The organism is Butyrivibrio hungatei, assembly GCF_900101605.1.
Lineage (GTDB): Bacteria > Bacillota > Clostridia > Lachnospirales > Lachnospiraceae > Butyrivibrio > Butyrivibrio hungatei_B.
Map to the genome: position 1 here is coordinate 1 of NZ_FMUR01000020.1, position 57,671 is coordinate 57,671.

61 protein-coding genes and 2 tRNA genes (1 of these 63 running past the window's edge) are annotated in these 57,671 nt (G+C 39.7%); 8 read left to right on the forward strand and 55 right to left on the reverse strand.

Annotated elements, in window-relative coordinates:
* The coding region (locus BLP87_RS13905; protein ID WP_074463212.1) for a hypothetical protein at positions 1 to 239 on the forward strand (239 nt) is incomplete at its 5' end.
* 85 nt (positions 240 to 324) lie between these two features.
* A complete protein-coding gene (locus BLP87_RS13910) occupies positions 325 to 669 on the forward strand; it encodes a winged helix-turn-helix transcriptional regulator (RefSeq protein WP_074463213.1) in 345 nt (114 codons plus the stop codon).
* A gap of 21 nt (positions 670 to 690) precedes the next feature.
* Here BLP87_RS13910 and BLP87_RS13915 read toward each other — a convergent pair whose 3' ends face one another.
* The 4 genes from BLP87_RS13915 to BLP87_RS13930 form a co-directional block, all read right to left on the reverse strand.
* The gene (locus BLP87_RS13915; RefSeq protein WP_074463214.1) at positions 691 to 1,053 is read right to left on the reverse strand and encodes a YccF domain-containing protein; all 363 of its coding nucleotides are present in this window, start codon (positions 1,051 to 1,053) and stop codon (positions 691 to 693) included.
* Between the two features lie 36 nt (positions 1,054 to 1,089).
* Entirely contained in the window at positions 1,090 to 1,494 is a 405-nt protein-coding gene (locus BLP87_RS13920; RefSeq protein ID WP_074463215.1) for a (deoxy)nucleoside triphosphate pyrophosphohydrolase, read from the reverse strand.
* An 82-nt stretch (positions 1,495 to 1,576) separates the two neighbouring features.
* Positions 1,577 to 4,573: an NACHT domain-containing protein gene (locus tag BLP87_RS13925; RefSeq protein ID WP_074463216.1), complete on the reverse strand. Its 2,997-nt coding sequence runs from the start codon at positions 4,571 to 4,573 to the stop codon at positions 1,577 to 1,579.
* A gap of 47 nt (positions 4,574 to 4,620) precedes the next feature.
* On the reverse strand, positions 4,621 to 7,419 hold the full coding sequence (locus tag BLP87_RS13930) for a DUF3427 domain-containing protein (RefSeq protein WP_074463217.1): 2,799 nt from the start codon (positions 7,417 to 7,419) through the stop codon (positions 4,621 to 4,623).
* 250 nt (positions 7,420 to 7,669) lie between these two features.
* Here BLP87_RS13930 and BLP87_RS13935 point away from each other — a divergent pair, with 250 nt between their 5' ends.
* Together BLP87_RS13935 and BLP87_RS13940 are read left to right on the forward strand one after the other, a co-directional pair.
* Entirely contained in the window at positions 7,670 to 7,957 is a 288-nt protein-coding gene (locus BLP87_RS13935) for a hypothetical protein (protein WP_074463218.1), read from the forward strand.
* Between the two features lie 30 nt (positions 7,958 to 7,987).
* Positions 7,988 to 9,073, forward strand: a complete 1,086-nt coding sequence (locus tag BLP87_RS13940) for a radical SAM/SPASM domain-containing protein (RefSeq protein WP_074463219.1) — start codon at positions 7,988 to 7,990, stop codon at positions 9,071 to 9,073.
* Positions 9,074 to 9,131: 58 nt separating this feature from the next.
* Here the strand turns inward: BLP87_RS13940 and BLP87_RS16130 are convergent, their stop codons facing one another.
* The 6 genes from BLP87_RS16130 to BLP87_RS13970 all read right to left on the reverse strand — a co-directional run bounded on the left by BLP87_RS16130 (position 9,132) and on the right by BLP87_RS13970 (position 13,732).
* Entirely contained in the window at positions 9,132 to 9,593 is a 462-nt protein-coding gene (locus tag BLP87_RS16130) for a hypothetical protein (protein ID WP_074463220.1), read from the reverse strand.
* 427 nt (positions 9,594 to 10,020) lie between these two features.
* Entirely contained in the window at positions 10,021 to 10,509 is a 489-nt protein-coding gene (locus BLP87_RS13950; protein ID WP_074463221.1) for a flavodoxin family protein, read from the reverse strand.
* Positions 10,510 to 10,536: 27 nt separating this feature from the next.
* Positions 10,537 to 11,961, reverse strand: coding sequence for an AAA family ATPase (locus BLP87_RS13955; RefSeq protein WP_074463222.1), 1,425 nt, complete (start codon positions 11,959 to 11,961; stop codon positions 10,537 to 10,539).
* A gap of 140 nt (positions 11,962 to 12,101) precedes the next feature.
* The gene (locus BLP87_RS13960; RefSeq protein ID WP_074463223.1) at positions 12,102 to 12,554 is read right to left on the reverse strand and encodes a PaaI family thioesterase; all 453 of its coding nucleotides are present in this window, start codon (positions 12,552 to 12,554) and stop codon (positions 12,102 to 12,104) included.
* An 18-nt stretch (positions 12,555 to 12,572) separates the two neighbouring features.
* Positions 12,573 to 12,968 (reverse strand): recombinase family protein, encoded by a 396-nt coding sequence (locus BLP87_RS13965; RefSeq protein ID WP_074463224.1) that lies wholly within the window; start codon positions 12,966 to 12,968, stop codon positions 12,573 to 12,575.
* A complete protein-coding gene (locus tag BLP87_RS13970) occupies positions 12,965 to 13,732 on the reverse strand; it encodes a nucleoside phosphorylase (protein ID WP_026667099.1) in 768 nt (255 codons plus the stop codon). Before BLP87_RS13970 ends, BLP87_RS13965 begins: the two co-directional genes overlap by 4 nt.
* A 229-nt stretch (positions 13,733 to 13,961) precedes the next feature.
* Here BLP87_RS13970 and BLP87_RS13975 point away from each other — a divergent pair, with 229 nt between their 5' ends.
* The gene (locus tag BLP87_RS13975) at positions 13,962 to 16,007 is read left to right on the forward strand and encodes a methyl-accepting chemotaxis protein (protein WP_074463225.1); all 2,046 of its coding nucleotides are present in this window, start codon (positions 13,962 to 13,964) and stop codon (positions 16,005 to 16,007) included.
* A 417-nt stretch (positions 16,008 to 16,424) separates the two neighbouring features.
* On the opposite strand, the gene BLP87_RS13985 is transcribed toward BLP87_RS13975, so the two are convergent.
* Positions 16,425 to 16,679, reverse strand: coding sequence for a helix-turn-helix domain-containing protein (locus BLP87_RS13985; RefSeq protein WP_074463227.1), 255 nt, complete (start codon positions 16,677 to 16,679; stop codon positions 16,425 to 16,427).
* Positions 16,680 to 17,389: 710 nt separating this feature from the next.
* Positions 17,390 to 17,472: transfer RNA gene (locus BLP87_RS16135), tRNA-Asn, on the reverse strand.
* A gap of 495 nt (positions 17,473 to 17,967) precedes the next feature.
* Here BLP87_RS16135 and BLP87_RS15760 point away from each other — a divergent pair.
* Entirely contained in the window at positions 17,968 to 20,040 is a 2,073-nt protein-coding gene (locus BLP87_RS15760) for a pectate lyase family protein (RefSeq protein WP_176756661.1), read from the forward strand.
* A 113-nt stretch (positions 20,041 to 20,153) separates the two neighbouring features.
* On the opposite strand, the gene BLP87_RS14000 is transcribed toward BLP87_RS15760, so the two are convergent.
* The 24 genes from BLP87_RS14000 to BLP87_RS14110 form a co-directional block, all read right to left on the reverse strand.
* A complete protein-coding gene (locus BLP87_RS14000; protein WP_074463228.1) occupies positions 20,154 to 21,284 on the reverse strand; it encodes a phosphoribosyltransferase domain-containing protein in 1,131 nt (376 codons plus the stop codon).
* A gap of 293 nt (positions 21,285 to 21,577) precedes the next feature.
* The gene (locus BLP87_RS14005; RefSeq protein WP_074463229.1) at positions 21,578 to 23,251 is read right to left on the reverse strand and encodes a VWA domain-containing protein; all 1,674 of its coding nucleotides are present in this window, start codon (positions 23,249 to 23,251) and stop codon (positions 21,578 to 21,580) included.
* Positions 23,248 to 24,054, reverse strand: coding sequence for a hypothetical protein (locus tag BLP87_RS14010; protein ID WP_074463230.1), 807 nt, complete (start codon positions 24,052 to 24,054; stop codon positions 23,248 to 23,250). The genes BLP87_RS14005 and BLP87_RS14010 overlap by 4 nt, the downstream gene beginning before the upstream one ends.
* Positions 24,051 to 24,461 carry a hypothetical protein gene (locus BLP87_RS14015; RefSeq protein ID WP_074463231.1) on the reverse strand — a complete coding sequence of 137 codons (411 nt, stop codon included), beginning with the start codon at positions 24,459 to 24,461 and terminating at the stop codon, positions 24,051 to 24,053. Before BLP87_RS14015 ends, BLP87_RS14010 begins: the two co-directional genes overlap by 4 nt.
* Before the next feature lie 252 nt (positions 24,462 to 24,713).
* The gene (trxA, locus tag BLP87_RS14020; RefSeq protein WP_074463232.1) at positions 24,714 to 25,031 is read right to left on the reverse strand and encodes a thioredoxin; all 318 of its coding nucleotides are present in this window, start codon (positions 25,029 to 25,031) and stop codon (positions 24,714 to 24,716) included.
* A gap of 222 nt (positions 25,032 to 25,253) precedes the next feature.
* Entirely contained in the window at positions 25,254 to 27,515 is a 2,262-nt protein-coding gene (locus BLP87_RS14025) for a DUF6055 domain-containing protein (RefSeq protein ID WP_074463233.1), read from the reverse strand.
* A gap of 355 nt (positions 27,516 to 27,870) precedes the next feature.
* A complete protein-coding gene (locus BLP87_RS14030) occupies positions 27,871 to 28,413 on the reverse strand; it encodes a transcription repressor NadR (RefSeq protein WP_074463234.1) in 543 nt (180 codons plus the stop codon).
* A gap of 8 nt (positions 28,414 to 28,421) precedes the next feature.
* On the reverse strand, positions 28,422 to 29,273 hold the full coding sequence (gene nadC / locus BLP87_RS16140; RefSeq protein ID WP_176756662.1) for a carboxylating nicotinate-nucleotide diphosphorylase: 852 nt from the start codon (positions 29,271 to 29,273) through the stop codon (positions 28,422 to 28,424).
* Between the two features lie 3 nt (positions 29,274 to 29,276).
* The gene (locus BLP87_RS16145) at positions 29,277 to 30,587 is read right to left on the reverse strand and encodes an L-aspartate oxidase (RefSeq protein WP_176756663.1); all 1,311 of its coding nucleotides are present in this window, start codon (positions 30,585 to 30,587) and stop codon (positions 29,277 to 29,279) included.
* Positions 30,587 to 31,498: a quinolinate synthase NadA gene (nadA, locus tag BLP87_RS14040; RefSeq protein WP_074463235.1), complete on the reverse strand. Its 912-nt coding sequence runs from the start codon at positions 31,496 to 31,498 to the stop codon at positions 30,587 to 30,589. Before nadA ends, BLP87_RS16145 begins: the two co-directional genes overlap by 1 nt.
* A 159-nt stretch (positions 31,499 to 31,657) precedes the next feature.
* On the reverse strand, positions 31,658 to 32,812 hold the full coding sequence (locus tag BLP87_RS14045; RefSeq protein ID WP_083334630.1) for a sensor histidine kinase: 1,155 nt from the start codon (positions 32,810 to 32,812) through the stop codon (positions 31,658 to 31,660).
* A gap of 167 nt (positions 32,813 to 32,979) precedes the next feature.
* Positions 32,980 to 33,735, reverse strand: coding sequence for a tRNA threonylcarbamoyladenosine dehydratase (locus tag BLP87_RS14050; RefSeq protein WP_026656050.1), 756 nt, complete (start codon positions 33,733 to 33,735; stop codon positions 32,980 to 32,982).
* Positions 33,736 to 34,121: 386 nt separating this feature from the next.
* Complete coding sequence (locus tag BLP87_RS14055) at positions 34,122 to 34,424, reverse strand: Dabb family protein (RefSeq protein ID WP_074463265.1); 303 nt, start codon at positions 34,422 to 34,424, stop codon at positions 34,122 to 34,124.
* Positions 34,425 to 34,593: 169 nt separating this feature from the next.
* Complete coding sequence (locus tag BLP87_RS14060) at positions 34,594 to 35,058, reverse strand: GNAT family N-acetyltransferase (protein ID WP_074463237.1); 465 nt, start codon at positions 35,056 to 35,058, stop codon at positions 34,594 to 34,596.
* Between the two features lie 23 nt (positions 35,059 to 35,081).
* Entirely contained in the window at positions 35,082 to 35,558 is a 477-nt protein-coding gene (locus tag BLP87_RS14065) for a GNAT family N-acetyltransferase (RefSeq protein WP_074463238.1), read from the reverse strand.
* Positions 35,559 to 35,596: 38 nt separating this feature from the next.
* Positions 35,597 to 35,812 (reverse strand): aspartate dehydrogenase, encoded by a 216-nt coding sequence (locus BLP87_RS14070; protein ID WP_074463239.1) that lies wholly within the window; start codon positions 35,810 to 35,812, stop codon positions 35,597 to 35,599.
* 139 nt (positions 35,813 to 35,951) lie between these two features.
* Positions 35,952 to 36,647 carry a hypothetical protein gene (locus BLP87_RS16150; RefSeq protein ID WP_074463240.1) on the reverse strand — a complete coding sequence of 232 codons (696 nt, stop codon included), beginning with the start codon at positions 36,645 to 36,647 and terminating at the stop codon, positions 35,952 to 35,954.
* 92 nt (positions 36,648 to 36,739) lie between these two features.
* Positions 36,740 to 37,132: a DUF2085 domain-containing protein gene (locus BLP87_RS16550; protein WP_083334631.1), complete on the reverse strand. Its 393-nt coding sequence runs from the start codon at positions 37,130 to 37,132 to the stop codon at positions 36,740 to 36,742.
* Positions 37,108 to 37,317: a hypothetical protein gene (locus BLP87_RS14085; protein ID WP_083334632.1), complete on the reverse strand. Its 210-nt coding sequence runs from the start codon at positions 37,315 to 37,317 to the stop codon at positions 37,108 to 37,110. Before BLP87_RS14085 ends, BLP87_RS16550 begins: the two co-directional genes overlap by 25 nt.
* Before the next feature lie 19 nt (positions 37,318 to 37,336).
* Positions 37,337 to 37,885 carry a hypothetical protein gene (locus BLP87_RS14090; RefSeq protein WP_074463242.1) on the reverse strand — a complete coding sequence of 183 codons (549 nt, stop codon included), beginning with the start codon at positions 37,883 to 37,885 and terminating at the stop codon, positions 37,337 to 37,339.
* 203 nt (positions 37,886 to 38,088) lie between these two features.
* Complete coding sequence (locus BLP87_RS14095) at positions 38,089 to 38,712, reverse strand: recombinase family protein (RefSeq protein ID WP_074463243.1); 624 nt, start codon at positions 38,710 to 38,712, stop codon at positions 38,089 to 38,091.
* 412 nt (positions 38,713 to 39,124) lie between these two features.
* On the reverse strand, positions 39,125 to 39,943 hold the full coding sequence (locus BLP87_RS14100) for a helix-turn-helix domain-containing protein (protein WP_074463244.1): 819 nt from the start codon (positions 39,941 to 39,943) through the stop codon (positions 39,125 to 39,127).
* A 126-nt stretch (positions 39,944 to 40,069) separates the two neighbouring features.
* A complete protein-coding gene (locus BLP87_RS14105; protein ID WP_074463245.1) occupies positions 40,070 to 40,771 on the reverse strand; it encodes a DUF1648 domain-containing protein in 702 nt (233 codons plus the stop codon).
* Positions 40,768 to 41,037, reverse strand: a complete 270-nt coding sequence (locus tag BLP87_RS14110; protein ID WP_074463246.1) for an autorepressor SdpR family transcription factor — start codon at positions 41,035 to 41,037, stop codon at positions 40,768 to 40,770. Before BLP87_RS14110 ends, BLP87_RS14105 begins: the two co-directional genes overlap by 4 nt.
* Before the next feature lie 275 nt (positions 41,038 to 41,312).
* On the opposite strand from BLP87_RS14110, the gene BLP87_RS14115 reads away from it, so the two are divergent.
* Positions 41,313 to 42,227 (forward strand): helix-turn-helix domain-containing protein, encoded by a 915-nt coding sequence (locus BLP87_RS14115; RefSeq protein ID WP_074463247.1) that lies wholly within the window; start codon positions 41,313 to 41,315, stop codon positions 42,225 to 42,227.
* A gap of 24 nt (positions 42,228 to 42,251) precedes the next feature.
* Here the strand turns inward: BLP87_RS14115 and BLP87_RS16610 are convergent, their stop codons facing one another.
* From BLP87_RS16610 to BLP87_RS14160, 10 genes are all read right to left on the reverse strand, one after another.
* Positions 42,252 to 42,344, reverse strand: a complete 93-nt coding sequence (locus BLP87_RS16610; RefSeq protein WP_278308275.1) for a GNAT family N-acetyltransferase — start codon at positions 42,342 to 42,344, stop codon at positions 42,252 to 42,254.
* A 9-nt stretch (positions 42,345 to 42,353) separates the two neighbouring features.
* Positions 42,354 to 42,698 (reverse strand): GNAT family N-acetyltransferase, encoded by a 345-nt coding sequence (locus BLP87_RS14120; protein ID WP_242871874.1) that lies wholly within the window; start codon positions 42,696 to 42,698, stop codon positions 42,354 to 42,356.
* Between the two features lie 109 nt (positions 42,699 to 42,807).
* The gene (locus BLP87_RS14125; RefSeq protein WP_074463248.1) at positions 42,808 to 43,221 is read right to left on the reverse strand and encodes an acyl-CoA thioesterase; all 414 of its coding nucleotides are present in this window, start codon (positions 43,219 to 43,221) and stop codon (positions 42,808 to 42,810) included.
* 11 nt (positions 43,222 to 43,232) lie between these two features.
* Positions 43,233 to 44,039 (reverse strand): MBL fold metallo-hydrolase, encoded by an 807-nt coding sequence (locus tag BLP87_RS14130; RefSeq protein WP_074463249.1) that lies wholly within the window; start codon positions 44,037 to 44,039, stop codon positions 43,233 to 43,235.
* A gap of 37 nt (positions 44,040 to 44,076) precedes the next feature.
* Positions 44,077 to 44,232, reverse strand: coding sequence for a hypothetical protein (locus tag BLP87_RS16155; RefSeq protein WP_176756664.1), 156 nt, complete (start codon positions 44,230 to 44,232; stop codon positions 44,077 to 44,079).
* A 96-nt stretch (positions 44,233 to 44,328) separates the two neighbouring features.
* Complete coding sequence (locus tag BLP87_RS15770; RefSeq protein WP_083334633.1) at positions 44,329 to 45,054, reverse strand: LysR family transcriptional regulator; 726 nt, start codon at positions 45,052 to 45,054, stop codon at positions 44,329 to 44,331.
* 355 nt (positions 45,055 to 45,409) lie between these two features.
* Positions 45,410 to 45,685: a type II toxin-antitoxin system prevent-host-death family antitoxin gene (locus BLP87_RS14145; protein ID WP_074463251.1), complete on the reverse strand. Its 276-nt coding sequence runs from the start codon at positions 45,683 to 45,685 to the stop codon at positions 45,410 to 45,412.
* An 88-nt stretch (positions 45,686 to 45,773) separates the two neighbouring features.
* Complete coding sequence (locus BLP87_RS14150; protein ID WP_074463252.1) at positions 45,774 to 46,991, reverse strand: RtcB family protein; 1,218 nt, start codon at positions 46,989 to 46,991, stop codon at positions 45,774 to 45,776.
* A gap of 129 nt (positions 46,992 to 47,120) precedes the next feature.
* Positions 47,121 to 48,590 (reverse strand): DUF2828 family protein, encoded by a 1,470-nt coding sequence (locus BLP87_RS14155; protein WP_074463253.1) that lies wholly within the window; start codon positions 48,588 to 48,590, stop codon positions 47,121 to 47,123.
* Between the two features lie 270 nt (positions 48,591 to 48,860).
* Positions 48,861 to 48,925, reverse strand: a tRNA-Ile gene (locus tag BLP87_RS14160).
* Between the two features lie 165 nt (positions 48,926 to 49,090).
* Here BLP87_RS14160 and BLP87_RS14165 point away from each other — a divergent pair.
* Positions 49,091 to 50,077, forward strand: coding sequence for a WYL domain-containing protein (locus tag BLP87_RS14165; protein ID WP_074463254.1), 987 nt, complete (start codon positions 49,091 to 49,093; stop codon positions 50,075 to 50,077).
* Positions 50,078 to 50,287: 210 nt separating this feature from the next.
* Here the strand turns inward: BLP87_RS14165 and BLP87_RS14170 are convergent, their stop codons facing one another.
* The 9 genes from BLP87_RS14170 to BLP87_RS14210 form a co-directional block, all read right to left on the reverse strand.
* On the reverse strand, positions 50,288 to 51,385 hold the full coding sequence (locus BLP87_RS14170) for an RtcB family protein (protein WP_083334635.1): 1,098 nt from the start codon (positions 51,383 to 51,385) through the stop codon (positions 50,288 to 50,290).
* Positions 51,386 to 52,116: 731 nt separating this feature from the next.
* Complete coding sequence (locus BLP87_RS14180; protein ID WP_207648724.1) at positions 52,117 to 52,308, reverse strand: hypothetical protein; 192 nt, start codon at positions 52,306 to 52,308, stop codon at positions 52,117 to 52,119.
* Positions 52,309 to 52,316: 8 nt separating this feature from the next.
* Complete coding sequence (locus tag BLP87_RS14185; protein ID WP_074463257.1) at positions 52,317 to 52,796, reverse strand: YbaK/EbsC family protein; 480 nt, start codon at positions 52,794 to 52,796, stop codon at positions 52,317 to 52,319.
* A gap of 326 nt (positions 52,797 to 53,122) precedes the next feature.
* The gene (locus BLP87_RS14190; RefSeq protein ID WP_026667079.1) at positions 53,123 to 53,572 is read right to left on the reverse strand and encodes an Hsp20/alpha crystallin family protein; all 450 of its coding nucleotides are present in this window, start codon (positions 53,570 to 53,572) and stop codon (positions 53,123 to 53,125) included.
* A gap of 457 nt (positions 53,573 to 54,029) precedes the next feature.
* Complete coding sequence (locus BLP87_RS14195; RefSeq protein ID WP_026667078.1) at positions 54,030 to 54,803, reverse strand: HD domain-containing protein; 774 nt, start codon at positions 54,801 to 54,803, stop codon at positions 54,030 to 54,032.
* A gap of 101 nt (positions 54,804 to 54,904) precedes the next feature.
* Positions 54,905 to 55,063: a hypothetical protein gene (locus BLP87_RS16160; protein WP_176756665.1), complete on the reverse strand. Its 159-nt coding sequence runs from the start codon at positions 55,061 to 55,063 to the stop codon at positions 54,905 to 54,907.
* Between the two features lie 5 nt (positions 55,064 to 55,068).
* The gene (locus BLP87_RS14200) at positions 55,069 to 55,488 is read right to left on the reverse strand and encodes a 2-thiouracil desulfurase family protein (protein WP_026667077.1); all 420 of its coding nucleotides are present in this window, start codon (positions 55,486 to 55,488) and stop codon (positions 55,069 to 55,071) included.
* A 171-nt stretch (positions 55,489 to 55,659) separates the two neighbouring features.
* Positions 55,660 to 57,081: an ATP-binding protein gene (locus BLP87_RS14205; RefSeq protein WP_074463258.1), complete on the reverse strand. Its 1,422-nt coding sequence runs from the start codon at positions 57,079 to 57,081 to the stop codon at positions 55,660 to 55,662.
* A 442-nt stretch (positions 57,082 to 57,523) separates the two neighbouring features.
* Positions 57,524 to 57,671, reverse strand: the end of a protein-coding gene (locus BLP87_RS14210) for a MerR family transcriptional regulator (protein ID WP_074463259.1). The gene runs 578 nt beyond the window's last position; the window shows 148 of its 726 coding nt (coding positions 579–726); its start codon lies off the right edge, out of view — the gene reads right to left on this strand; it ends in the stop codon at positions 57,524 to 57,526.

Consider the following 57,671-nt stretch of genomic DNA (forward strand, 5'->3'; position numbering starts at 1 on the left):
ATCTATATGATATAGGAGATGGTCTTACACTCGTGAATATAGTTACGAAGAATGAAGCTGGTAAAACAAAAGCAGTTCATACGTATATAGGTTATGAAGGGGACGGTTTTGTTTGCGTTGCTCATTCCGAAGGTCTTGATCAGCCGGGAGTCATTTATAGTTATTCAAGTCATGTCAGGATGCTTAATGCTAATCTTCCATATCTGCTTGATTGTTTCTGGTCTAACGTAAAACAATAAACAGAAACCGGGATTGGAGTTCAATTCCGGCTGAAATTATTTTGGTCATTGAGTGGTAAAAACATTGGAAGTTATGAAGTATACTATGAGAAAAATAGCCGATCACGAGCCTTTATGTGAAGATATCGCAGGAAAAGGTTGTGGATTAAAAAAAGTAATAGATACCGTTGGCGGCAAGTGGAAAATAATGATACTATGCGTCATCGATAAAAATGAAGTTGTCAGATACGGCGAACTGAGCCGCTCTGTTCACGGCATCACCAATACAATGCTCGCCAATTCGCTAAAAGAGCTGGAAGCAGACGGACTTGTTGAGAGAAAGCAGTATGATGAAATGCCCGTAAGAGTTGAATATAATCTTACAGAAAAAACAAAAAGCCTCATCCCAATTCTTCTCCAATTAAAGAAGTGGGGCGAGGACAATCTGTGACTTATTTTTTACTTATAACATTTAGCTTACAATCCTGACTCCGAAAGGACACAGAGCAAGTCTTGCGATTTTAAAGAACTGTTTTCCGAAAGGAATTCCCACAATCGTGATGCACAAAACACATCCCATCACAAAATTAGCAACCGCAAGCTCCCATCCCGATGCCAAGAGCCAGATAACATTTAAAAAAAATGATGCTGCATTCCCTTCATCAACGATTCTTTTGCCAAAAGGGTTAAGTGACATTGATGCCATCTTAAAGCACTGTATACCGACCGGTATTCCAAATATAGTTAAGCACCAAAGGAGTCCGGCCAGCAGCCAGCCTATCGCACTAAGCAAGCCTCCGCAAATAATCCATATAAGATTCCCTAAAAAATCCATGTTGCTCCTCTCCCGTTCATAAACTCACAAAAAACTTTAATCCATACCCTCTTTGATCATATCGATCAGCAGCTCATCGGCAGGGAGCCAGTCAACATCATCGAGTTCATCCTTAGCAAGCCACCTTGCAGCCTCAGCTTCCTTTAGTTCCAGTTCTCCCGATTCTACCTCTGCCCAGAAGCAGTCCATTGACAGATGAAAAGAAGGATAATCATACTCAATTGTTTTTATAAGATCTCCCACTACTATTTTAGCGGTAAGTTCCTCTCTGATCTCGCGGACAAGTGCCTCCTGCGGTGTCTCGCCACTTTCAATCTTTCCGCCCGGAAACTCCCACCAGCCTTTGTATTCGCCGTAGCCTCGCCGGGTGGCAAAGGCTTTTGTTTTATTATTGATATCATCGCAGATTATGGCAGCAACGACGTTTATTGTTTTTAGCATATCTAATCCTTTTCTTTACAAAAATATGAAATAATCAATCTCTTACTCAACATATAATTCACAAACCGCACATCTTCATCCACTACATTTGATCAAAAACTTTTGCTACTGTCATTTTGGGATTTCTATCAATTTTATATGTATCATAATTAATCTTATTACTAATTAACGATGATGGCATTTCATATTTTGAAATAGTAGGACCATAAATGCATAATTCGTCAAGAAATGTAGCCTTTGAATAGTCAAATTCCCATGCGTCAGGCGATATAACCACCATCTTTTTCATCTTTTCCATATTGCAAAAACCGTCAAATAGTAATTCTGAATTTTTTCCTAATAAAGCTAATGTCAACTCGCTACAATTATCAAGAAATTTTATACCCATCCCAGAAATATATTCCTCTACTTTTGATGACACTACTCTACATTTTTTTATTCCGAAAATATTTTCATAATCGTTCAAATAATATATGTCCACGTGCGAATTATTGTTCCATATAGATAATTCTTTCAACTTCTTAAAATTCTTCAATATTGTTGGTTCGACAAAATTCCCCTCTATCTCCAATTCTTCTATAGAATCAGCTAAAACGCTTGGTATATGAGAACTTGAATCAACACTATTTTTAACAGAATTACTTCTAAACTCCATATAGCCTGTATAATCTATAATTCTCATTCTACTTATATTTAATGAAAGCAATTTTTCTATTTCATTCTGAGGCATCATATTGATTATTCTCAAAATCTCATAAGGAATAGTAAATATCTTTTCTTTTTTTGCTGTCCTTTCAATATATAACCAAACTTTTTCTGAAACTCTATATTTTTTTAAAACCTCCTCTGGAAACATAGAAATAAAGTCAGCAACAATTCTAAATTCATCATTAACTTCAGCAGTATCCAAATACACCAATGCTTCATTTAATGCCTTTATTGTCCCAATACGTTTCAACACAGCCAAACAATGCCATCTTTCCATTACATTATATGAAACTTTATGCTTTAAATAATTAACTGCAATTTCTCCAGCACTAGCAATCTGTTCTATCATATTAGCCCCAGGAGGAATCACTCTTGCTATTTCATTTTTCATCTCTTCTCGTACTGCAGGATCCACTTCAACTGCACCATCAAGGTATTCCAGTGCAAGAAAAGTGTACCTTTCATCCTCAGCACTTTTTCTCTTTTTTAATGCAGTTGTAATAATATCACTTGCTGTTCTTATATTAGCAAATCCTATAGCTATACATATTGTCTCTTTCCAATTATCATCTCCTATTTTATCTTTTAAATATCCCCACTCCTCCTGCCTACTAATTTCAAAAGAACACAAATACTCTTGAAAACTTCTATGAACAAAGGAAATTCTATTATACTCAGGCTCCTGTATTACCCCTGCCCGTTCTAATATATACTCCAAGAATATGTCAGCTTTTATTTTTGTAATATTCATATCACTCATAGTTGTTCGTAAAAGTCTTATAGCAAGTGACTTCTCAATTTCAGCCTCATTGTTGCGCATCATGTGAAGCGCCAGTTTTGACAATATAATCTTTTTTGTTTCATATGATAGTTCAATGCCCCTATCATCAATTTTCTGTTCAGTATTCCTGCTTTCAATTAGCATTTTGCAACATGCTTCATATAAATCGCGTTTATTTTTTGGAATTGACATCCCTGAATTATAATGAAGCGCCGAGATCATGGCACACAATAATGGGTTAGAAGCTAATCTCCTTAAAGAATCATTATTCTTAAGCAATTCCATCAAATTATTAATTGATGCAACAATAACGTCTTTAGTTTGACCAAGTTTTTCAATTAGCACTGCTTCATGCCAATATTTAATAAACTCTTCCATCTTGCTTTGCTTCAATGGAAGCATCTTTACCTCAATGATATCCTCTATTTCTGGCCTGTCTTTGATCTGTGGTCTAGATGTGAAAATTTTATGACAACGATTTTGTGAATCCAACTCAGATATCCATTTAAATACATCCAACCTTTTTTCAGCTGCTATCTCATCAAATCCATCTATCAAAAACAACAATTGTCCATTTTCTAGCTTATCTTCTAACCACCCCTCCGGAATGTTATATGTTGAATTTGGCATTATTTTTTTTATGCATTCAGGAAGCTTAAGATTACTTGTATCATGTTTTCTTAACTCCACAACTATTGGAACAACACCACTGCTTATACCACTTAATGATTCTCCATTAGCTATTCGAGTCGCAATCCAATACAAACATGTAGTCTTTCCAGAACCAGCTTCCCCTGAAATCCATATATTTTTTCTTTCAACAAAAATTTCAGATAAATCAGCAATTGTATTTGTATCATTATTTTCTGAAACCTCCAATTGCACGTATGCCGTTGATAAAGAATATGTCTTCATTTTACTATTGCTAATATCTGCACCAAACAAATGAATCTGGCAAAAAGAATTATTCACACAATTTCTATACTGTCTTTCAAAATTTTTATATTTATCAGGTAGGTTTTCAATTCTCTCATCTATATTTTTCAACTTTTTCAATACTTCATTCAATGCTTCTTTTGATTCCTCAACTTTTGCCATAATATAGTCATCTCGGTCGCCAGAAAAAGCAGGTAGTTTATTAAAATCTTCAATTATAACCTTCGAAACATAAGATATAAGCATGTTATAATAGTCAATTTCATCTGAGGAAAACCCTTCAATAGTACTTTCTCCTTTAGATAAAATATATCGTTCAAGCCTACCAGAATCTCTTTGTATATTAACCAGTAATGAAGAATCAAAGTCCGTACATTCAAGCGTTTTTTCAACAGCTTCCTTGACTAAGTCTTTGCTCTCCGTTGAAAGCCTTGATTTATCTAAAATATCTTCGCATTCTTTCGTAATTCTATCTCCCACACTCTCAAACGATCTACTAAATTCTTTTTGTTCAAGCCAATCCAACCCCAACTGCTTTCCGTATTCCAAAATATCCATACCAATAGACATTTTTCTCGAACCATCATATTTAGCTTTCAATAATATTTTTATAACCAGCATTCCCAACTCTATCATTTTTGCATTAGCCACCATCTTTCAGCTTATCCTCCCAAATAAAAATATTGCTATCAAGCTCTCTATTACTCAGCTACACCAAAATCATACTGTAAGTATTCCGGTAATTCTTTTTCCATACCTATATCATAAAGATAGGTGATATTTGTCTTGCCTGTAGTCTTATCAACCTTCTCCTGTCTTCTTTCATTAGAGAAAGTTCCTGTTCCAACATAGGTATAAGGTAGTCTCACTCCATGTTCTTCCGATACTTTTCTAATAAATAAATGCGCATACTTTGACAAACGCAATGATTGAAGATCTGCTGCCGAAATATTATTCTCACATTCCCATTGGAAAAGATTGTCTTCTAAAAACTTATCTTTATAATTCAATCTCTCTTCCAAAGATGCATCCTTTTTTAGAGAAGCAAAAATAATAACTTCGTCTCCATAAAAATATGTGCCTTTTTGATTATGATCGGGATCCTTAAGCATCTTTAGCTGTACTTGATCCATTCTATAGTTATTCCAAAGTACAAATTTCTCGTGATACATGTACTCTGAATCATATCTGACAAGTCCATATTCAAGAAGATCATCCAGATACTCACGAAGCTGATCATCCATTTCAACATTAAGGCTGAGCATATCTTCTTTTCTTATCACCGCTTTTTTCTTTATCATAAATTTTATTGCGTGCTCGATTTCTTCAACCTTATAGCTTTCTTTGTCACTTTCAAAAAACTCATATATCTGTTTTTCTTTCAAAGCTTCATCCATAAGAAGTTTTATTATTTCATACTCATGTCTTCGAACCAAAGGAAGAAGCGACGACACATATTTAATAAAATCTGTCTGCGCATCCGTAAACAACGGAAGATTCTCCTCACCTATTCCCTTAAGAAAGCTATAGTAACATCCCGTTTTCTTATTACTGATCTTCGAACTAAAAAATCTCATAAGATCCGGCGCGCAATCATTATTGAGATAATCCATATGTTTGGGATAAAACTCACTATTGCTATACTTCTTGAAGTTATAATAGTCCTGTTTCAGATAATTGATACCATTAAAATTCTCATTATCAATATACTTGATAATTTCTTGTTGGCTCTCCTCATCAAAATGCACCTTAACTCCATATTCCGAAAGCCCAAGTGCTTTGAAATCATCTTTTACCAAGCTCTGCATCAAACGCTTTTCAAGAATAAAATTCTTTGCCAAACTCCCCAGTGCAAACGCCACCTGTACACTTCTCTTATAACTGTTCCCAATAAAATCAAGGACTGTAACATATGATTTTCCTTCATATTTTCTAAGTCCTCTACCAAGTTGCTGAATAAATATTGTTGAACTTTCAGTTGGGCGCAAGAAAAGAACCATATTTACTCCGGGGATATCTACACCTTCATTCAATATGTCAACCGTACAAATAATTTCTAATTCTTTACTATCATCTTGAAGATCATCATAAGCACTCTTTCTTTCAGTCACAGTATTTTTCCCTGTCAAATATGCAGTATGATAATACTCTCCCAATTCTTCCGCCATCATTCTGGCATGCGTTATATTTTTACAAAAGGCCAATACTTTCAATTTACCTTCAGGCCTATATTCCTCTATTCTGTCTTTAATAAAATCACAATGATCAGTCGACGCAAGCTGCGCAATAAGTTTCCTTTCCTTATCTTTTGATAAGCCATAATCCACAAGACTATCTCTTATACCATAATATCTAAAGGGTACAACAAGATCGTTTATTATTGCATCACGAAGTCTGAGCTCATAAGGAACGTTAGAATCAAACAATTCAAAAACATCCTCATTATCCATTCGCTCAGGAGTCGCAGTAAGTCCTACTAAAAACTCCGGCTCAAAATACTCAATAATCTTCTTATATGAATCAGCAGTGGCGTGATGACATTCATCAAGAATAATATAATCAAAATCATCTTTTCCAAATAATTCTAAAGACCTACTTAGAATAATATTTCCGGCAAAAAGAAAATCTGCATCAAGTTCATGCGAAGATTGATTATATATACCATAACTCCGCTCCGCGCCAAACACTTCCTGAAATGTTTCCATAGACTTTTGCATAATTGAACCTTCATGGACAACATACAAAAGTCTCTTGGGATCAAAATTTCTGGCATCAAAGGCTGCAAGAAACGTTTTTCCCGAACCGGCTGCCGCAACAACAAGAGCTCTCTTCTTTCCCATTGTTCTATATCTATTTAGCTCTTTTAGTGCTTTATGTTGCATATAATTTGGACGTACATTCTCAACCTTCTGTCCATAGTCCATATCCCAACATTCTATTGCAAAATCTATTCTTTTCTTGTACTTATTTATAAGTTCCCTATCTAGACTGAATGTCCTGCTCCATTTATCATCAAATTCTTTTTTCATCTCAAGGAAAACGCCGGAATCACGATTTTTTATTACCGCCAAATCCCATTCAACATTTTTCTTGAGCGCATATCTGGTTATATTTGATGATCCGACAATAAGTTCTGCTCTATCAGCAAATTCAAAATAGTATCCTTTAGAATGATAGCCTATAACAGAATAGTTGTTGTCATGAAAACTCTCATAATCAAGGTGGCATTCAAACCTATCATATTCTTCTTGTAGATGGAGAAATTTTTGAAGAGACTCAACATCAGTAAAATTCTGATATGTAGAAGTTATTATTTTTCCTTGACATCCACGCTGTAATGCAGACTCAATATCCTTAATAATTAAAACAAGACCGGCCTTTTTTATAAAACTGACCGAAAAGCAAAACAAATCACAGCGTCTCAAATTATCTTTAATACGCTCAAGAAATGTCTGCTCTGTGTAATTGGTAAAAAACAAGTTATCATCCATATTTGCCATAATGACCTCTTCGGATAATTTTTTTGCCTCTTAAGAATTATACTACAAAAGCCGCATCAGATCAGTAGCCATAGTCTCTATTTACCATTTAGCAAATCGTAAAATAAAGCCTCCTTGTTCTTTTGCTTATGAACACGATTATAGTCTTCCCTAGGGGGGAACAACTATATAACACCTACACTGATTGCCCAATTTGATAATTTTTCCCTTTTAGATTAATATATTATTAATATATTTGGAGGCATTGCTTATGAAAAAAAAGACAAAAAAGGTAGTGATAGCCACATCAGTAAGTGTCGCTAGCATGGTACTTAACGCCGCTTGCGCTTATGGTCCACCGCAATATTATGAAGATGCTGATACCTACAGCTCATATGAATCATCTGTTGTTGATGAAGAATCATCTATTGATAATGCAACCGCTGACACTTCAGAAGCACCTGAATCCGCTGAACCGACTGATGATGCGCAAGACAAGAATCCTGATATTGATTTTGAAAAAGGACCTGTAGTATACGGACCGCCTAAGGCAAAGTAATAACCATTTGATAGTATTAGGAAATCTGATATGAATAAAAATAAAATGAAGCTGTCACACCTTGATCTTCAGTATGACGTGAGAAAAAAGTTTTTTAAAAAGCCCGTTCTCAAACAGCTTTTCTTTGAACTTACTCTCAACTGCAACGAACACTGCTGGCACTGTGGCTCAAGATGTGGTGATATAAAAGCAGAGGAAATGAATCCTCAGGAATGGAAAAATATCCTTGATCAGTTAAAAGAGGACTTTAAAGACCGACTTCCGCAAATAAATGTTACAGGCGGAGAGCCTCTTTTATACCATGGTTTTGAAGAAGTTATGGGTTATGCCCACTCACTTGGTTTTAAGTGGGGAATGACTTCCAACGCGGTTCTTATCACTCCCGAAGTTGCCAAGATGCTTCAAAGATGCGGCATGAACACCATATCTGTCAGTATCGACGGACTCCCCGAAACGCATGATAAGATAAGGGGACTTGACGGTGCGTATAAAAGAGCTATGGAAGGTATTCAGAACCTCATAGATCTTGATTGCTTTGATGAGATCATGGTGACAACCGTCGTTAATCACCAAACTATATGCGAATTAGAGCCTCTTTACGAAATAATGTCCGATATAGATATCGACAGCTGGCGTATCATGGGCATTGAGCCTATCGGTAGAGCACTTGATCATCCCGAGCTTCTTCTTACCGCTGATGATCAACGAAATCTTCTGAACTTTATCCGTGATAAAAGAGCCGATAACGAGCCAGTGACCTACGGTTGCTGCCACTACTTAGGCCTTGAATACGAAAGAGAAGTAAGGGACTGGTACTTCTTTTGCATGGCAGGCATTACTGTTGCCAGCATAACTGTGACAGGTGACGTTTACGGTTGTCTTGATATAGACAGAACACAGCCCGGTATAATTCAGGGCAACATACATGACAGGCGTTTCTCCGACATCTGGGAAAACGAGTTCAAAGTTTTTCGTTATGACAGATCCGGCGATAACGAGAAATGTGCAAACTGCTCAAGCAACAAGTATTGTATGGGCGGAGCTTTCCATACATGGGACTATGTAAACAATACACAGCGCCTATGTCTTATGGATTCACTTGAAAAAAACACATAAAATACACCCCGAACGCTGCTCTCTCCTACAGCATCCGGGGTGCATTTTCTATAAAACCTTATCTTCTCTTTTCTTCCTTCGCAATCCGCTCCTGTTCCAAACCCTGTTCGATGAAGTGCTCCAGAAGCGCATCGCCGTCAGGGCCGATTTCAATCTGGAGATCGACGTTGTTGATGTAGTAAGTGTAAGCGTTGAATTCTTTGGTGTTTCCTTTGTAGGTCTTAAGTGCTTCGATCTCTTCCTCGGCCTCACTCGTCAGCGGGACCGTATCAAGTGCAACGGGATAGCATCTTTTACACGGTTTATATCCGTCATCTATTGCTTCCTGTAGCGTGATCGAAACGCAACTTTTGCGAAGACTGTTGCAGTCCTTGCTATGATAGCAATCTCCCGTCTTGGTAACATATACGGTCGTGTCACTGCTTGCGCCTGCAGCAACAATCCCGATACTCTCCGTTGTCACCGTCACTGCCATCACAATAAATGCTGCGAACAATGCAAAAGTTCTTTTTACCGACATCAAAGTTCCTATTCCTCACTTCCTACAAATTATGTAATTGCAATTATAATCACTGACGCCCGCAAATGAAACAAACTCGGAATTAAAAGAAAGTAAAATAAAAACGGATATTCATTAAAAAAGTATAGAAAAAATGCATCTCAAATGCTTATCTCTCCCGTAGCATTTGAAATGCATTTTTCCATAACTCTTTCCTTTGCGTTACGCCTCCGCCTTACCCTTTATTATATAATGAGGCGGACCATCCATATCCGCATACGGCACAGGATGTACCCTCTATCCACTGCATGCCGGAGCGTCATTTGGATTATGTAATTACAATTATATATGTTCGCAATCACAATTGGAACAAACTTGGCGTAAAAAGAATATAAATTAAAAAGGAAGAGTTTTAAAATCTTCAGGTATTATTTAAAATTTTTATCCGTCACTGATTAAGCGCAACACAGAATCCATTTATCTGCGCCATTTTCTCTGCGCTCTGAGCGGTTTTTGGATCTATGAAAATTGAAGTTGCCTCAAATCCCGGTATCTCAAGGAACTTGGCAAGTTTACCGATAGCTTTTTCTCCGCCCGATCCGGTCATGCATGCATATGCAGAAAATCTTTTTCCGGCAAGGCTCTTTCTGTTGTCTTCTATAAAAGTACGAAGCGGCGGTGTGAACGTTCCCGCCCACACAGGAAATCCAAAGACGATGCGGTCATACTTGGAAAAGTCAACTGTGTACTCTTCAAGCTCAGGCTTCTCCGCCATGAGCGCACTCTTGCCGCCCCAGAAGAACTTTGCAAATCCCTTGTCGTTATAGGCTTTCTTCGGTATAAGCCTAAGCGTATCGGAATCTACCTTTTCTTTTACCAGATCTGCAACGAACTGCGTGTTTCCTTCCATTGAGTAGTAAACTATCAGTGTCTTCATGTAACCTCCCTCTCTCATAAATTGTCATTAATTGAATAAATCTTCCATGCGCACTTCTTTTCCTATGTAATTACTATACATATTCTTTTTCACACCATATGTTGTAATCATGGTAATTATGATAGTATCAGTGTTTTTAGTAGCTTTTCTGAAAACTTCAACCTTGTTTTTCAGCGCAAGATCATACGCTTTATCTATCTCATACTCACGCACCGAAAACTTAATCTCGCACAAGTTTATCACCCTGTCGCGCCTTTCTATAATAAGATCGATCTGCGCTCCTTTTTCATTATCATCACCTTGTTTATTCCACGTTGATACCTCAGTGAGAACACCCGATATTCCCAGAGTTTGCTTTATCTGATTTATATGGTCTTTGCAAACCTGTTCGTAAGTTAATCCCGACCATGCGCGTCTTGCAGGATTATCATTCATATTACTCCAAAAATGCTCGTCTTTGCCGTAATTATCCCTGATAAATTTGAAATAGAACAGCGAATAGTAGTCCGACAACTGATAACGCATTCCTCGTTTTTTATTCCCATACGCCTTGTTTGCTCTTATAAAACCGCATTTTTCAAGATTCGACAGCATCTTTGTCAACACACCATTTGAGGGCAATCCTGTTTTCTTAACCAGTTCTTCTCTGGAAAGGCCACTCCTCTTCTCACTCAAAGCTTCCGCAACCTTTATATACTGTTCACTATTAGAAAACAAGGTATGATACAGATGCTCAAATTCATTCCATAACTCCGCTCTTTTTCCAAAGAATATATCATCTATATTTTCATTTAAAGTCTTTTTACTGTCTAAAAGCCTTAAATAGAACGGAATCCCTCCCATAATCATATAAACCTGCACAATATCATATCTTGACCAAAAAATATTTCTAGAGTTGAGATACATCTCCGTATGTCTAATGTCAAAAGGTTCCAAGAACAACCTACACGTTTGCCTATTAAATAAACCACCTTTATTCTCATCTAATTTTTCAACCATCCAAGAAGTTGCCGAACCGCATACAATAAATACCAGATTCTTTCTGGTTGATCCCCACGAATTCCAGAACCATTCAAATGCATCCAAAAATCCGGAGTTTATCTTGTCCATCCATGGAAGCTCATCAAAGAAAACCACTTGTTTTTTCTTTGAATCTAAGGACTCAAGGTGATTTCTAAGCGCAAAAAAAGCCTCTGTCCAGTCTTTGGGGACATCATGCTTTTTATGTGATACATTATTTAATTCCAAAATGAAGTTCTTTAACTGTTCTCGATTCTTTTGATTTTCCGATCCCGTAAACTTGAACGCAAATGAATTATCATAATACTCATTTATAAGAAAGGTTTTTCCAACCCTTCTTCTGCCATACACTATTATCAATTGCGCTTCTTTTTCAGACATTGCCCTATCCAAGCGCTTTATCTCATTTTCACGTCCTATAAGATTTTCCACAGCGACCTCCCGAACAGTTTTTATCTTTATCTATGATTTTAATGACGATAAAGACAAAAGTCAAATCGACTTTTATCTTTATCTCTATTTTTTATTGACATAAAGATAAAAGTCGTCGAATATTTACCTGCTTCTGTCTCTCAGAATTTAAGATTATCTCCAAGCACCTGTGCTTTGCTCGCAAAGAATGAAAACTCTCCACTATCCAGAAGATTTCCGTTATCGTCGGTAACTCTGATATCAAATACCAGGATGTGCTTACCTGTCTTGAGCTTCATGCACTCACAGTAGATATACTCTGTGTTTACTGCAGGAAGCAGGAAGTTCAGATTTGCGGAAACGGTTGTAACATAATGTCCGCTCATGCTTCCCGTCGCGCCTGCCATTGCATCAACAAAAGACAAAAGCGCTCCGCCGTGAATACTTCCGTATGTGTTATGTAATCTGGAATCAGCCTTGATCCTTGCTTTGCTGTAGGTAGCGCTAAGCTCCAATACTTCAAAACCTATGAATTTATTATACTCATTTGCATATAATTCAGGAATTATCTTTTCCCTCATTGCATTTTCTTTTTCTGTGTGTGTTGGTCTCATTTTGGTACTCCTTCTTTCCTATTGCTTAGCATCCGCATACTCTTTGTATCTTCTTAAAAAAGTCGATTTACTTATTCCAAGCATTTTGGATGCCTCTGCGCTTTTTATTTTTTTAGCCGAATAATCCAAGAATATATCTTGCGCGGCTAGTTTGTCTATCCTTATTCTTCCTCTGCCCTTATAATTGCCTTTCTTAGCCGAAGCGGCAATTCCTGCATTTCTGCGAGAATCATGGAATCTTCGTTCTGTACTATATATTGCCATCAATAACTCAAAGTACTGTTTTCTGTTTTTATCATCCACTTTAAATTCCGGTGTTAGCACAGTATCTCCATAACATATAGCATCTAACATTTTTCTGCATATAACCGCTTTTTTGTTCCAAATATCTGTATATTCATTTCTTTTCCTCACTTATAACTTCTTAATATGTCCAGTCCCAGCAAAAGAGCTTTCTCGTGCGAATCCATTCCGAAATCGCGAAGATCGTATTCATGCACATTCGCAAGTGAATCTGCGGTAAACAGGAACTGTCCAAACTTTGCTCCACGCTTTCTGCAGCAGGCCGCGAGCGCCGAGCACTCCATCTCGACTACAGAACAGCCTTCTTCCAAGCGGTACTTCACCATATCTTTTGTCTCCCTGAAAAAGCCGTCGGTAGACCAGGTTGTGCAGGTCACAAAAGGAAGGTTGTGGGATTTGAAGCAGTTCTCGATAACTGATATCGGCTCTTCATCAAGCTCTATATATCTTGAAGCAGGCAGATACTGATACGATGTGCCTTCGCCGCGAAGTGCTCTTGTCGGAACAAGAAACGCATTCTCGGGTATATCAGCCAAAACTCCGCATGAACCGACCGCGATTACTTTTTTACACCCGCAATTAACAAGAAAATCCATCAGCCCCGTTGCGGCAGGAGCGCCAATTGTCGGCTGGACAAGGCAAATATCCTCTTCTTCCTCATGCAATATATAAACGTTCACGTTATGTGAGACGGTGATGTATTCATTTGCAATTTCCGCATCATGCTCTTTTGCATAATTATGTACAACATCCCCAAGGAAAGCAAACAAGCACTTCTCCGGAAGCTTTAAGTCCTCATTACCATGATTCGGCGTAATAACTTCCAACGAACTGTCATCATATTCAAGTATAGGTATCTCGTTTTTTATAATCATATTGTCTCTCCTTATAATGTCAATTTACTTAATATAAATACTAACTTCTTTTTACGTCAATAAGGCTTCTAAAAATTTGATAAAAAATCTATAAATATGCATTATTTTGTTTATTTTCATTGTAAAATTGAAATTGACCCCTTTATTGAGATTATTTCTTTTTTTCATTTATTTAATAGTAATTTACTATCAAATAAAAAAGTTTTCTTGATTTTTCAAGGAGGTATCTATGGCGGCGAAATCTAATGTTAGTAGCAAAAATGCAAGCAGTAACATCAGTTTCAAAGACAGCATCAAGACAAAACTGGTCTCAATCTTACTGGCAGTTGCAGCAGTTCCTCTCACAATTGCCGTAATCGTAAGCTACCAGACTTCCACAACCAAGGCAAAGAATGACGCATTGAACCTTCTAAGTTCAGATGCAAAAGTGGTCGAAGGGAAGTTTTCCACCATTGTACAGCAAAATGTCATAGCTCTTGAGACCTGCGCTTCAGCGCAAAGCACCATAGATTATCTTAAAACATTTAACCAGAGCGGCGCCGACAAAAAGAGAGAGCTGATACTGGCACAAATGGATGCCATCAATACAAATATCAATGACGGCAACAAAAACTGTATCCTTTCCATCTCAACCGGAGATCAGCTTATCAGAACCGACCGCAAGGATTTCACAAATATCGCTGACAGAGCGTATTTCCAAGAATGTTGGGCCAACAAAGCAATCGCCGTTTCTGAGATTGTCATAAGTAAAGCGGCAGGAAACAGGATTGTTATCATCATTGTTCCCGTTATCGATCCCTCTTCCGGTGAAATGATAGGTTCACTGCAGCGAAGCTTTGACCTTGCCGTTCTTCACGAATTCCTTGCAGATAACGTTAAGAACGGATATATCCTTGATAAAGCCGGAACGGTTGCCGCACATTCACAGTTTGAGATCACACCTGAAGATGAACCCATCGTGCACACAGATGAAGAATATATGACTTCCACTCTTTCCGCCAACACTTTTAACAGCGTCATAGACGGAAAGCCCACTTATACATCATGGATAAAAGAGCCCACTACAGGCTTTGTTGTTGCAGTATCCGAAACAAACTCCGAGATAATGGGACCCGCCATCCGCTCAGCACTTACCGTTATCATAATAGGAATCATTCTCCTTGTAATTGCAATAATCCTTTCACTTATGATGGCAAAGAGCTTTACGGATCCCATTGCCGCAGTAAACACATCTCTCGGCGCACTCGCAGACGGACGATTTGTTAAAGTTGAAAAGTTTGATAAAAGAAATGATGAATTCGGTACCATTTCAAAGGCTACCAATTCAGTTATAGGAACTCTCGATGAGATTGTCGGTCATATAAAAGAATCCGCATCAAGCGTCGGCGTTTCATCAGAAGAGCTTTCCGATATGGCTAATCAGATATCGCAGACAGCCGAAGACGTTTCCAATGCGGTTCAGGAGATCGCAACGGGCGCAACACAGCAGGCTGATGAGATTCAGAGCGCTACAGATAACGTGGGACGAATCGGTGACGCAGTCAATGATGTGCAGAATTCAACGAATAACCTTTCGGGACTTGCCGGCAAGATGAAAGAGGCATCCGAGGTATCAAGCAAGTCGCTCACATTGCTTCAGACTTCATCTGTTGAGATGACTTCCAAGATAGATGACATTGCCAAGACCATTCAGGCAACTCAGGACGCCGTTGACAATATCAGCGAAAAAGTTGAAGGAATCACATCTATCGCAACACAGACAAACCTCCTTTCACTCAATGCTTCGATCGAAGCTGCAAGAGCCGGAGAAGCCGGAAAAGGATTTGCGGTTGTTGCCGAAGAGATTGGAAAACTCGCCGATGATTCAAAGGCGATGGCAGATGATATAATGCGTGAAATGAGTACGCTCCTTGAGCAGAGTAAAGCTGCAGTAGCTGCTGCCGAGGATGTCAAGAGCGGAAACAATGAACAGCAGATAGCGATAGGCGAAACTCTCGATGCCGTAAACGGAATGCTTCAGGATATCGGAAGTACCGTAGGCGGCGTACAGAATATATCAAACGGAGCAGACACCTGTGCAACATCCAAGAATGCCGTAGTAGATACCATGAGTGCTCTTTCGGCAATATCCGAAGAAAACGCCGCTTCTTCAGAAGAGACCGGAGCCTCCATGCAGGAACTTTCCGCCACGGTTACAACTCTCGCCTGCTCTGCAGACAATCTGAAAGATATCGCCGAACAGCTCAATGAAGAAATGAAATTCTTTAAATCATAAATCTTTAGATAGAGAGACGCCCAAAAAGCGTCTCTCTATTTAAAATATGTTACAGATATCCAGATAATATTCTTGACAATAAAATCCCAGATAACTCTGAAAAGTATCTTATTATGAATAACGTCTTTTATATATGGAAACAAAAAAAGTCCGATTGCCATCCAAACAAGGCAAAATATAATATAACAGACACAAATTTTTTTTAGAAAGAATGAAAAAAAGTCTTTAATTAGCCGCATACTTTTGATATAATCAATCCACTGCACTTTTTTAACTAAATATAGAACAATTGGGAAATAGAAAGAATTTTCCATTAAAATATGAGAGAAAAAAAGAAAGGACTTCCCGTCCGTATTGCGCGCCCACGCAATACAAACGGTACATCCTCTCTGATTTCATGCAATAAACAAGATTATGTTAAGCGCATTTTCTTGCTCTTGCATTTACGTTAAGCACGATGATGTCCTCCATAGAAACTTCAAAGATCATTGCAAGCGCAATAAGGTTATCAATGGTAGGCATCGCTGCACCATGCTGCCATTTGTAGATTGCCTGTGGAGTTGCAAAACCGAACAAACTCTGCAATTCTTTTACAGTCAACCCAGCTGCCTTTCTCAGCCTTGCAATATTTCTCCCTGTAGCCGCCATATCTATGGAAGGCATTGTAATCATCTCGTCCTCCTGTTCCGGCACCCTATAATAGGAGCTGGTACTCCCAAGTGGACGCCTTTGGTTATAAAAAAATGAGTATTATTATGTCAATGGATTATGTTTTACAGTTTCTCTGAGTCCATGTATGATGTCCTCCTAGTCCGTGTATGTCATAGGTTTCTTTGTTCAATGTATTTCATTTTCCAAAAATGTTTACGATATGATCCGAAGCTTTCCTCTATCTAACTCTATTAGAATCAGCACTTCTCTCTCAATATTGGGCTGCTGTTGCGCCACTTTCATAATCATTCCACCTGTCTCAATATTATTATGAATAGTACGAAAGCTTTTATCTGAACACATCTCCGGTATCAATAACCAGCAACCAAGTTGTTTTAACGCCTTTTCTCTTTCATTGTTTCATTCACACGTATCGTCTGATTGAAGTATGACATATATAAAATACGTTTCTGATACAATGTCGGTGCTGTCACAAGGGAACGTAATTACCCGTAATAATTGCTGTGGTTCCTTTGACGCGACCGCGATCATATCCACGCCGGTTATGATATTCAGTTGTATAGCCTAAGTCCATGGATAATCACATATCCGTTGTGCCTGTTTTCTTATCTCGTCTTTGACTATCCGTGTATAACGAAGGCTTTACCATATCTCCTTTCACCTTGATCATTCAATAAACATTCATTGTTCAATAAAGTAGCATTGAACAGTACACGAGGAGGGATTCGAACCCACATGCATTTCTGCCTCTGATGTAATAATCAGGTTGCGATACCGTATTCGCAACTCGTGCCGAGGAGCGTTTTTTGTTGAATAGGAAATTTCCTATTCAACAAAAAACCGCTTGCCTTCATATAAGACAAGCGGTTTGCTTTTTATGTTTTTATATATGCTTTGATTCTTTATTGAATCTCTGCTAAAACAACATTTTCTCGCATCTGCTTATACTTATATGAACGCACAAAAGAAAATCCCCACTCGAAGCGTTTAACGAATGATGATTTTTTAAAGGATTTCATATTTTTTTTGCAGAACATCTGATTAAATGTTGTCACTCTTTGTCTTTTCCTTTCTCAGAGCCTTTTTGCAAGCCCCGTTTCTAGTTTATGAATGTATGATAGCACCATTTTTCTAAACTGTCATTATACTTCTGGTATAAATCGTTTAAATGTCAGATTATTTCCACTATTTGAGTATATTTGTTACTTGCTTTTTAACAATCCAGCTGGTATATATCTATATAAGGGCGGAATTCGCCTATTTGCAATATATATGGAGGAGGAAAAGTATGGTAAATATATCAAAGCGAATTGGCTCAATCCTCACGGGTGTGGCAATGCTCGCTTGTTCATTGTATATAATACCGCCAATCTCGATTCACGCAGAAGCTGTAACGCCTGAATCCGGCAGTGTTTATTATCTTAAGAACAAAAATAGCGGATTATATCTGACAGTTGAGAACGATTCCGCAACAAATGGGGCTAATGTAATTCAGTCAAAAGGTACCGGTTCACGCGGTCAGAAGTGGATTCTTGAGCAGAACGGCTCGGGAACATACCGCTTGCATCCCGCCACGGACACATCAGGCGGATTATCTCTCGATGTGGCAAACGGTTCATCCAAGAATTCAGCAAACGTACAGATTTATTCAAACAACGGTGCTTCCGCCCAGAACTTCAAGCTTACGGAAGCCGATTCAAAGAAAGGCTACTACATCTCAACCGAAGCTTCAAATTTTGCAGCCGTTCTTGACGTATACAAAAAGAGTACCGAATCGGGAGCCAATGTTCAGCAGTACAGAACTCTTAATCAGGCTAACCAGATCTGGTACTTCGAAAAGACAGATATGCCTTCCGGCGGTAATCAGAACAACCGAAATGCTTCAAACGGCGGAAGTCAGCCATCCGGCAATGACGCGAACAGGAACAATAATCCCGCTCCGCCGCAGCCTGTAAACAACAATAATAACAATTCAAACAATAGGTCCACATATAAGTCCGATTCATCCTATCCTCAGCAGCAGATGCAATTCCAGAACTGCTCTGACGGAAAGTTTGTAACAGGAAACGGTGGCTCAGTAACATCAAGCAATTCAAATTCTGCGAATACAAGATGGATCATTGATTATATAAGTAACGATTCATTCAGGATCATAAATGCGGCAGACGGAACGTGCCTCACACAGTCAAACAACTCAGTGTCAACAGCGCCTGTTTCTTCCGATAACAATGCTCAGGTTTGGACTATTGCTTCCGTAAAGGCTGACGCAAACGGAACGCCTCTTAACTATAAGATAGTAAGTAAGGCAAATAATTCACTTGCGCTTACTCTTTCGGGAAGCAGCTACGGTCTCAGCTCTTTTAACGGATCTGCGAAGCAGTGCTTTAGATTTAACTCATACGGCGCAGAGGGATTTGCAGGCTACAGCCTTGATATGAACAAAAGAGAAAAAGCGTCCGTAACGGGCGGCGTTCTCGGTCAGGTCGTAAAAGCAAACAATCTTTCAGACTTGCAGCGCTATGCTTCAGGCTCAACACCTTATACAATTGTTATCGGCAGTGACATATCCGCAAACTCGCTCACAAAGGTATCAGTCGGAGCAAACAAGACCTTCATCGGTTCTTACGGTGCGCACACGCTTAACAATATACACTTTAGAAATATATCTTCTTCAGGAAACAATATATATAAGAACATTACTTTCGCGCATTCAGTGAACATCAATGATAACGACGATATTCAGATGTACATCACTGACGGAAACAACTTCTGGCTTGACCACTGTTCATGGCCCGGTCACGACATGGGAAAAGACGGAAACATACACGGAAATGACAAAGATAAGTTCATCTATGTAGGACTCAAAGCAAACTTTGTATCGGTTACGGGATGTTACTTCGGCGGCCATAAGTACGGCCTTATCCTTGGATATCCCGAGGAAAACGGAGCTCCCACATATAACGGATATCCTTGCATGACTATATGCAACAACTACTTCAACGGTACTCAGACAAGAGCACCCGGACTTATGAGATACGGTTACTTCCATTGCTATAACAACTTTGTTTATAACTTTAATATAGGATACACACCATATACCAATTGTAATATTTTCTCAGAGAATAACTTCTTTGATAAAGGCAGAGATTCAGGCGGTGTCGTAAACGATATGGGCAGAGGAAACTTTACGGACCAAGGTTCTGTTCTTTCTTCCGACGTATCAAGACTCAGCATAGGAGGATGCAACTGGAGACCTTCTTCAAACTACGGTTACAAGGCAAGAAGCGCGGCAGATGCAAAATCATGGGCTACCTCCCACGCAGGTTCACAGAACTCACCTTTGGTATATGCCATTGATTAAAAGAATATCTTTTAGAGATAATACCTTAAATAACATAGAGCAGAAAAAAGGGGATATGCACCGATAAGATGCATATCCTCTTATATATTTCATATTATTTTTTCATACCGATCTCATCCCCGATACAGCACAACTTTCTCATTTCTTTCTTTGAAAAGAGCCTCTATAAGACTGTGTCTTTCGCAAAAAGAATCGCGTTCGCTGTCAGTCACTACTATAACCATGTCATATTTCTTGAGGTTATATATGTAACTCTTCCTGTCATTGGCATAAAAACTCTTTATCCTGTATCCGCTTTTTATAGGATAGCCGTCTGCTCGGCATATTCCTATGGGACTGCGTGTCGTAGAATAAGTATAAACGTTTGCCTTGGTGTTCTTTTCGATTATCTCACCGAGAACTATCGCAGGATACATGCACTCTTCCGTTCCAAGTATCAGGATACTGCTACAATCACATTCCTCGGCAAGTTTCTCCTGGATCACATAATCATATGCAAACATCTTGCAGTTTTCCACATATTCTCTGGTATTAACCCCAAGTCTCGGATTCATAAGATTCACGCGGGAACTTAGGCTTTCATACCTACCAACGCCAATCTTTTCGTTTATCTCATCTGCTTCACATATGTCATACTTTTCAACGTCTTTGGAAAAATCTGTCTCGTGCGGCCTGATAAGTGAAATACTCTCAATGCCGTCAGCTTTCATCTTTTCGTTTTCTTCTTTAGTTGCCCTGTCTATGATAGATGCTACGACCAGCTTTTTCTTACCTATCTCGGGATATTTCTTTTTTAACTGTTCTATAAAATTGATTATTGTTTCGTCAGTTGAGAGCTCGTCATCAACAAATACGATAGTTTCTGTATTCGCAAACCATTTGTCCAAATGTGAAGCAAGCAGTCTCTGATCGGTAACGTGGCTCTTTTCCTCTTGGAATTCAATCCATTCCGATTCCTGCAAAATATTATCTCTGGTTGTATGAATATAGATACAATCATCCGGCATTTCTTCCGCTACAGCCATCCCCACAGCAGTAGCGGTTTCTGCAAAGCCTATAACAAGCTTTGTCTCCGGATATTTCTCACTCACTAATTGTCCCAGTGAGTGAAGCATGTCCATAGCATCAGATGGCTTTACCGGCAAATGCTTGCCCTGTAAAGGGTCCACCAAAAGATATGTTTTTTCCGTATCGTGAAAACACTTCGCTAACCTCAACAGCTCATGTTCTGTGTAATTCCTCACTTTATCTCCTTATAAACATATCCCCACTCAAATACTCTTTCCTTTTTTAGCGTTATCTGTATAAGTACCGCAGTTAACATCACAGTAACTTTTCCCCTTTGTTACACATGCGCCGCGCTTACATCAATTACGCGTTAGTTAACTTTGGTGTATTTATATTTTACATTTTTTAGTATGATTTATCAACTAAAATCTATTATTTTTTTGCATTAAATCTTAGATTCTTTATTTGCATAGAAAAACTGCCTTACCGATCATATACGGCAAGGCAGTCTCTAATTTTTATTTATGTATTACAGATTAACATTAAACAGATTTCTGAGCTGGTTTACAACGTCGTCACTGTTTGCTTTGATCTGAGCAGCTTCATTGATACCCGAAAGTTTCTCAAGATCGTCTACATTGTTATAGTTGTATGCAATGCTGTATACAGGAACCTTGAGTCCTCCTACAACATCTGTGATACGTTCCAATGAATATCCTACATTCTGGTCACCGTCTGTAAGAACAAACAGCATGAGTTTTGCGTCGGGAACCTGCTCTTTATAGTCCTCGAGCATCTGCATACCTGTAAGAACCGCGTCATATGTTGCTGTTCCGCCTCCGGCAGTAAGATTTTTTACCTCACCCGAGAAGTATGCTCTCTGCGTTGAATCAAACTGAGCTATCGGAAGATTTACAGATACCCCATCTGAATAGCTAACAAGTCCTACATGATGATCTGAGCTTATATATGAAGATGAACTTATAAGTGACTGCTTAAGTGAATTAATCGGCTCACCATCCATTGATCCCGACACGTCTGCAACGAATACGGCTACGATGGGCTTACCACCGTTTTTGTTCTTCTTCCATACCTTCTGAGCTGCGATGTAATCTGCGCCTGACATTCCTGTGTCCTGTGCGGCATAATCGTCATCCTGATTGAAGCCCTTATCGGTTGCAAGCTTCTGCATGTCAGGGTTCTTGCAGAATTCAACAAACATGTTTGCTGCTGCCTTTTTCTGATCTGTAGTCCACTCAAAAGTATATACGGGATGATCGTGTCTTATTCCAACGGGAGTATAAATGTAGTTCTTAAGCTCGGGAGTGTTTGAATAAGCCTGTCTCTCCATTACCATTGCATTTATGATGCCTTTTGCTGCCTGGTTTCTGAGAACCGCTGTTGTATAAGCAACCGGAGGAGATTTCTTCTGATACTCCATAAGTGCATTTGTAGCGGTGTCTGAAAGCGGGTCGTTTGCATCAAATGATGCAAGCATCGCACAAAGAACATTAAGTCCCGTTGATGATGTATAAGGATTGGTATATGCGAAAGTAATATCGCCTGCGTTAGCGGCTGCAAGAACATTACCTACGTTAACATCACCATATTTTTCTTTAAATGTGTCATATACATCTTTTTTGATAAGGATACCTGCCGTATTGCCCGCAATACGATCTGCGATCATCTCTGTCTTGCATCCCGAAGCATCAAGCATCATGCCCCATGCGGCGTTACTCGGAATATACATATCGGGCTGATAACCGCCTGCAGTTATATATGTAACAACTTCGCCGGATGTGATCTTACGAACAGAAACCGAAACGCTGTTTCCGTCAATCTCATAACCTGCTTTATTAAATTTCTCGGCAACTTCATTGAGCCAGTTATCGGGTGCATCAGCCGAAAGCTCTGTTGCAGCGGCAATCTCGAGATTAATCTGTCCGTTACCAGTAACGGTAATGGGGAAAGTATCGATCTCTGCAAGAGTGTCCGCTTCAGAAACTTCCTCAGCATAGATGTCGAGAACCGGATTTGGATTGGTCTTAACAGAAACCTGTGTCATAAGAGACTTAAGTTCCTTTTTGGCCTCGTCCTCAGTGAGTTTGCTGACAGCGCCATCATTGTGTACTTTGCTGCAACCTGCAAGCGATGCTGCTATCATCGCTGTAGCAAGAAGCATTGATAAAACCTTCTTTTTCATGAATAAATTCCTCCCTCTTCTATCTGCGTAGTAAGAGCATTCTTATATACTTCAACCTCATTTATGCTACTTCCACTGTCTCCCTGCGAGTTGAGGAATTCAGTAACCGCAACAATAAACTCCTTTGTAGTCTTTAAAAGTCTGTTGTTATCTTCTGCACAATTCTTAGCTGTAAGTTCAACAACATCGAGATCGTTCTGTGTATTCGGGCTTGAAACCGTCATTATATTAAGAAGCTTTCTGACGTTTCTGCAGATGTGCTGCTCAACACCGTCAAGCACTTCCTCTGTGTCCCTAAGTGCATCCGCACCGTTGCTGTCCAAAAGATTTTTTAACCTAAGCTGGTAATCGTCCATCTGCGCCATGGTCGCTTTTACATTCTCAAGAGCAACGTCCATCTCATCCGCTTCATTCGGATTGTTCGATGATATGATGCTAAGCCACTTGTCGCCCTCCGTTATCAGACTGTTTCTTATCTGAACGGGATCGAGCTTTCCCTTTACTTTGAGAACAGGACCTGCGTTTGACTCGGCAGATTCTATTGCCTGCTGTTTTCTAAGTTCGTAGCGCGATATAAAGAGCATAGCCAATGTGCCTGCCCCTGCAACGGCTCCCGCTATCAAAAGAATTGTTGTCATTGCCGAAAGTACCCCGAAAAGACGTATTCCGCCGTATACAACAAGTATGTCCGTAAACATTCCGACCACTATCTTAAGGATAAGTGCGATAACAAAAGCGATCATTCCGATAACAGATCTAACCTTATTCTTTTTATATTTCATAAGTAAAACATTTTTATTCATTCAAGCTCCTTAGCTGCAGCCTTTATGTCGCTGCATCTTTTCATAATTTCTGCCATAAGTATCTGTTTACTTGATTCATCAAGCGCTTTTAGCGATACGCTTATAGTATCTGCAATCCCCGAAAGCTGCCCGTGCAGGGTGTCAAGCAGTAGTATCTGCTGCATCACCACCTGCCTTGTCACACTGTCTGTTTCAGCGATTCCTTCCAAAGTGTCGTTCATATCACCTTTCAGAGCTTCTATCATAGCTCTCAGATAACTAAGTCTCGGCACAAGCAATCTTAGCTGCATATCATCGCCCGCTTCCGTGGACAGCGATATCTTATTCAATATATCCTGTAGCGAATCCTGCATCTTGGCTATCTCATCAGGATACTGTTGTATTCTCACCGAAAGTCTGTTGTCCATTCCTCATCCCCTATTAATAGCGCACAAAAAAAGAGCCACCTTTAATAGAAACACTAAAAAAGTGACTCTTTATAGTCTAATTATTATTCTGCCTGGTACGCACTTTTTACCGATTTTCCATACAAAAATATTAACCTTTACGAAACATTATATTCATTTTTGGCGAATATTTCAATATGAAATTTCAGCAGAAATCTTTAAGTATTTTCTTAAGATATACCGCCCTGATGCCTTTCATTTTTTGTCCGTATCTCACATCATTTTTTGCAATTTATCAACAAGCTTGTCCTTTGTAACGGCACCTGTCTCATCAGAAACAAGCTCACCGTTCTTGATAAAAGCAAAGTAAGGAATGCTCATAACTCCGTATTTCTGCGCAAGTTCAGGCTCCTCATCAACATTGATCTTGCCAACCTTTGCCTTGCCGTCGTACTCGTTTGCAATCTGCTCAACCAAAGGTCCCATCATCTTGCAAGGTCCGCACCAGTCCGCATAGAAATCGATAAGTACCGGAACCTCACTGTTCATAACTTCTGCTTCAAAATTTTCACTTGTAAATCTGTATTCCATCTTTTTCACCTTTACACCAACAGCTCGTCGGTGCCTTTCTTTTTACATGTTTTTACTTAGTCTTTTCTTTTCGTGTGTAATCGTATTCATGGCATACACCTCTTTCAACTGTGAAAAGGTTTGTTTATTCTTTTTGCAAAATTATATTGCACACAATTTAAAATGTCAAGATAAAAAAAAGATCTTGAGAGTCATGCTCCCAAGATCTCTTATATTCATTTATCAGAATCCAAAGAATCTCTTAATTATTGCTCCGATCAGCTCCCAGATTGAACTTCCGGAATCTTCTTCCTCGAACATGTAGTCAAGATCGAGTGTATCTGTTCCTTGCGTGCTTGAGTCAAATCCCTGATTGCCCTGATTGTTGCCGGAATTATCTCCCGTTGTATATCCGGGGCCTATAGGTGAAGGCTTATATCCCGAACTGTCACCGCCGCAAGATGTATCTATCGGCCATGTTCCGTTATTGAAATCGGCATCTGTTGTCTGGAACGGGCATGTACCGTTGTTTCCGGTGTTTCCGAAATTTCCATTATTGTTGTTATTGCCATTGTTGCAACCGCCGCTGTTATTATTATTGTTGCTATTGTTGTTGCAACCTCCGTTATTGTTATTGTTGCAAGAACCTGATGAATCTTTATTTCCCTTGTTGCCGCTATTGCCGTTGTTATCTTTGTTGTCACGGCTGTTTGTATCAACCGAAACTCCCGAACTGATCACATTGTCCTTATTATCCGTAGGCTTTGCGGTATCACCGGTTGTAGCGCTGTCGCTTGCTTTATTGGAATTGTCCTTTTTATTAGTATCCTTATTGGATGTTTCTTTATTGGTAGCGTCCTTATTTGCAGCATCATTATTTGTTGCATCTTTATTTGCCGCATCCTTATTATCGGTTACTTTCTCAGGCTCAGGTGTAGCTTCTTTTTTGTTGTTGTCATTGTTCTTTTCATCAGTCTTCTTATCAGGCTCGGGTGTAACCGCAGAGGTATCTTCCTTCTTGTCAGGTTCGGGTGTTACTGCGGAATTATCCTCTTTCTTCTCGGGTTCCGGTGTAGCTTCTTCCTTATTATCAGAAGGAGCAGGTGTTCCGTCGACACTCTCTATTTTAACCTTATATGTAAATCTCGTATCTGTCTCGGTTGTCTTTGAGTTCCAGTCTGTGTGATATCCCTTAAGTCTGTCGGGAGTTGCACATACTACAAGATAAGCTGCTTTCTCATCGCCGTGAAGTGCGATTGTTCCTTTTCCGCTGCTGAAAGTCTCTGAATAGCGAGTCTTGTTGTCAGCAGTGCTTGTAACCAATGTTACTCTGAAATCGGATCCCTGTATTCCCGATGTGTTTACGAAGTCTGCAGAAATTCCGCCCTTCTTAAGATCTACATTAAGAGGGATTACGTTAAATCCTGTCTGCATGGGAGCCTTGTTTGCAGGTACTGCCTGATATCCCTGTGCATCAGGTCTCTGAAGTGTTGTATAGAGCTTCTCACGATTTCCGGGCTCTCTCAAAGTCTCATTGTTAAGGTGCTCAAGATAGAACTTCTGTCTGCTGAAGTCCATTGTTGCAAGTCTCTTTGACATTCCACCGAGAATTGTCTTGATCGGCACTCCGGAAAGCCTCTCGATCGTTGCATACATTGAATCGTCTTTCTGCTTGTTTTCAAGAATCTTATGGATAAGATCCATTCCAAGTCCCTTGATATTATCGGGATTCTCTGAAATATAAAGGAAAATCGGCCATGTATCATACCAGTTGAGCATATGAGGTACATAGTAATCTGCATTTAACAGATATGGTGAAAAGAAATCCGAATAAGGTCCAAACTTCTTTCCATGATAGCTGTAATACTCACTTCCAAGGAACTGATCTCTGAACCAGTTGGCTGTTGACTCATACCAAGGATAGTCTATTGTTCCTCCCTGATAATATGTGAATACGTGTGCAAGCTCGTGAGGAAGTACCCAGCTCGGATTGGGATCTGATACAACCATTGCTCCGGGAGCAACGAAAAGGAATCCGAATCCTTCTCTGTCTGTATTCATGTAGGCCCAGTTATCCTGAAAGGCACCAAGTCCTGTATTTGAAATATATACGTTAGTCTTGAATTTTCCGTTACCTGATACGCCGATATCTTTCATACCAAGTTCCTGAGTATAAAAGGCGTAGATATTCTCAAGATTTGTCAGATTACCTTTGATGAATTCCTCATCAATTCTTACATTTGTTGAATTGCTTCTTCCCCAGATAATCTGGAAATGCTCTGATGCCATACGGTTTACGCTATTATCCCCAAGCGAATAGAACGCATCACGCACCTTGTACGCATCATTTCTTGTAAGCTCGACAATATTAGAAGAAGCAACCGGTGTTGTAGAAATAGTATTAACAGGCGCTGCTTCTATATCAATACTTCGAACCGGCGAAACAGCCAGCACCGCGGCAAGTCCGACCGCCGTAAAAGTAGATATAAGTTTTTTTCTGTTCATTTAATGTACCCCCAATAGCAATGTTGGTAGTGTCATACGTTTTATAAGAGTCATTGCTAACGGGCATTTAACAATTTTACATAAATCAAAATGCCTCAAAAAATAAACTTTTTCCAGTAAATATAACCCCCACGTCAAAATACTTAAGTTTTTCACACAACTCATTTGACACCAACTATTAATATATTTGTTACAATTATTACTTTATCATTAACTATTACTGAAATCAACTGATATTGCCACCTTTCTATTGCACCTGATGCAACAAAAGCGCACAAATAAAGAAACATCCCACACATTTCGCGTGGGATGTTAAGATTACTTAACTATTATTATAATTAAGAAAGAACTCTGCTTAAACCGGCATTTCCTTAGAAATCCAGTCATCGAGCGGTAGCCAGTACCCTTTTGCCTTCAGCTCATCTTCTATAACATCCAATGTAGCTTCATCTTCGGCACTGATAACATGATAGTGATATCCACTGGTAGCAGAGCTTAACGTTTTGGATTTACCGGATTCAATCGCTTCCATAAATACCTTTGCATCACGGCGTGAACTGACATTGAGAGGTGCTTCCACTCTGTTGTAGTATCTATGATTTATAATCGTATTTTCCGCACATCCGCCGTTATCAACTATTGTGAACAGTTCATCGAGGATCTGTTCGTCTGTGTGACGGCTCTTTATTATCCGTCTGCATCTTCCGCCGTCAGAATTTATGATATATCCGCGATTGGTAGACATTATATTTACACCGTTTGCCCTTATAAGAGCAATATCCGTGACGACAACCTGGCGGCTTACATTTAACTGCTCTGCCAAAAAAGTGCCGGATACAGGCTTTTCGGACTTCTTTACTATATCTATTATCTTATTTCTTCTAGCCTGTCCGTCCATAAAACCTCCTATATCACATGTAAATTCTTCATTGAAATATCAAGGATAGGCGCTGCATAAGTTAAAGCGCCACTTGATATATAGTCTACTCCACTATCGATAATATTTAAAATATTTTCTTTTGTAACATTTCCCGAACACTCTGTTTTTGCGCGGCCTGCAATGATCTTTACGGCTTCCTTCATTGTAGCGGGATCCATATTGTCGAGCATGATGATGTCGGCACCTGCATCTGCTGCCTCTTTTACCTGATCGAGTGTCTCTGTCTCGATCTCAATCTTTCTTACAAACGGAGCGTAGTCCTTAGCCATCTGAATAGCCTTTGTGACAGAACCCGCAGCACCGATGTGATTATCCTTTAAGAGAATACCGTCAGAGAGATTGTATCTGTGGTTCTGACCGCCGCCGCATCTTACAGCATATTTCTCAAAGATACGCATGTTGGGTGTTGTCTTTCTTGTATCGAGAAGAACAGTGTTACTTCCTGCCAAAAGAGCCGCAACCTCATGTGTATATGTTGCAATTCCGCTCATTCTCTGAAGATAATTAAGCGCAACTCTCTCACCTGATAAAAGAACTCTTACGTCGCCTTTTACCTTTGCCATAAGCTGACCTTTTTTGACTTCATCGCCGTCATCGACATATTTTTCCACAACAACGCTGTCATCAAGAATTTTAAATACTCTCTCGTAAACATCCATACCGCAGATGATTCCGTCCTGCTTACTGATAAGCTCAACTTCACCGTCCTGTGCCTTTGGCATAACAGCGTTTGTACTTACATCCTCACTTGATATATCTTCTCTGAGAGCCATCCTTATCAGCTCATCAGCATTTAACTTCATAGTAATATCGTTCATTTTTTATACAGCCTCCTCTTTTAAAGCTCGTAATCTGGCTTCTTCTTTTATTTCTTTTACCACCATCTTGTGATATTTTTCCATAATTCCCTGAAGATCCTCATAATCATCAAGATTAACCAGATTATCAAAATCCTCTGTCTTTTTAAATTCCGGCACTGTCATAATATCTGCTGCCGCACGTTTTGCGAAAACAAGACTCTCCAAAAGAGAATTGCTTGCAAGACGATTTCTTCCGTGTACACCGTTACAGCTTGTCTCTCCGATTGCATAAAGCTGCTCCATAGTGGTCTTGGAATCCTTGTCCACATATATTCCACCCATGAAATAGTGCTGTGCGGGCACAACGGGAACCCAAGTCTCCAATGGATTAAATCCCGCTTCGGCACAGTGCTTATATATATTTGGAAAGTGACTTAAAATCTTTTCTTTGGGAATCGGAGAAAAATCAAGCCACACATGCTCTGTTCCCTGCTCTTTCATCTTGGCAAATATCGCATTGCTGACCACATCTCTCGGCTGAAGCTCATCTGTAAAGCGCTCGCCGTTCTTATCACGAAGCACCGCGCCTTCGCCTCTTACAGACTCTGAGATAAGAAAACTTCTGCCACTTTGCTTTGTAAAAAGAGTAGTCGGATGAATCTGCACATAATCGCAGTTCTCAAGTCGCACATTGTGATACAAAGAAAGCGCAAGTGCATCTCCCGATATATGACGGTAATTGGTTGAATGCTTGTAAACACCGCCCAATCCTCCGCAGGCAAGAACCGTCACATCCGCTTCGATAGCTTCTGCTTTACCGTTCTCATCCGCAACTACAATACCATAACATACATTGTCTTTGCATACCCAATCCACCATTGTAGTATAGTCGATCAATGTGATGTTCTCTCTCTCCTGCGCTCTTGCCAACAGTTTACTTGTAATCTCTCTTCCTGTGACATCAGCATGAAAAAGAATTCTATTGTCTGAATGAGCACCTTCCTTTGTAAATACAAATTGCCCATCCTTTTTCTCAAATTCCACTCCATAGCCCTCAAGATCGTGAATTATCTGCTGAGAGCTCTTTATCATGATCTCAACGGATTCTTTGCGGTTCTCGTAGTGTCCCGCTCTCATGGTATCCTCGAAATAAGAGTCATAGTCGTTATCGTCTCTTAACATGCAGATTCCGCCCTGAGCCAAAAAGCTGTCGCTTCCGTCAAGTGCATCTTTTGAAATGCAAAGGATCTTTTTATCCTGCGGAAGACTAAGTGCACAGAAAAGTCCCGCAGCACCTGTACCTACTATTGCAACATCATATTTTTTTTCCATTATTTTGCCAGCTCCAACATTCTCGAAAGAGGCTTTAACGCAGCCGCCCTCGTATCATCACTTACTTCAACCACTCCCGTGTTGTCTCTTAAGCAATCTCTTACTTTCTCAAGAGTTACCTTCTTCATATTCGGACAAGTCTGTGTACTTCCTGCCGAATAGAATTTTTTGCCGGGATTGTTAAGTTCCAACTCATATAGCACTCCGAGCTCTGTTGCAACGATGAACTCTTTGCTGTCGGACTTCGTAGCATAATCTATAATGCCAGCCGTACTTCCGATATAATCCGCATACTCAAGAGCTGCAGCGGTGCACTCGGGATGTGCAAGAACTTCCGCATCGGGATGCTCCTCTTTTGCCGCCTTTAGATTCTCGGCTGTGATTCCTTTGTGTACATGGCAAAAGCCGTCATTAAATATAAAATTCTTTTCCGGAAGCTTAGATGCGATATATCTTCCGAGATTTTCATCGGGGATAAAAAAGATATTCTTATTAGGAAGAGATTTTACGATCTTCATTGCATTTGAAGAAGTCACGCACACATCAGAGTGTACCTTCAGCTCAGCAACTGAGTTGATATAACATACAACCGCAACATCATCATACTTCTTTCTTACCTGCTTGATGCGCTCAACATCTGCCATATGTGCCATCGGGCAGTCCGCCTGCATATCAGGCATAAGCACTGTCTTATCGGGATTAAGGATTTTTGCCGATTCTCCCATGAAACTTACTCCCGCAAAAACTATTGTTTTTTTATCCAATCCTGCTGCCACCTTTGCAAGATAATAGCTGTCTCCGACATAATCGGCAATTTCCTGCACCCAGTCAGTAACATAATAGTGAGCAAGGATCACTGCGTCCTTCTCTTCCTTCAGCCTTTCAATTTCCTCAATTATTTTACTTGTCATACATAGCTCTCCCTTTTATGAGTCATACATTGGTTTCCACAAGTCTACCACATGTAAAGTCTACTGACAAGACAGTTGTTAATTCACTTGAAAATTGGCGTGTCAAGGGGACGGTTCTTCTGTCACGGTGTCAAGGGGACGGTTCTTCTGTCAGGCGTGTCAAGGGGACAGCTGAACCGTCCCCTTGACTTCCCTTGACTTCTCGGGTAATGACACAATGAATTTACTTCCGACTCCGGGCTCACTTTCGCAGCGTATCGTACCGTTATGCGACTGCACTATTGCTTTTGAGATTGAAAGACCTATTCCTGCGCCTCCGGTCTTTCTTGTTCTTGATTTATCTGTTCGGTAAAAGCGCTCAAATACACGCGTTTGCTCTTCGGGGGAAATTCCGATTCCGGTATCCTCAACGACCACTACCGCCTTATCTTCTACCTTGCTTATATTAATAGTAATCTTACCTTTTTCATCGGTGTACTTTATCGCATTTGACACCAGATTGGCTATTACCTGCCCGATTCTTCCCCTATCAGCAAATACGGCAACTTCAGATCCCGTAACTTTTGCATCGATTTTCTTTTCATCAAGCTTGGTATTAAATCCCTGAAGTATTGATTCGGCAAGCTCATATAGCCCAAATTCCTGCTTATCGGGAATTATTCCGTTAAGCTCCGCGGATTCAAGCCTGTCGAGATCTCCGATAATTGCCGACAAGCGCTGTAGCTCATCATAGCAGCTTTTTAGCCTCTCAGGAGTAGGTTCCATCACATCATCCATCATCATTTCGATATATGAAGAAGTATTTGTGACGGGCGTTCGAAGTTCGTGAGCAATATCGGCTGTCATCTGCTTTCGCAGATATTCCTGCTCTTTTAACGTCTTCGCCATGGTATTTATGGCATCCGCAAGCTCATAGGTTTCCTGCTCTTTTACCCCGGTATTTACTCTTACATCGTAGTTTCCTTCGGAGATTTTTTTACTCGCCGTTATTACTCCGGAAATCGGCTTCGTGATCCTCCTTGATATGAGCATGCCAAAAAAGGCCGCTATCGCGATCGATACCAAGCCGACAATGACAAGTATATTGTTCAGTGCCTTGATGAATCTGAACTCGTTTTCATTTAGATAATAGGGTGTATAATAACTGATCTGAAGAATTCCGGTCAGCTTTTCTCCCGACTTAAGATCATATGCGTATGTGACAAAATCCCCTTTAAGCTCAGGCATCCTGTTGTGCATCCTTATCATGATGTCATCCATCACATCATGGCAAAGCTCCATTCCTCCTATATCCAAATGTATTTTTCTGGTCATATTTAACACCTTTCATAAGCGCACTACGGTAACAAGCTCATAAGAAACCTCGCTAAGTGCTCTACACAAAAAAACTGTAGTAGAAATTGTTTTCTTCTACTACAGTTCATAATTTAACTTATAAATTTGTGCTTTTTATGTGGTTTTAAAAAATTCCCGAAATGGCATCATTTGCCTGTGATATCGTTGATTATCTCACCTGCGATGATCAAGCCCACTACTGAAGGAACAAATGCGGTCGATCCGGGGATATCTCTTCTCTCCGTGCATTTTCTTGCTGTTCCCGGAGGGCAGATGCAGTGCTGTCTGCAACTTATCGACATATCCTCATACGGTCTTATCGGCTTTTCCTTGGAATATACTACCTTAAGAGATTCGATACCTCTTTTCCTGCATTCACGTCTCATAACCTTGGCCAGCGGACAAATTGAGGTTTCATATATGTCAGCCACCTCGAACATTGCCGCGTTTACTTTGTTTCCGGCACCCATTGATGAGATGACGGGCACGCCTGCATCTCTTGCTTTTTCTATTATTGCAAGCTTTCCCGTAACAGTATCGATTGCATCAACAACGTAATCATATTCCGTAAAATCAAACTGATCCTGAGTATCGGGAAGGAAAAAAGTCTTGTATCCTCTGACTTCGCAGTCGGGATTTATCTCATGTATACGCTCTTCCGCAACATCTACCTTATATTTTCCGACTGTTTTCCTTGTTGCAAGTATCTGACGATTTATATTTGTGAGGCACACCTTGTCATCATCTATAAGATCAATGGCGCCCACTCCGCTCCTTACAAGAGCTTCCACCACATAACCGCCTACTCCGCCTATTCCAAAAACGGCAACGCGGGAAGCCTGCAGCTTAGCCATAGAATCTGCACCATATAACAACTGTGTCCTTGAAAACTGATTAAGCATCACAACCTCATTCTCAGGGAGTAATTCCCTCTATCTACTTCATTAACTAATTAGCCAAATCATAATATCATACTTCATACTAATTGCAAAACACAAAATAGCGGCAGTTTGCTTCTCCAACACTTTGGCCCTGTAGGTGTCAAAAAATGGCTTTCTACGTGACTTATCTTTCCATTTTTCCAGATTATTTAATATTTCTCTATGCATATTGCAAAACTCCTATGACTTTTGCAAGTTATACACAAAAAGTCCTATGACTTTTGCAAAATGTATTGCAAAAACCATAGAACTTTTATGTTTATCCTTTGCTTGATGAGCTTCTCTGCTTATTAAAATTATGGTAAATTAGAAATCCAATTTGCTGTATCTTCTCAATAGAGTTGCTTTCAGATTTCGTAATCCAGACAGCTTCTGATCTTTGTGTAAGGTCTTACCTTAGAATCAGCAACTGCCACGTGATTGGGATGTACCGCATATGCCTTAAGAGCATCCTCATTCTCAAAAGTTGAATCCAGCATCAGATCGGCATTTGAAGAAGCAAGACCATTTATATTAACCTTGATATCCACGATTCCCGGAACCTTACCTTTAAGGCCCTCAAGTCCTTCTTTTATCCCCTGCTTGATGCCAAGCTTCTCTTCTTCTGAAAACTCATCCTTAAGTGTCCATAAAATCACATGTTTTACCATTCCCATTTTCCCTTCTTTTTTCAAAATAATGTCTCTACAGGCTTTTTCCGAAGTCTCCCATTGCCGTCAGTGCACTGACACACTAACTTTAAAACTATCGCCTCAAATGTACATATATTATAGCTTGTAACCCATTCACGTACAAATTACGCATGTCCTTTCTACCAAGCTAATGCGCCGACATCTTCATATTTTGTCGCTCCAGCATCACCAGATACTCCGGCGTGCCTTCCTCTAATTGCCTTTTTCCGTTAAGTTTAAATCCATGCGCCTCATAAAATTTTATGGCATCGGTATTTTTCTCAAGTGCCCATAAGAAGGATGCATCAAACTTTTCTTTTGCAAATCCTATAAGTTCCGAGCCAATTCCCTGATTCCAGAAAAAATAATCAACATAAAGTTCAGCTATTTCTTTTTCTTTTACATGGAGCATTCCCTTAACTATGCCGTCATCGTACACCCAGATATTATCAAGAATTTCTGATTTCCCATATTTATCGGCAAGCTTTATAACCTGCAACTCATTAAAAGAATATTCATCATTTCGAAAAATAGGCCTGTACTTTATTCTTTTTGCAAACACAAGAATCTCACCAATCCTCGATAGATCGCCTACTTCTGCTTTTCTTATCATGCCGCTGACTCCGTCTTATTTTTTTACAGGTTTTTCTTAAAAAATCTGTTCATTGCACTATGTACTACTTCTTTAGGTCTTGATATCTCGGTATATCCGCTCTTTTCGTAAATATGGATTGCAGCCTGCAGATTGTCATGCGTCTCAAGATATGAATATTTATATCCCGAAGCCAGCATCCGGTCCTCTATTATCTTGATCAGCTCATAACCAAGCCCCGAACCTTTTGCAGAATCATCAAGATAGAGTTTTTGAAGCTCCGCCGTATCTTCCATCCATTCCAACTTTGCATAGCCGATCCCGCCGATAATTTTCCTGTGGGCGCCTTCTATGACAAAATATTTTCTCTCATCAGCGCCGTAATAATCGCTAAGATGATCCAGCCCCTCATCAAAATACACAGTTCCCGGAATATCGAGTTTATATTTTTTCAGATTATCCCTTATAAGCTTAGCAACAGCGGCATCGTCCGTTACTGACATTTCTCTGTAATTCAGCATTTACAAATTTTCCATCCTTCTTGGCGCTATCGCCATTATCAGTATATTTTCTCGATTTTTCCTTCGATTCCATACATGCGCATGAACTCTGCAAGATCGTCATCTCCCCTGATAAGCATGACTTCCTCAAACGCCCCTGTATGTATATCCCGGAATCCCGCGACCTGCTCGCCGTTACATATGCTTGCTTTGATAACAGGACGCCGGTTCTCCCTGTCATATGTTTTTATTTCTCTTTTTTTCTTAAAAAACATATCGGTTCCTCCATCCTATATCATTTCTTACAACGCATGACATGTCAAGGGGACGACATGTCAAGGGGACGGTTCAGCTGTCACATCCGTCCTCTTGACTTCCATGTGACAGCTGAACCGTCCCCTTGACTTCCCTTTTTTACTTTGCTATTCTTCCCTCTTTCTTACCATATTCATTGTAGTGCTTTAACAGCTTGTCTCCGTCCGCGCCTATTGCAGTCTGGAGATCCAGGTTATTTATGTAGTAAGAATATGCGTTGAATTCTTCGGTATTCCCTTTGTATGTCTTAAGTGCTTCAACTGCTACGGATGCTGCATTAGCCTGTGGAGCCGCTGCTGCCTCTGTTGCATTAAGCACAGGCGGTTTGCATATTTTACATGCCTCATAGCCTTTATCTACCGCACTCTGAAGCGTTGTCTTTATCTTACTTTTACCCAAACTTTTACAACCGTCAGCGTGATATTTCTTACCGGACTTAGTGGTATATACAGTAGTATCACCATTGGTAGCTGCTGCAGGAGTTGCTACATTAGCAGGTGCCGCTGCAACATTTGTCTTTACTGCTGTGTCTGCACTTGCAGTATCAAGCTTAGGAGGCTTACATTTTTTACATGCTTCATATCCTTTATCTACCGCACTTTGAAGGGTTGTCTGTATCTTACTCTTACTGAGACTACTGCAACCATCATTATGATACTTTTCACCCGTCTTAGTAATATACACAGTAGTGTCTCCACCTGCTGCATTGATCTTCACATCACTTGCGGTAAACATTCCTATAACCATGAAAAATGCTGTAATTACAGCAAGATTTCTTTTCATAAGTAACTTCATTTGCAATACCTCACTTTCCCAAATAGCGTAATTTAAAAAATATATAAAACATAGACTATTTCTAATCTATGGTGTTTCTGGATTGTCTTTTACTAAAATTTCAGCATAAACAACTTAACAATATTTCTGATAACATAAAAGTAAACGTACGTAACTCCTATTCCACACATAGTACCTGTAATCAGTCTACGTACATTATTTGACATTACCAATTCAATATATTGAACAAACCAATCTGCCCCCATTACCAAAATGAATGCAATTATCAGCGACCACTCCAAATGTATACCTAGAATAATCATGATAATTCCAAGTATTTCACCTATAAGTACTCCTGTACACCTTGCACATAATGGAAATTGATACCCCCACAAAGAAAAGCTCCTACTTTCCATTTGATGGCATCCAAGCCAATGACCAAGTCCCATCAGCTTGATCCACGCCTTATCCCTTTTATTCATTACATTTTCCACTTGTATCCACATTTATTACAAACCCAATAATTTATATTCATTGTCTGCTTCCCTTTTCCACACCCTCCACAAAGAATTCCAAGTGGTCCTAGCAATAATGCTCCAAGACATCCTTTTCCGGCGCTAAAATCCTTTCCCTTAGTTGTAGTTTCATTAATAATTGAACAATTCTCATTTCCACATTTAGGACATTTCATAATATTATTTCTCCTTTTTTTAGTTAATCGCTTCAAGTTCAATATGTGCCGGTGCATCTACATTTACAAAATATCCATCTTGCACTTCTATCTCTGCACTTTCTCCAACATCAATGAGAACTACGTTTCCATCAGCCCATTCTTCCCAGCCTTCTTCTGTAACATGTTTTTCATTTTTATAGACATTAACTTGGGTTGGATATTTTCCCTTATTAGTTACTTTGTATTTTCCTATAGGAACAAAATGACCTATTGTATTGTCCGGAGAATCTGTATTTTCATTCAATACCAATTCTTGTCCATATTCCCCCAGCTCATCTGCATTGATAACTACAATACTGTCACTACTTTCTGTTTTTGGTTCTTCACTTATAGCACTATCTTCTGTTGCAGGTGCAGTTAGACCGACTACTATAATTGCAATGACAGCTACTCCGATTGAGATAAGACCAATTTTCTTAGCTTGAGCATTATCCACCCCGCTTTTCTTAAGTTTGCTTGATTTTCTCAGGAAAATAATTGCCAAAACAACCGCTACAAGAAACACAAGTGCAAAAAAATTTGACATAATACGTCCCCTTCTCGTTTTATAATGTGTACTTTCTTGAATAAGGGATATTGGACAAACTGCCATTGAGGATTGTTTGCAATTAAGCCATATATTATCGTGTTTATACAAATTTTACAGAAGTAATAAACGAAATATGGTATATTAGTAGAAACCAAATAGTTCCGATAAAAGTTCAAGAAAGTACACCTTCTTGAACTTTTTCATTCATTTATGAGATTGGTATTCTTATACCCTTTGGCTCTGTAATAAAAGGTTGCCTGTGGCATACTACACTCAAAAGCTGCTTGCTTCACAGAAATTTTCTTATTTTTCCATCTTTGATAAACCTCATGGAAGTTCGGTGGTAGTGGCGATGGCTTTCTCCCCAATTTGACACCTCTTGCTCTGGCAGCTGCTATACCTTCTGCCTGTCTTTGATGAATAGTTCTGTACTCAGACTCTGCAACATAAGATAAAAGAGCCAATACAAGATCACTGATAAGTGTTCCGAGAAGATTTCTTTCTCTTCTGGTATCAAGGATAGGCATGTCAATTACTACCACATCAGCACCTTTTTCCTTAGTTATGATGCGCCACTGCTCACTGAGATCACGATAGCTACGCCCCAACCTATCTATTGACTTGATATACAATACAGATTTCTTGTTCAATTTCCTAAGAAGCCGCTTATACTGAGGCCTTTCAAAGTTTTTACCCGACAGCTTATCAAGATATATGTTTTCCTCAGGAACACCCATTTCTTTAAGGGCAACTATCTGTCTATCCTCATTTTGTTCACGAGTCGAAACCCTCGCATATCCGTAGATTTTCTCATACTCACTCATAATATACCTCCCATAATATCCTTATCGCGGTTGTTGATCAGCTTTGTCATCTGTGTCTAGATCTAATCATATATAACATGTGTTATACCTAATTTGTTGGAAATAGGTGGTGTTCAAAGTACGTAGAATTGTCTCACATAACCTTTGCGACAAAATTCATAATTTCTGTTCTCCTTTCATTTTTGACATAGAAAAAAGGCGGATGTTCCGTTTGGAATACAACTGCCTTAAATAAAAAAGCACCTTAGACTATCTCTAAAATGCTTAAATGCTCTATTTTTAGTTTCTATTTCATTCTCAAACAATGTGTAAAAAGACTATGTCAAAGGGACAGCCGATACCAGGTGTGACAGACGAACCGTCCCTTTGTCTTCTTTGACAGCTGAACCGTCCCCTTGACTTCACTTTATTTTCAATTTACATAACCGTTTTTCTTGGCATAATCTCCGAAGAAAAACGCTGCCGCTACTATTAGCAAGACAAATCCTGAAATAACATCAAATATATCAATTACAGGTTCGCCTACCATCTTGGATAAAGATATATTCACTAAAAGAGTAAACGGAATCGCAAGTAGGAAAGCAAATCCGGCAGATAACATCTTCCTTTCTTTAAAATGTTTGAACAAAGCATAGATGCCCCAAAAGAAAACAAGTGCTATCACTGCCATTACCGCACCGATAGCAAATACTTCTCGTACTTCTATCAGCGCCCCAAGTATATATAAAAATGGGAAAACAAAAATGCTACAAACGGTAAGCGCTATCAAAATTCCTTTTTTCCCAAGTAATATCACCGGAAAAGATATTATCCAGGCAAACATTATTGAATTAAACGTTATAAGCGACCAAGTCAATTTTCCTGTGATTGCAACATCGCATATACAGCAGACTATTATTCCTATCGCCATAGTTATTGTATAGATAATTGATATCACTACATTTTTGTTTATATTGTTCTCATCTTTCTTCTTAAGCTCAATGAGATTCTCACTGGCTTTTTCTTCATAATTGCTCACTTCTATCCTCTCTCCACTCAGTAATTCGTTGACAGTTACATCCAGGATATTGCAAAGCTCCAGCATGATAGAAGAATCAGGCATACTCTTTCCAGTTTCCCATTTAGAAACTGCCCTGTCAGTTATATTTAGCTTTTCTGCTAATTGAGCCTGTGTCATACCCTTTTCTTTTCTGCAAGCTGCGATAAATTTCCCGGTCTCTATCTGATTCATCAAATTGTCTCCTTTCATAGAGAACTTTACATTTTCTGTAAGCGGATGTACACGAATTATAGGTTGAATTTGGCAACTCAACCAGTGGTTGAGTATCTTTTCATTGCAAGAAGGCAAAGGGACGGTTCATCCAAGCTCTTTTCCTTTTACTTCAGCTTTGTATACTTTATACGCATAAGCAAAAGTTACAATTGATGCCACGCATACATATCCCACCAAAAGCATCGCTGAACCAAGCGAGCTTTTCATGAGAAATGCAGTGATGATCGTAAGAACTCCGGCAACAACAAATGCAACACCGCCGAAATGATTGCTCTTTTTCCAAGTAGTGTCATTATACATACTCCAACATATCTGTACTCCAACCATCGTATTCATTCGTGTTTTGGGCATGATATTCCCAAGCCAGATACATAGTCCTCCCATCGAGATTACTGTTATTTTTCCAATATCAACCACTTGTTTTGTCGCTCCCGAAATAGCGCCTTTATATTCGCCAAGCAAAATGAATCCCTGCATTACAGTGAACATCGCAGCCATTCCCGCGCCAACATAACCGATCACTTTTGCATTGGATTTTGCCTCTGCGCAATCCTTTTCATCAGTGGATTTCAGAGCTTTTTTCTCAAAAAAGCCACTGCACATTGTCCAGGCAAATGCCATCACTAAATTGATAATTGGAAAAACCAGGTTTTCATTCTTAGAACCCCATCGCGTAACATTTCCTGCAGCATCATAATGCATCGGGACACTTTCCGGTAAAAATTGAATCGCGATAATTGTTCCGATCAACATAATAAAAGAGATGCTCCACATTATCTTTTTCATTTTCTTCCTCCTCCAAACTGCCCAATCCACAAAATCAGCTCCTCAAATACTGTTGCGTTGATCTCATAATAGATAAAATTTTTCTGCTTATATTCCATGATGAGGTCAGCACCTTTAAGAAGCTTTAGATGATAAGACAGAGCCGCCGGGGTTATTTCAAGCTTTTCCGCAATCTCTCCGGCATTCATCCTGCCATCCTTGAGCATTACAAGGATATCGCGCCGCTGTTTATCGGCGAGCACCTTGAATATATTTGTTTCGCCCATACGTTACACTCTTTTCCCAAAAACTGTTTAAAAAAAATTTTAAATACCATAATCATCATATGGCTACATACCTTTCTTCGTCAAGAGGCATATAAAATTTGTTATGTCATGCTGTTCATAATCTTAAAAAGACGGTTCTGCCACCATGCTTCCATTCATGTCAAAAGTGACAGCTGAACCGTCCCAATGACTTCCAATGACTTGTTCTCGTTACAATAGATTGATAACAGGCATTCCTACTGATACACTTAAAGTGCAAAAAGGAGGCTGAGCACATGGATAAAATGAAAACCGGCACTCTGATTAAAGAAGCAAGAATAAAAAAGAACTATACACAAACTGAGTTGGGCGATTTACTTGGAGTAACCAACAAAGCTGTTTCAAGATGGGAAAAAGGTAAAAGTTTTCCTGATGTTGAATTATTAGAGAATCTGGCAACAACTCTAGATCTACGTATTCAAGACATTGTTACTGGAACAAAAGACGATTACGATGAAACTGCGTTGATAGAAATCGTCAGAGCTGCAAAGCTCCAACAACGCAAGAATAGAAGGAACTTCATTAGGCACTGTTTACAACTTGTGCCTATTGTTTGCTGTATCTTATCCGGTTTTTCTGCGCTTGGAGATAACCGTTTTATCTTTGGCGATAAACCGGCTTGGGCATATGTGCTATTGATGATAATCTCATTCGCCTCAACAGCGTTTTTCTACTCATCAAATCCACAATCACATATTAATTCAGATAAGTTTTCCACATTTTCAAAGCTAATTGCGTTACTAACTCTTTTTGTAATCGCTTTATCAACGTGGATTGTCCTGTTAAATACCGCAAGTGGTTCTACCCTTTTCGAAATGGAGCCATCATCAATAGGGCCATTTCTGAATAATATCTTGATAATAACTTTCACAGTAAACATGATATTACTGTTCATCCACATATATAGATATGAAAAACATGACGTCTCCGCCCATTGGGGATGGTACATTTCAATAGCCGCAATTTATCTGGCTATACTGTACGGAGATTGGCTACATAACATGAACTCTTTTCAGGGTATGATAAAAGAACTTGTAATCAAAACCTCGATTGTAGTTATTATTACAGGTATTTCCACGATATTTGTCAAGAGGACAGGCGTGACAAATGAACCGTCCCAATGTCACGCCAATGTCACGCGTGACACCTGAACCGTCCCCTTGTCATCCCCCTTGTCATCCTTGGCGGAGCATCTGCACGTGGGGGATTCCGTCTTCCATGAACGGCTCTGATACGACTTCGAAACCCTCTTTCGCGTAGTAGCCAATGGCGTACTGTTATGCTTCAAGATATATTTCTTTTGCTTTAAGCTGTTCTGTAGCGACTCTGACACCCTCATGAAGCATCTGACCGCCTATTCCTTTTCCATGTTCAAGTGTTACCACTCTGCCAATCTGTGCAACGCCTGCCGCCTCGTCATGATCTTTCCAAAATACCCGAAGACAGCCTGCAACTCTTCCGACATCGTTAAAGCAAAAAACGTGAATTGCATCCTGATCCTTGTCATCCAGATCCTGATAGATACACTCCTGTTCTGTAACGAAAATCTCAAATCTTGTTTTTAATATTTCATATAGCTCTGTCGTACTGAGCTCACTAAAATGCTTTATTATAAAATTCATTTGGCTTTACTCACTTTCAATATGTCAAAGGGACGGTTCTTCTGTCCCCTTAACTTGTCTATCAAATGTGACAAGCGTGACAGAAGAACCGTCCCCTTGTCACATACCGTCACTCCTCCTGCACTATCATACTGCATAGTTTTTCATACAGCTCGGGAAACTCCTGCTTCATCCTGATTGGTTTTCCTTCGGTATTTAAAAATGCATGTGAGGTTGTTCCGACGCTCACAATTTTTCCTTCTTCATTTTTCATTTCATAATCAAGGAAAAGCTTTACTCCTTTAAATGCTTTGACATAAACCTTGATTGAAACTTTATCGGAAAATTTAGTAGGTAACTTATAATCACAAGTAACTCCAAGCACCGGAGAAACAATCCCCATGGCTTCAAGCTTCGCAAACTCCCAGCCTATTTGGGACAAAAAATCCACGCGTGCTTCTTCCATCCATCTTATGTAATTGGAATGGTGCGTTATCCCCATTTTATCTGTTTCGTAGTATTGTACAGTATGTACGTAATCCATATAATTGCTCCTCATCTTCCTTTGATTTCTATTCTGTCCAAAATCCCCTGTACATCTATATTACTGTGAGTCAGATACATTCTTGTCACATCTTCAATGAAAGTTTCATCTGCTCCGGTCTTTCTTTGAATCCTATCAAGGCTTACACCTTTATCTATATATTTCATTATCCGGGCCACCAACTTATGCAGATCTGTCACCTTTATAGACGGCACCTCACTATTTAGATCTACATTCTTTGCATGACCATAATAAACAATCCTCGGCTTCAGTTCCAATAATCTGTTCCAGCTTTTCTCAATCTGCGTTCCCTTATGAAGTTCAAGCTCATACAGCGGATTAAGATCTCCGACAAAGAGTTCGCCCGAATCAAGCCACATTGAAATACTGTCATCGCTGTGTCCGGGAGTAGAAATGATTTCTCCGTCTATTCCGATCGTGCCAAGAAATTCCCTGCTATCTTCTATCCTTACATATCGTACTTTATCATCATCGATAGAAATGAACGCATCGTTGTTCTCTTTTGCAAAAACACTGTCTGCTGCATGGACATAATCTTTTTGCACATCCATAACAACTATTTCCGGTCCTTTATCTGCTATCTCCTGAGCAATGCCCATGTGATCCGGATGAAAATGTGATATGAGGATGAAATCAATTTTCTGAACAGGGATGTCCAGTTTTCCCATTGCACTGCAAAAAGCCCGAAAAGAACCTGCCCATCCGGTATCAAATAGGATCATACCCCTGCTGCCCTCTATGAGATATGTGTTTGTATTTGAATATCTTAACTCATGTACCGCAATCTCTTTTTTCATCAACAGATCTCACTTCAACTTGTATACATCGTTTAAATCAAACTCTTGCGCATAAAGTTTTTTCTTTATTCATGTCATGGAAAATACAGATATTATCACTTGAAACATCAAGATTATCAACGCGCCATTCAACGTTATCGCTAAGAAGAATACTGTCAAATGAGACACCTGAACCGTCCCCTTGACTTCCCATACTTACATTATAGCGGAAAAACAACGGCAATAGCACCTACATTGTTTTGCATATTTTATTTTTGGTGATACAAAAATTTAATTGTGATAAAAGTTATTATCGCCGAGAATTTAAAATGCTTATTGGACATAACCACGGGCAGTCCATATAATCCCACTTATAATCAATCGACGATGCATCTGATTTTTCCATAAAAACGTTTTTGACAAAATTTAGGAGGATCTTATTTATGAAAAAATTTACTAAAGTTCTGGCAACTGCGATTGCTGTTGTAACCGCCTCGATATTTCTTACAGGTTGCGGTTCGGGTTCGACAGGAAATACCGTAAATGCCGCTGCCAAAGACGGTGCCGCAGATTCAGCCGGTGACGACTCAAAAGCTGCAGGAGCAAAGAAAGGAACTTCAGAGATAAGCGTTTTGACATTCTCAATAACTTCGTTTGTCTGTGTCTCTTTTACGGAGTACTGAACATCATCGTACCCATTCTCTTTTATCAAGTCGACAAAAGCATTGACCGCAAATGTATAATGCTGCATCGAAACCGAGAATGTAGGTTTTACCTTCGCCGAATTTAAGAATTTCTCCTCAAATTTCTCATACACCTCAACCGTGCTTCTGGCGTTGGCAATAAACGTTCTCCCGGCGACCGTAGTCACAACACCATGATGAACCCTTTGAAAAATCCGGATGCCAATTTCATTTTCAAGCTCTCTTATGGCTATCGATAATCCCGGCTGGGAAACATGCAACTTATCGGCAGCCTTACGCATGGAGCACTCTTCATCTATGGCAATGACATATTTGAGTTGTAATATAGTCATTCAAAGCCTCCCTTCATAATGGTTTTTACCCACATAAGAAAAAGATCCACCGCATTTTTTCGACTGGTTATCGATAAAATACAGTGAACCTCCGGTTGCCCGGTCGGCTGAGCCGACTATGTTAAAATACTTTGCCGAGTACTTTTCTCACTTATGGATTAAATTTGTACTACCATTATGTGCTTAAAATACTATCATAACGGCCGCTTATGCAAAATTAACTTTTACTTATTACCCGATATAAATAATAGTTTAGTGCAAATTCAAATTCATCATTCTTCATTCATAAAATTTATCCCACGCCTGATCCATATCTGCCAAAGCAATCGGTGAATATACTATTTCATAATCCATTTCAGCCCTTCACCATCCTGCGCCTATTTTTAAAGTGCTCAGCAACCTCATCGTCGCTAATCCATCCTTCCTCTTCTCCGGAAGCAAACCCGGCATTGAGTTCGCTGATAAGTTTGACCATCGCCCTTGCCTTATCGAAAATCTCATCATCCTCTATGCTATGTATGCTATATTGTCCACGACCATTCTTAGTAAGATAAACGGGTTTACCTGCTTCTACCTTATCCAGAACCTGACCATAATTACGCAATTCAGAAATTGGTGCAATTGTTGGCATATAAATCACCTCCGTTTCTTACCAAGATTATATATAGTCTAAAATATTTTTTTCAACAAATTCTTCGAACATCATTAAGTTCCACAGTTTAGTTGGAAGCCTTAAAATTATATATAGGCTTCATCACATCGATTATCTCCACCGACTCCTTGATTACGTCGATAATATCATCCAGTGACTTGTAGGCCATCGGAGCCTCATCGATTGTCGCCTCGCAAACAGATGAAGTGTAGATTCCCTTCATAGACTCCTTGTACTCCTCCATTGAAAGATTATTCTTCGCCGCAGTTCTGGACATAAGTCTTCCTGCACCGTGAGGAGCTGAATAGTTCCACTCGGGATTTCCCTTACCGATTGCAAGAACAGATCCGTCCCTCATATTAATGGGAATGAGAACCTTTTCGCCCTCGTGAGCCGCGATAGAGCCCTTCCTAAGGATCATCTCCTCAGTGTCAATGTAGTTATGAATTGTGTGAAAAGACTCCCCGGCTGAAAGGCCTGTCTTTTCCAAAAGAATCTCTGCCATCTTCTCACGGTTTCTCTTGGCAAATCTCTGGCATATCTCCACATCATGAAGGTAGTCCTCAAGATATCTTCCCGATAAATAGCACAGATCCTCAGGCATTGTCATAGGTCCCTCATGGAACTTCTTGTTATAGAGCTCCTTAAGTGCAGCCTGAATCTCTTTTCGTCTTCCCTGCTCTTTATATGTCTTAATAAGTAGGTTTCTTGCCTCATAATACTCGCCGATTCCCTTATCAAGGTCAACAGCAAGAGCCTGATATAGATCTGCAACCTGTTTTCCAAGATTTCTTGATCCGGAATGTATAACGAGGAACTGTGTTCCATCCGCAGCTCTGTCAATCTCAATGAAATGATTTCCGCCACCAAGTGTTCCCAACGATCTCTCAAGACGCTTTGCCTCTTTTAATTGGCGGTAGCAGCGAAGCTCTGTAAGATCGAATTTCTCAACTCTTCCATCCCATACCTCTTTTCCTGATGGAATGGTGAAAGCAACCATGTCAAATTTCTCGAGGTCAATCTTTTGCTTGCCAAGATTAACCGTATACATACCGCAGCCGATATCCACGCCGACTACGTTAGGTACAGCTTTGTCAGTTATAGTCATTGTTGTTCCGATCGTGCAGCCCTTGCCAGCGTGAACGTCAGGCATGATCCTGATCTTAGAACCTTCTGTCATGGGATAGTCGCACATTCGTCTTATCTGCTCTATCGCCTCATCCTCCACTACTTTTGCGTAGCAGATAGCTGTATTTACTTTACCTCTTATCTCTATTGTATTCATTGTATCCTTCCAATCCGGCTGGAAGTCTTCATACTTCCAGCCACTTTCTCTAACAAGGAACTTCCGCCCTCGCTATTCGCTCGCCTGAAGACGTTCGAACCAGGCTCTAAAATACATCGTCAGGTTCTCTCAGCCAGCAATCCTTTCGTACCGCGATGATGAAAGGACGCTCATCATGAATTTATATGGTTCAAGATTTCCGTCTTTTAACATTGAAAAGACCTGCGGACTGCAGCCCGATACCAGTGCCACGCCTTGATCATTCATCCTGACGGGCTGCTGTATATTGCGGCTGTTAACATTCCAAAAGATTACCTGAGGAAGCTTGTAGCCATATTTTTCAAATGCTCTTTTGGCATTTTCAAAGTTAGTAGCTTTCGCACCACCGGCACAGCTGTCAAACTCCATATCAGAAATGATGTAAAGCTTTTCCGGCATGTCGGACTGTTTTAGGCTATTATTTACAGCGGTGTGTAGTATCAACATGAATGTCTTTTCTATATTTGTATTGCTACATTCATTGAAGCTCATGCAATAACGCACTTTATCAACTATATCTTTTCCCTTGATTTCGATGAGTCTCGGGTTTGCAGAAAAAGTTATGAAGTGATCATGAAAAGCTCCGGTATTTCTTTCTGCAAAGTAAATTCCCAGTGACTGCGCCACCGCTGCAGGACTCGGATTGGTATTCCAGTACATTGATCCCGAGCCATCGACTACAACAAGTGAATTGTCAGAGCCTGCATAATTCTCAAGCGCATTCCATGTTGTATCCATGGCGCGTCTCTCAGCTTCAGAGAACTCTTTTTTCCCTAAAACAGGAGCTATAACATCATACGGTGTAAGCGTTCCGGTGTGCATTACCGAAGGATCTTCGGTCGCTTTACGGATAAAAGACTCGTACCTATCCCCATCGTTTCTGATAAAAGCCTGTCTGTACTTATACAGTGCTTTTGAAGGTTGCTTCGCGTAGTCAAAAGAATAGTCTCTCTCACGGAGGTTATTCTCTATAATCTTGATCTGTGCCCTTAGAGCCGAGAGTGCTTTACGGTACTCAGCATCTGACATCTTCATTGCTCTTGCGATCTTCTTTGCATTTCTTACAGCTTCTTTATTGCTTGTATTTATTGAAGGAAGCCATTTTGCCAAAAGAAAAATCTGCGCATTCTCTTTATCAGCTTCAAGAGCTGCCATATCGGCTTTGAGTGCTTTATCAAAATATGCCAATACTTCTTTTTCAACAGGTGTACCAAACAGTGCCAAAAGATCATCATATCTGCCATACTCTGCAACATACTCAATATTCTTTTTCACTGATTCAGGTTCACACTCAGCCATAAATTTAAGGATAACCTTGAACACTCTTCTCTCTCCAAGGCCGCCTCTTATGTCTCTTGCAAAGAAAAGCATCTTCATTGCAAGATTGGCGTCCTCAACATAGGCTCTTGTGAATCTAAATATAATGTCTTCATCAGATGCGTGCCTAAGCGCACCTATTGTTGCAAAGAGATCCAGGCAGTCAGACTTAGTTGATACGTAAGTTGCCGCGCCGTTCTCTGTATATGTTTTATTTGCTTCTTTTTTCAAAAAATCTAACATCGTCATTTCCTCTCTTCTAAAACAAGGTGCCACCGGGATATAGTGCCCGGCCCACTCACCCTGCACAAGCAGGGCGCGATTTACAGTCGCGGACTTATTTTAATTGCTGTATGCACCTTTCATCACTAGATACACTCCTTTAACAGTAGAGGGATTTGAACCCTCCAAACCTTCCGGCTATGAACCGGATACTACCCTTTGTAGTGAACCGTTGGATTAAATTGCTGCAGGTATCTATCTGTTTTCACAAGACACATACACCCCGAAGGGTTGGAGCGAGATTCGAACCCGCGACCTCCGGATAATTTATCCGGTGCTTAACCACTTAGCTATCCTGTAGTAATTGCTGCCTGTGTCTTTGTTGTGATTAAATCATAGCGCAACATTTTGGAGATAAAAAGATGCAGATTGACTCTTTATCACACCCCCAATATAATTAAATATATTCCGAAATTTGTATTATTTAATCAATATTTGCAACCCCAATTAAGAGGTGTACTATGACAGAGAAGTATAAAATTTATCTTTCAGATGATACAAGATCAAGACTTATAAATGACGCTGAGCTCTTTGAATTCACCAAGAAGGATGAGTCCGTTAACCTCAACTCATTCCTTAAGACGCTGATAGTCAATTATTTCGACCGCTACAGACATGACAGCGAAAATCTGCTTGCCAACATTAAACATGATCTGACAAGTATAACCTCAATCAGCGATAAGGATGCCGCTCTTCTGGCAGACAAGATAGTAAGCACCTACATCAAGACCGACAGCCTTCAGAGCAGCAAGAACTCTGCCCTAACTCTCACTGTAAGCGGCTCTTCTTATGAAATCCTCAAGATCATTGAGAATAACATGTTAAAAGATACATCTCTTTCCCAGTATCTTAAGGACATGTTTAATTCATATCTGTCAATTCCGAGAAGTGAAAGAGAAACGATCATATTCAAGGATACCTATGAGGACATTTCGAAGGCACTCAGAGAGCACAGAATTATCTCTTTTACCACCACAAGTTCCGGTGACAATATAGCTTACCACGTTGAGCCGTATGTTATTGCCCCCTCCAAAGAGGAACAGTGTAACTATCTGCTATGCAAGGATATAAATTCTCGAATCCCGAGAACGTTTAGAATATCAAGACTTAGAAGTGTCTTTGTAACTTCCGACACCTTTACTGTAGATAGTGACATGCAAAAAGAGCTTCAGGAAAAAGCAATCCGAAGCCCTCATTCAGTGTCATTAACAGTTCAGGCAGTTGTTCGCCTAAACAAATATGGAGTTAAAAAGTTTAAAGTAATCACCAAGAACAGGCCCATCGTATCAAAAATCGAAGGAGATCTGTACTATTTTGACTGGCCTGAACTTCAGTTAGAAGAATACTTCAAACGTTTTGGCAAAGATGCAAAAGTTATTAAGCCTGCATCTCTAAAGGAAAAAATCAAGAAGTTCTATTACTATGGGCTCAGAGAGTATAGTAAGTAAGAATTATTTGCAGACTTCCTACATCCCTGTGGCGGGTAGAATCAGACATTTTGACTCTTTCATCGAAATCAGTCAAGTCTCTACCGGCCACCCTGCTCCGACATCCAGCCCGTTATCTTTATTGATAAGATTGTAATCGCAGAAGCAATTAAATTTTATATCCGCACGTTAATTTATCAGCATATTTTTTTAACGTAATCTGCATTATCTTCACGCATTCCCTCCCTTGTAGTTATACACAGGCTTTAGGATCTTCATGATATCTGCGGTCTCAGCAATAGCATCTTGGATATAGCTTATTTCTCTGTATGCAAAAGGAGCCTCATCGAGCGTTGCCTTTCCTATGCACGTGGAGTATATCCCCTTCATTTCCGACTTAAACTCGGAAACTGTATGAGAAGATAATATCTTTTCCCTGGAAGCAATTCTTCCTGAACCATGTGGAGCAGAAACATTCCACTCCCGGTTGCCAAATCCGGTTCCAAGAATCACTCCATCTCTCATGTTTACGGGGATAATCACTTCTTCGCCCTTCTTTGCTGAAATAGCGCCTTTCCTAAGAATAGGAGTATCGCCTTCAAAATCGACATAATTGTGAATGCATGAATGTATCTCATCAAACTTCCATTTCATGCCTTTGGCAATCTCACTTACAATAACTCTGCGGTTTAAATCCGCATATTCCTGTACAACCGCTACATCATGCAGGTAATCTGAAAGTAATTCATCGGTAAGATATGTTAGCTCATAGGGAACATCTTTTTTACCCTGCTTCTTAAGAAGCTTATGGCCTTCGCCCATGTAGTACTCAGCCACTTCTTTTCCCAGATGGCGGCTTCCGGTATGAACTATGAGATATCCCTCTTCGGTGCTGTCACAATCAATCTCAATGAAGTGATTTCCACCGCCAAGAGTTCCAATGCTTAGCATTGCCTTATCATATCTGATATGCTCTGCGCAGATAAGCCTTGCAAGGTCAAAATCTTGAGCCTTAGCGTGGACGTTACTTCGTATGTCAAAGCCTACGGGAATATTCTTCTTTATAATCGAATCGAGTTTCTGGAAATCCTTTCGTACTTTCCCGACCTTAACCATGCCCATTCCACATCCAATATCAATGCCAAGTAGAGCAGGCATTATTGCATCCTTTACTGTCATGGTCAATCCAATAGGGCCAACCTTACCCGGATGAACATCCGGCATTACTACTATATTGCTGCCATTTGCAGCCTCAGTGTCACATATCATCTTAATCTGAGAAATGGCATATCGATCGACATTTCCATCATTCTCATCTCCAATGCACATGATCATGGCATCTGAGTATTTTCCTTTTATCTGTATCAAAATAAAACCTCCGTTACAGGTGTTTATGTCTCTGTTGACATGCAAAAAACACCTCTATGAATCAGAGGCACAAGCAAAAGTCCTTATACCGGTTCTTTTTCTTTTCTTGGAATAATCTTAGAAACAAAGACGGCGGACCATCATGCCCCTGTTGTTGAATGTTGCTATATTGTCAGTTATCATTGTATGTTTCATGATCGTCCTCCTTTCTTGAAATTCATTTCTGAATCATGAAAAATCTTGTTTATTGTTACTCATAATATATATCGAACAATATATGTTCACGTCAAGAATTTTTTAATTGCCGCACTCCATGCAAAATTCTAAAGAAAAACTGTACAATTAAGATCATCTTCCTTTATTTCAATATTTCTTTCGTAAGTTACCACTCCTCGGAACATCTTTGAGCCGTCCTGGCCGTCCAAGGCGTTATAACAATGAGGCATATTGACTATTTCTGGAGCCTTGTCATCTCTTATAAAGGTCCAATTATCATTTATTTTATATACGCTTCTCACAATTTCCTCCGGACAAAATATAATCTCTTCACGGTAATTTTATATCAGAAGCCATTCATATTCCTATGCCAATTCTTTTTATTCGATGGAACAATTTTTAATATCAGTCATAAATAAGCGCCCGTGGCGCGCAAACAAAAAAGACGATGAGTCTTTTAACTCACCGCCTGAACCTTACTTCAATTTTGCACCATCCTTAAAGGCATTGCCCACCTTTTTTCCAATTCCGTAATATGCATTACCGAATGGATCAAAGCTTATCGGCTTAACTTTTGTGACGTCAACAACTCCGTCTGTCACTACGCTTTCATCTGCTGAGACATTTACGATTTCTCCGACAAGAATGCCATCTTCCTCCTTTAACACAAGTTCTTTTACTCAGTATCTTCCCATCCCTTGCATACATCGCACCAGCCTTCGGCACCTGTAACCGCTTCGAGCTCCGAAGGCGTAATCCTGACGGAAGTAAACTCATTTCCTCCTGCCGGATGGACATATTTAAAACGCTTCATGGAAACGTCAAGCCAGATGGGGATATCATCAGCTATAGCAAAAGGACATACTCCTCCCGGCTGAAATCCCGTAATACTCTCCACCTGATCTCTGGGGATCATGTGAGGTTTAGTATGAAATAGTGTCTTGAACTTCGAACTGTTAACTCTTCCATCGCCTGCCATTACCACAATTACAGGTTTTTCATCAACAACAAAAGACAACGTCTTGGCAATCTCCGGCTCGGTACAGCCTATCTGCTGTGCGGCATGTTCCACCGTATCAATCGTTTCTGCATGCTCTGTAAGCCTGTCACCAAGGTTGTTGGAGATAAGAAACTCTTTTACCTTTTCATTAACCATTTCTACTCACCCCTCACATTTATTTAGGAAAAGAAAAATATCTACGCCACCATTATATCGCTACCCACGCGCTTTTTGCGTAAACATTTACCTATTGCCGGTGATAGCCGGAAGTTATAGCGCCTACTGCTTTCCATGCAGTCCGGGCACATCTCATTTCCATATACTTTTAACATATTAAAGCATACTTCATGATCGAGAAGTCCTTCTGTCTCAGCCGTAAGAACTGTTGCTGTAGATTTAATACGAACACGCGCATTAAAAACAAAGACCCTCCGCCATTCATAATAATGAACAGCGGAGGGCGAAATGTGATTATTATGTTGTTAGCCTTCAATGGCTATAAGGTTCTTTTCAGGGATTTTTTCCATTGCCTTTTTAGGAATGGTAAGTTTCAAAACCCCATGTCTGTAGGTGGCCTCAATGTCTTCTTTCTGAACATTCTCACCAACGTAGAAGCTTCTTGTCATTGATCCCGCGTACCTTTCCTGTCTGATGAGTTTTCCTTTCTTGTCATTCTCATCCTTATCAAGGCCTTTGGCGGCATTGATGGTAAGATAGCCTTCATCCAGCTCTACAGTGATCTCTTCTTTCTTGAAACCGGGAATATCAATTACTACTTCGTAGTTGTCATCTTTTTCCCTGACATCGGTCTTCATCATCCTGCCGGCTCTTCTTCCGTAGAGCTTCTTCTCCATGTTGTCGAATTCCTTAAGTTCCGGGAATCCAAACAGGTCATCCATAAATTTTTCTTCGAAAATACTAGGTACTAACATAATTCTTACCTCCTTTGCACATAGACAATTTTTTTTGAATATGAGCATTGGGACGGAGGGTTCGGATCATTGGAACGTTAAGTCCTAACGGTCTTCTCTGTTCCTTTGTTCTACTTATGGTATAACACCACAATTAGCACTCGTCAATAGAGAGTGCTAATCTGATTAAAAAAGGCTTATTTCCAAAAAAGAAAAAGCAGCGGAAACACTGATGTTTACGTCACTCTTTTATCTAGCACATATTAAAATGATTAAAAAAAGCTCAATCCGTTCACACACGATTTTCACGGGTAACATAAATATGACCAACGCCAAAAATGATTCCGAATACTATCAGTAGGAAATCTCTTCCTTACTCCTTTGCTAATAACTTTAATCCGGCGATTCCGACTACAATTAGAATAACACATATGACCTGTGGAACTGACAGTTTCTCATGAAAAAGAAAAATCACAAATTAGCAGCCACCGCCGTAAAACATCTCCAATTCTTCACGGGTATCCTTCAGAGCCTTCAATGTCCGCTCATTCCTTGAAGGAAAGTCAAACATTCTATAAATGTAACCCTGCTCCTTTGCTATCTCCCAGCTTTTTGGATATACCAATTCAAAAGCAAGAGCTATATGTCCGATCAAGTGCTCTGCGGGGGAATCCATCACGTCACGGTTTACTGCATGATGCTCCCTTACCTGATCCATGACTTTTTCAGAGACACCTGATGATAACAGCTCATCTTCAGAAACGTTGTATATCTCTTCCATAGGCGTCTCTACATTTACTCTTAATATATCAACCTTATCTGCGTCTCGTAAAATATTGCAGAAGATAAGAGTTTTTCCGACAACTGCTTCATCGATTCTGTATTTGTTATGCTGTCTTATGACTTTTTCCATCATCTCGTCAAAAGACCTGTCATCACAATAATTCAAGATGAGGTGCTCATCTCCAAATAAAAGATCCGCTCCAAACTCTGCATGATCTACTGATTCTGAATCTATGAAAGTGTTATATCTTTTTACCTGCTCAAATCTTCCTATATCATGGAGCATTCCTGAAAGCCATGCAAGCTCTATATCCTCATCAGATAAGCCAATTGACTTTGCAATCTCTTCACAAATATCTGCTACACGGTATGTATGGGCTATTTTTAGAGCAATCTTAGGATCCTCCGGATCATAATTCCTTGTATAGGAGGCAAACTGCTCCCTGACTTTTCTTCTGTCTATCTGCATAAATCATTATCTTTCTTATGTCTATGTACTTCTCATGTTTTTCTTTTGAACAAATTTTAATATACATTGGCTTCCCCACGCAACCACTACAATTGTATGCTTCAACTCTTCTTTACCGCAAATCTAAACATATCTGCACCAAGGATTTTCACATTCAGCTTATCTGCTTCATTTTCAAGAAGCTTCACTTCCTCGTCTGTGAGTTTTGTGTTTGCTGCCGCGAATAGATCATCAACCTGGTAAGGCTTTATTTTCCACATAAGCCTCAGTCCAAGTCCTCCACATCAATCATCTTTATTGAAGTTTCACTAACCTTCTGCGCAAAGACTCCCATTCCTGGAATCTTCTTTCCGGTAAAAGAACCATCGTAAACCTCTTTTACTCCGCAACTCGGGCTTCTTGACTGAAGAATACAAACTTCAACACCTGCATCCATTATCTTATTAAAGGCCGCCTCTGCTCCGGATCTGAACTCTTTATCAACAATCTTGCCTTCTTTATTGGTAACAACTCCGTTCACTATCTCAGCAGGAACCCTTGGTGTAGGAAGACCTCCCATTACCTCCGGGCATATAGGAATCACCTCGTGCCCTTCACAGAAAGCCCTGACCTTCTCGCTGTAGTTATTCCCACCATTATATTTGCAGTTCTCACCTAAAAGGCATGCGCTAACAGCTATAACCATTACCATACATACTCCTTTAGCATTTCATTTACTGATGCCTCCACCCTCTCATCGTCCATTTCTTCACTGATAGAAAGCATTACGCTTAAGGGATCCTGAACATCTTTTTTTACCTTGTCAATAATATACCCTTTATGTGTGTTTATCGGTATTTATGTGTGCTAAAGTTTTTTATAAATATAAATCCTCAACAGTAATCTTTACTATATTTTGAATATTCTCTTTTTCAAACCATTTAGTAAATCCATTTAGCGAAAAAAGCAGGAAACATATAACATGATAATTTCCGGAAAGTAGCTTTGATCTCCGCAGAAGAGTTTCATATATTTCCTTATCTATCTTCTCATTCTTAAACTTGCATTCTCCTATAACCGCAGTCTTATCTACGGAAGAAATGCCAACCACGTCAATATCCGCCGATTGTGTATACTTCCGCCCTTCATCATCTATGATCTGTTCCACTCCCCACCAGGTGCCTGTCTGAGTCAGGAAGGAACCGTATGCACCCTGTATTCCTTTCTCTAACGTATAATAACGGCACATTTCTTCAAAAACGGATCCCATATATGAATGGATCTGCGGTTTGACAACCTTTTTATAGTATGAATCACCCTGTCCCATTTCAATTACACTTATCGCTTTGGGGATAAACTGATACCAGAATTTAAACATATGATCTTTTAGCACATACTGGGTTTTCTTCTTATTTTTTTCCTCCGTTATACAGTTCTTTTTCTCCACCAGGCCGACAGCAATCAGCTTCTCAAGGGAATATAAAACGGTGGTATCCTTCTCGTGTACTTTGGAAGCTATATTATTTAATGCATTTTCACCGGAAGCCACCTGCTCGATTATGTTGTTTACCAATGTCACATCTGAAAACTCCTGAATGAGGAGATTTCTGGTTTCATCAAACAAATATCCATCCACATTAAAGAAAAGTCTTATAATATTTTCATCAAGACTCTTCCCTGCATCAAAAAGCGAAAGATATTTTGCCACGCCTCCGGTAACTCCATAACAGATTGCTTTTTCTTCTGCAGAATATTCAGGAACAAACAAAGCCGAATCCCTGTAATTAAATGCCTCCAGTTTTATCTGTGAATCACGCCTCCCGAAGATCGGACTTTTTTTACTGAGCACCTCTTTTTCCATAAAACTCAAGGCAGAGCCGCAAAGTATTATCATCATATTCTTATGGGGCCACTGTGTATCAATGTACTTTTGAAGAACTGATAAAAGTGCTTCATCCTTCTCTGCCCAATACGGCAACTCATCGATCACAAGGATTGTCTTGTGGTCATCCGGCGTCTTATTGGTAATAATGTCAAATACACTTTCTATCGAAGAAAATGTTGCCGAGCTCATAGCAGGATCCAGAACATCCAATACCTGCTTTGAAAACAATTCAAGATTTCTTTCTGCGCCAACCTTTGTAGCAGTATAAAAAATAACGTTTTTTCCTTTGATAAACTCCTTGATCAAGGTTGACTTGCCAACCCTCCGCCGTCCATATATGATAGTCATTCCAAAATCTTTCTTATCATACACATCTTTTAAGGCTTTCAACTCCCGCTCTCTTCCTACAAACATCTATCTACCCTCGTTATCATTTTCGTTCAGTTATTTTTTATTCAATTCATTTTTAATCAAAACTTCTTGAATATAATTTACTGCTTTCTGATCTTTTTTTCAAGATTTTTATTAAAGCATTTTGGCCGAAGCCGACAGGGAAGAATAGTCCTTCCCTGTGAGCAACTCCTTTGGAATCTCTACAGATGCATATTGTTCCGCTTGCGCGCCGTAAAAATAAAGCGCCAGGCTCACAACCTCTTTCGAAGTCATGATCTGACGCTCATCATTGCCGGTATTCTTTTGCAAAAGAAAATGGACTCGGCGGCTCGGGTGTTTTTTGTTTTCCCGTTCGCTTTGTCCATTGTAAATATAACACACCTATTTTGAAAAAAGAATACTCAAAACCTACCACTTTCCTACCAAAAACCTACCGAAAACCTACTTTTTTCAAAAATTTGTATCATCCGCAGTAGATCTGTATCGCCCGGTGAGTAAATTCAGCAGTTCCTTCTCCGCCCATCTTATTAATGTTCTCGGTGAATTCTCCGCCACCGGCATACATCTTACCAAGTCCGGAAAGAATCTCATTAGAACACTTATAAAAATGC

Coding starts and splice junctions, on each gene's coding strand:
- BLP87_RS13910 (WP_074463213.1), top strand. CDS start 325: ATGAGAAAAATAGCCGATCACGAGCCTTTATGTGAAGATATCGCAGGA.
- BLP87_RS13915 (WP_074463214.1), bottom strand. CDS start 1,053: ATGGATTTTTTAGGGAATCTTATATGGATTATTTGCGGAGGCTTGCTT.
- BLP87_RS13920 (WP_074463215.1), bottom strand. CDS start 1,494: ATGCTAAAAACAATAAACGTCGTTGCTGCCATAATCTGCGATGATATC.
- BLP87_RS13925 (WP_074463216.1), bottom strand. CDS start 4,573: ATGGTGGCTAATGCAAAAATGATAGAGTTGGGAATGCTGGTTATAAAA.
- BLP87_RS13930 (WP_074463217.1), bottom strand. CDS start 7,419: ATGGCAAATATGGATGATAACTTGTTTTTTACCAATTACACAGAGCAG.
- BLP87_RS13935 (WP_074463218.1), top strand. CDS start 7,670: ATGAAAAAAAAGACAAAAAAGGTAGTGATAGCCACATCAGTAAGTGTC.
- BLP87_RS13940 (WP_074463219.1), top strand. CDS start 7,988: ATGAATAAAAATAAAATGAAGCTGTCACACCTTGATCTTCAGTATGAC.
- BLP87_RS16130 (WP_074463220.1), bottom strand. CDS start 9,593: ATGTCGGTAAAAAGAACTTTTGCATTGTTCGCAGCATTTATTGTGATG.
- BLP87_RS13950 (WP_074463221.1), bottom strand. CDS start 10,509: ATGAAGACACTGATAGTTTACTACTCAATGGAAGGAAACACGCAGTTC.
- BLP87_RS13960 (WP_074463223.1), bottom strand. CDS start 12,554: ATGAGACCAACACACACAGAAAAAGAAAATGCAATGAGGGAAAAGATA.
- BLP87_RS13970 (WP_026667099.1), bottom strand. CDS start 13,732: ATGATTATAAAAAACGAGATACCTATACTTGAATATGATGACAGTTCG.
- BLP87_RS13975 (WP_074463225.1), top strand. CDS start 13,962: ATGGCGGCGAAATCTAATGTTAGTAGCAAAAATGCAAGCAGTAACATC.
- BLP87_RS13985 (WP_074463227.1), bottom strand. CDS start 16,679: ATGATTACAATGCCTTCCATAGATATGGCGGCTACAGGGAGAAATATT.
- BLP87_RS15760 (WP_176756661.1), top strand. CDS start 17,968: ATGGTAAATATATCAAAGCGAATTGGCTCAATCCTCACGGGTGTGGCA.
- BLP87_RS14005 (WP_074463229.1), bottom strand. CDS start 23,251: ATGAAAAAGAAGGTTTTATCAATGCTTCTTGCTACAGCGATGATAGCA.
- BLP87_RS14010 (WP_074463230.1), bottom strand. CDS start 24,054: ATGAATAAAAATGTTTTACTTATGAAATATAAAAAGAATAAGGTTAGA.
- BLP87_RS14015 (WP_074463231.1), bottom strand. CDS start 24,461: ATGGACAACAGACTTTCGGTGAGAATACAACAGTATCCTGATGAGATA.
- trxA (WP_074463232.1), bottom strand. CDS start 25,031: ATGGAATACAGATTTACAAGTGAAAATTTTGAAGCAGAAGTTATGAAC.
- BLP87_RS14025 (WP_074463233.1), bottom strand. CDS start 27,515: ATGAACAGAAAAAAACTTATATCTACTTTTACGGCGGTCGGACTTGCC.
- BLP87_RS14030 (WP_074463234.1), bottom strand. CDS start 28,413: ATGGACGGACAGGCTAGAAGAAATAAGATAATAGATATAGTAAAGAAG.
- nadC (WP_176756662.1), bottom strand. CDS start 29,273: ATGAACGATATTACTATGAAGTTAAATGCTGATGAGCTGATAAGGATG.
- BLP87_RS16145 (WP_176756663.1), bottom strand. CDS start 30,587: ATGGAAAAAAAATATGATGTTGCAATAGTAGGTACAGGTGCTGCGGGA.
- nadA (WP_074463235.1), bottom strand. CDS start 31,498: ATGACAAGTAAAATAATTGAGGAAATTGAAAGGCTGAAGGAAGAGAAG.
- BLP87_RS14045 (WP_083334630.1), bottom strand. CDS start 32,812: ATGACCAGAAAAATACATTTGGATATAGGAGGAATGGAGCTTTGCCAT.
- BLP87_RS14050 (WP_026656050.1), bottom strand. CDS start 33,735: ATGCTTAATCAGTTTTCAAGGACACAGTTGTTATATGGTGCAGATTCT.
- BLP87_RS14055 (WP_074463265.1), bottom strand. CDS start 34,424: ATGGTAAAACATGTGATTTTATGGACACTTAAGGATGAGTTTTCAGAA.
- BLP87_RS14060 (WP_074463237.1), bottom strand. CDS start 35,058: ATGATAAGAAAAGCAGAAGTAGGCGATCTATCGAGGATTGGTGAGATT.
- BLP87_RS14065 (WP_074463238.1), bottom strand. CDS start 35,558: ATGCTGAATTACAGAGAAATGTCAGTAACGGACGATGCCGCTGTTGCT.
- BLP87_RS14070 (WP_074463239.1), bottom strand. CDS start 35,812: ATGTTTTTTAAGAAAAAAAGAGAAATAAAAACATATGACAGGGAGAAC.
- BLP87_RS16150 (WP_074463240.1), bottom strand. CDS start 36,647: ATGAAGTTACTTATGAAAAGAAATCTTGCTGTAATTACAGCATTTTTC.
- BLP87_RS16550 (WP_083334631.1), bottom strand. CDS start 37,132: ATGTGGATACAAGTGGAAAATGTAATGAATAAAAGGGATAAGGCGTGG.
- BLP87_RS14085 (WP_083334632.1), bottom strand. CDS start 37,317: ATGAAATGTCCTAAATGTGGAAATGAGAATTGTTCAATTATTAATGAA.
- BLP87_RS14090 (WP_074463242.1), bottom strand. CDS start 37,885: ATGTCAAATTTTTTTGCACTTGTGTTTCTTGTAGCGGTTGTTTTGGCA.
- BLP87_RS14095 (WP_074463243.1), bottom strand. CDS start 38,712: ATGAGTGAGTATGAGAAAATCTACGGATATGCGAGGGTTTCGACTCGT.
- BLP87_RS14100 (WP_074463244.1), bottom strand. CDS start 39,943: ATGAATCAGATAGAGACCGGGAAATTTATCGCAGCTTGCAGAAAAGAA.
- BLP87_RS14105 (WP_074463245.1), bottom strand. CDS start 40,771: ATGAAAAAGATAATGTGGAGCATCTCTTTTATTATGTTGATCGGAACA.
- BLP87_RS14110 (WP_074463246.1), bottom strand. CDS start 41,037: ATGGGCGAAACAAATATATTCAAGGTGCTCGCCGATAAACAGCGGCGC.
- BLP87_RS14115 (WP_074463247.1), top strand. CDS start 41,313: ATGGATAAAATGAAAACCGGCACTCTGATTAAAGAAGCAAGAATAAAA.
- BLP87_RS14120 (WP_242871874.1), bottom strand. CDS start 42,698: ATGAATTTTATAATAAAGCATTTTAGTGAGCTCAGTACGACAGAGCTA.
- BLP87_RS14125 (WP_074463248.1), bottom strand. CDS start 43,221: ATGGATTACGTACATACTGTACAATACTACGAAACAGATAAAATGGGG.
- BLP87_RS14130 (WP_074463249.1), bottom strand. CDS start 44,039: ATGAAAAAAGAGATTGCGGTACATGAGTTAAGATATTCAAATACAAAC.
- BLP87_RS16155 (WP_176756664.1), bottom strand. CDS start 44,232: ATGGGAAGTCAAGGGGACGGTTCAGGTGTCTCATTTGACAGTATTCTT.
- BLP87_RS15770 (WP_083334633.1), bottom strand. CDS start 45,054: ATGACTATATTACAACTCAAATATGTCATTGCCATAGATGAAGAGTGC.
- BLP87_RS14145 (WP_074463251.1), bottom strand. CDS start 45,685: ATGCCAACAATTGCACCAATTTCTGAATTGCGTAATTATGGTCAGGTT.
- BLP87_RS14150 (WP_074463252.1), bottom strand. CDS start 46,991: ATGAATACAATAGAGATAAGAGGTAAAGTAAATACAGCTATCTGCTAC.
- BLP87_RS14155 (WP_074463253.1), bottom strand. CDS start 48,590: ATGTTAGATTTTTTGAAAAAAGAAGCAAATAAAACATATACAGAGAAC.
- BLP87_RS14165 (WP_074463254.1), top strand. CDS start 49,091: ATGACAGAGAAGTATAAAATTTATCTTTCAGATGATACAAGATCAAGA.
- BLP87_RS14170 (WP_083334635.1), bottom strand. CDS start 51,385: ATGTGCATTGGAGATGAGAATGATGGAAATGTCGATCGATATGCCATT.
- BLP87_RS14185 (WP_074463257.1), bottom strand. CDS start 52,796: ATGGTTAATGAAAAGGTAAAAGAGTTTCTTATCTCCAACAACCTTGGT.
- BLP87_RS14190 (WP_026667079.1), bottom strand. CDS start 53,572: ATGTTAGTACCTAGTATTTTCGAAGAAAAATTTATGGATGACCTGTTT.
- BLP87_RS14195 (WP_026667078.1), bottom strand. CDS start 54,803: ATGCAGATAGACAGAAGAAAAGTCAGGGAGCAGTTTGCCTCCTATACA.
- BLP87_RS16160 (WP_176756665.1), bottom strand. CDS start 55,063: ATGTGGAAAATAAAGCCTTACCAGGTTGATGATCTATTCGCGGCAGCA.
- BLP87_RS14200 (WP_026667077.1), bottom strand. CDS start 55,488: ATGGTTATAGCTGTTAGCGCATGCCTTTTAGGTGAGAACTGCAAATAT.
- BLP87_RS14205 (WP_074463258.1), bottom strand. CDS start 57,081: ATGTTTGTAGGAAGAGAGCGGGAGTTGAAAGCCTTAAAAGATGTGTAT.